Origin of the sequence: Marinactinospora thermotolerans DSM 45154 (genome assembly GCF_900167435.1) — a bacterium.
GTDB lineage: Bacteria > Actinomycetota > Actinomycetes > Streptosporangiales > Streptosporangiaceae > Marinactinospora > Marinactinospora thermotolerans.
The window spans coordinates 222,122-279,036 of record NZ_FUWS01000002.1 but is presented as its reverse complement, the minus strand read 5'-3'; the positions used below and the strand labels follow the sequence as shown (position 1 = coordinate 279,036).

The following is a 56,915-nucleotide window of genomic DNA, read 5'->3' as shown; positions in this document are numbered from 1 at the left end:
TGCAGACGGAAGTGGTTCAGCCCGCGCTCGGGGGCGAGGATGCCCCGCGCGTCCCGTTCCACCGGTTCGACCACACGCCCAGGCTAGCCAGCCGGTGTCGCGTTCGTTCAAGACGGTCCCCGGGCCGCTGCGGCACCCTCGGATGGTCCACGGAAGACCCACGGAAGCGAGGACGGTCATGAGCGAGATCTCGGCACGTTACGAACGGCTGGCAACGGAGTTCGCCGCGACGGTGGCGCGGGTGCCCGCCGAGCGGTGGGACGCCGCCTCCCCCTGCGCCGGCTGGACGGCGCTCGACGTGGTGCGACACGTCGTGGACACCCAGGGCGCGTTCCTCGGGCTGATCGGCCGGGAGGCCGCGCCGCTCCCCTCCGTCGAGGAGGATCCGCTCGCCGCCTGGAAGGGGGCCGCCCACGGCGTCCAGACCGTCCTGGACGACCCGCGCCAGGCCGCCACCACCTTCGAGGGGCATTTCGGGGTGACGGCGTTCGAGGAGGCCGTCGATCGCTTCATCGCCTTCGACCTGGTCGTCCACCGCTGGGACCTGGCCCGGGCCACCGGACTCGACGAGCGGATAGCCCCCGCCGACCTGCGCTGGATAGGCGAGGCCGCGGCCGGGTTCGCCACCGAACCGAGCGCGAAGGAGCACTTCGCCCCCGGGCTGACCCCGCCACCCGGCGCCGACGAACAGACGCGGGTACTGGCGCTCCTGGGACGCCGCGCCTGGTGACCCCCGCGGGACCGGTCACTCCGAGGGGGAGTCCACGGACCACCGGCCGAGCCGGCTGCCGTGGTAGGCGCGCTCGCGCAGCGCCGCGAACCCCCGTGGTGCCATCTCCACCTCCGCGGGCCGGTTGCGCATCGGGTCGAAGCAGGGACGCGGGTCCGGGCCCCGCGTCCGGGCCGTCAGGACCAGCCGGGCGACCGGACGCCAACCGTCCCACGCCGTTCCCTCGTGCAGGACCAGGAGCGGTGGCCGCTCCGCCACCCGCCGGCACAGCGTCTCCAAGGACGCTGGGGCGATCGGATCGTCCCCCGCGCAGACGGCGAGCAGCCACACCAGCCGTCCCCCGCTCCGGTAGGGGACGATGCTTCCGTAACGGGCCCGGCCCCATCCCCGGGCGGGCAGCGGCACCATCCTGGTCAGCCATCCGATGCCCGAGGCCGACAACGCGAGGTCCCAGGGACCGCCGCGGCCGTCCCCGGCCGGGACACGCACGGCCAGGCCGAGGACGTCGGCGCCCGCGCCGGGCACCCCCGCTCCCTTGGACATGCGCACCGTCACCGGCCGAGTCCCCTCGGGGAGCGGGAGCGCTCCGGGGGAGAGCGTGGTCAGTTCCCCGGCGAACCATCGGCCGCGGGGGTGGAAGGCCCGCGCCCCACGGGCCCGTGCCAGCTCACGGAACAGGGTCGACACGCGGGTACCGTTCGTCGTCTCCACGTCGGTCGGCTGCCCCCGCTGGGAGCACGGAAACGGTCCGTTTCGGGCCACCCCGCGGGGGAGCTCAGCGAGGCGTTCGCTCGCGCAGGGCCGCGGTGATGTCGGCGACGAGCCCCGCCTCGCCCTCGACCAGGTAGAAGTGGCCTCCTGGCAGGACCCGTAAGTCGAACCCCGCCCCGGCGACCCGGCGCCAGGAACGCATGTCCGACTCGCTCACCTGCGGGTCGGAACCTCCCAGGTAGCCGATGATCGGCGTGTCGACAGGTCGGGGGTCGTGGGGCCGGTAGGCCCGCAACAGGTCGTGGTCGGCCCGCATCGAGGGGAGCACCAGCTCCAGGAGTTCCGGCGAGTGGGGCACGATCGGATCGAGGCTGCCGGCCTGCGCGGCCAGCGCCGTGTCGTCGAGCCTCGGCCGTTCCCCCGGCAGCCCGCACATGTGCGGGCCGGCGTGCGCGGAGACCATGAGCGCCAGCGGACGGATCCCGTACCGCTCGGCCAGACGGACCGTCACCTCGTAGGCGACCACGGCCCCCATGCTGTGGCCGAACAGGGCCAACGGCCGATCCGCGAACTCGGCCAGCACCGCGCACAGTCGGTCGGCGAGCGGCTCCATCCGGTCGATCGGGGGCTCCCCGAACCGATTCTGACGGCCCGGATAGCACACGGCCGCCACCTCGACGTCGGCCGGTAGCCGCGCCTGCCACCCCCGGTAGAACCCGGGGACGCCGCCGGCGTGCGGGAAGCACACCAGGCGCACCCGCGGCGGGGTCCCGGTAGGTCTACGGCGCAGCCAACGCCGGGTGTCCTCCACCACTGGACCGGTCACGTGTCCGCCCCCTGTTCGGCCGCGAGCAGTCGGGCCAGATCCGTGATCGTCGGCGCGGCGAACAGCGTCTCCACCGAGATCTGCGCCCCGAAACGGTTCCGGCACAATCGGACGATCTGGAGGGCGCTCAGGGAGTCGCCGCCCAAATCGAAGAAGTCCTCGTCGCGGTCGATCCGCGCGCCGGCCCCCAGAACCTCCCGCCAGATCTGGAGGAGCTCCCGCTCCAGCGGCGCCCACCCCGTGAGATCCTCCTCCCCAGGGTCCGGGTCGACGGCGGCCGGCGCCGGGAGCGGGGCGCGCGTGGCCCTCCGCGTCCCGACCTCCGGCAGGCGGGTGGCGGCGACGACCTGTCCCAGCGGAAGAGCCGCCAGACACCGTTCGAAAGCCGCGAGCGCCTGCCGGACGCTCATCCCCCCGTCCAGCCCCTCCCCGGCGATCTCCTGGTGCCGCCGCTCCATCGTGCGCGCCATACCGGTGCCGTTCCAGCGGTCCCAGTTGACCGACAGGACCGGCAGGCCCTCACGGCGCGCCCGCGCCGCATAGGTGTCCATGAAGGCGTTGGCCGCCGCGTAACAGGACAGGCCGGGCACCCCGGAGAAGGAGGCGAGCGAGGAGAAGAGCAGGACGAAGTCGGGGTGGGCCCCGACGTCGCGCAGCGCGGCGAGCAGGACGGAGGTCCCCTCGGTCTTCGCCTGGAGGGCGGCGTCGATCTCCTCCTCGGACAGCAGGGCCGCCATCCCCCCTCCCGGGTCGCCCGCGGTGTGCAGCACCCCGTGGATCGCGCCGAAGCGCACGTGCGCCTCGGTGAGAACCTCTTTGAGCCGGGCGTGGTCGGTGACGTCGGCGTCCCGGACCAGGATGTCGGCGGGGCGCCGGGCGAGCGCGTCCCTGACCTCCTCGTCCCGGCACTCCTCCAGGGCGCGGACCGCGCCGCGGCCGACGAGCAGCAGCCGCGCGGAGTGGACCGTGGCCAGGTGAGCGGTCAACCGCAGGCCGACACCGCCGGTGGCGCCGGTGATGACGTAGGTCCCGCCGGTCCGCAGCACCGGGGCCGCGGAGGGGGTCGGGGGGACCGGTTCGAAGCGGCGCAGCCACCGATGGTCCGCGCGGTAGGCCACCGGTTCCGCGCGGGGCGGGCGGGAGAACTCGGCGAGCAGGGCGCCGGCCCGCCGCCGCGGGTCCACGGCGTCGTCGGGCTCCAGGTCGACGACGCGGACCACCACGTCGGGCAGTTCACAGGCCAGTGGACCGGACGCTCCGAGCGTGAGGGCCGCTTCGGGGATCAGCCGTTCGGTCCCGGTGACCTCTAAGGCGCCACGGGTGACCAGGCAGACCTCGGTTCCCGGGGGGACGTCGCCGAGCGCCGCGGCCAACCCGCTGATCTCCCCCAGGGGGCGGTGGTACTCCGCCGGGATCGCGCCCGCCCACAGGCTGACCAGGCGTAACGGCGTGGTCCCGGTGACGGCAGCGTCCCGCAGCATCCGGTAGTGCTCGCGCCGGCGCGGATCCAGGGTCACGCGGCCCGAACCGTCGTGCGCGAAGTCCGTCCCCGGCACCGCCACGACGGGCTCCTCCCCGCGCGCGACCAGCTCCGCGACGAGCGCGTGGGCGAGCGGGGAGGAATCGGAGAGGACCACCCAGCGGTGCCCGCCGGGAGCAGAAGGCGGCGGAGGCGGCTCGACGGCGCGGACCCATGACACCCCGTACAGGTCCGCCTCCCGCGCGACGGTGGCCGGCGCGGTCCGGGCGGGACCGGGCGGGGGGTGCTCGGTCCCCGCGAAGGGATAGGGGACGGCGGGCGTGCGCAACCTCGGTCGAGGCCACAAGGTGGCCGGGTCCACCGCCACCCCGGCCCGCCACAGGCCGGCCAGGGCCTGGAGCAGGGCCTCGCGCTCGGTCCGCTCCTCCTTGCGGTGCCGGCCGGTGGACAGCAGCTCGACGTCGGCTCCGGCGCGGGTCCTGGCCAACGCGGTCAGCGTGGTTCCCGGTCCGACCTCGACCACGGCCCTCGGCTGCCGCGCCAGGACGTGGCACAGCGCGTCGTCGAAGCGCACCGTCGCCCTGAGGTGGGTGACCCAGTACTCGGGGTCGGCGACATCGGCGTCCTCGTCCCCGGTCACCATGGAGACGAGCCGGACCGTAGGTGGGCGCAGCTCGACGCCGCGCAGGAAATCCCGGAACTCGCCGAGCAGCGGGTCCACCAGGGAGGAGTGGGCCGCGGTCGCCAACGGCAGGGAACGGCAGGCCAGCCCGTCGCCCTCCAGCAGGGTCCGGACCTCGGCGATGCGTTCGGCCGGGCCGGCGAGCACGCAGGCGGCCCGGGCGTTGACCGCCGACAGGCAGACCTCGTCGTCCAGGTAGGCGGCCAGCTCGGCCTCCGTCGCGGTGACCGCCAGCATCGCCCCGCCGCGCAGGCCGGCCAGCAGCTCCCCGCGCTTGACCACCACGGAAAGGGCGTCGGCCAGGGACATGACGCCCGCGGCGCAGGCCGCGGCGTACTCGCCGAGGCTGTGACCGGCAAGGACGTCGGGGCGGACCCCGTGCGACGCGAGCAGCCGGGTGAACGCGATCTCGGTGATGAACACCGCGGGCAGCGCGAACCGGGGGTCCTCGTCGGCGTGGTCGGGAGCGGGTCCCGCCCAGGCGGCGCGCAACCGTTCGGCCATCTCCCCTTCGGGCAGCAACCGCAGGCACTCGTCCACGGCCGCGCGGAACACCGGTTCACTCCCGTAGAGCTCCCGCCCCATGCCGGGGTACTGGGACCCGCCGCCGGGGAACACGAACGCCAGCTCCCCTCGGGAGGCGCGCCGGATCGCCTCGCGCGCCCCGCTCCCGGCGTGCTCGCGGAGGACCCGCGCGGCGTGTCGGCGGTCCCGGAACACCCCGGCGTAGCGCACCGGGAACTCGCGCCGGCCGGTCGCCAGGGTCCAGGCCAGATCGGCGAAGGCCGAGTCGGGCGTCTCCTCCAGGGCCTCGGCGCACGCGCCGATCATCGCCGTCAGGGCGTTCTCGTCGCGGGCCGAGAGCAGCACCGGCTGCCATGGGGGTGCCGGCGCGGTGGGACGGGGCGGCGGAGGCTCCTCCACGATCGCGTGCGCGTTGGTGCCGCCGATCCCGAAGGAGCTGACGGCCACGCGGCGCGGCGCCCCCGACACCGGCCACTCCTCGCCCTCCCGAGCCGGGACGAAGGGGCTGGAGGCGAAGTCGATCCGGGGGTTGGGCGTCTCCAGGACCGGGCTGGGCGGGATGCGGCCGTGGTGGACCATGAGCGCGGCCTTGATGAAGCCGGCGACCCCGGCCGCGGCGTCGGTGTGACCGATGTTGGACTTCACCGACCCGATCCGGCAGTACCCCGTCCGCGAGGCACCGGCCATCCGGTAGGCCTGGGTGAGCGCCGCGACCTCGACCGCGTCGCCCAGCGCGGTGGCGGTCCCGTGCGCCTCCACGTAACCGATGGTGTCGGGGTGGACGTCGGCGACCGCGAGCGCCGCCGTGACCGCGGCGCGCTGGCCCGCGGCGCCCGGGGCGGTGTAGCTGGGCTTGTCGGAACCGTCGTTGTTGACCGCGCTGCCCTTGACGACCGCGTAGATGCGGTCGCCGTCGGCCAGCGCGTCGCCCAGGCGGCGCAACGCGACGATCCCCAGGCCGTCGGCGGGAACGAACCCCGAGGCGCGGTCGTCGAAGGCGCGGACGTGCCCGTCGGCCGACCACACCCCGCCCTCCTGGTAGAGGTAGCCCTGACGGCGCAGCGGCGTCCAGGAGACCCCTCCGGCCAGCGCCATGTCGCAGTCGAAGGTGATCAGCGCCCGGCAGGCCAGGTGGATCGCCACGAGCGCGGTCGAACAGGCCGCCTGGACGGCGACACTGGGGCCGGTCAGTCCCAGCTTGTAGGAGACCCGGGTGGGCAGGAAGTCCTTGTCGTCCGCCGCCGAGAGGAGGTCGCCCGAGGTGCCGAGGAAGGAGCCGAAGTCGCGTTCCCGGTGGGTGCCCAGGCTCTGCCCCGCATAGACCCCGATCGCGCCGTCGAAACGGCCGGGGTCGTGTCCCGCGTCCTCCAGCGCGTGCCAGGCCTCCTCCAGGAACATCCGCTGCTGCGGGTCCATGAGAGCGGCTTCGCGCCCCGAGTAGCCGAAGAAGGCGGAGTCGAACCGGTCGGCGTCGCGCAGGACGCCGGCGGCGCGTACCAGGGCCGGGTCGGCCAGCCGCTCCTCCCCTCCCCCCGCCCGCCGCACCTCGTCGGGGGTGAGCTCGCCGATCCCCAGGCGCCCCTCGGAGATGAGCTCCCAGTACTGTCGCGGGCCGTGGGCACCCGGGAAGCGGCAGGCGATGCCGACAACGGCGATGTCGGTCTCCGAGACCTCGCGCCCACGCGCGTCCGCTGTAGTGTCCACGTTCTCCACCTTCACCCCTGTCGTCCTTTCCGTAGGCGCTCCCGTAGCGTCCGGCTGCCGGCGAGCAGGTCGTCCGCGTGCGCGGGCGCCGGGCCGGCCTTGGGGAGCGGCCGGTCGTGATCGCCAGGAGCCGTGTCCAGCAGCTCCGCCAGCATCCGCACGGTGCGTGCGGCGACGAGCTCGGCGGCGGGGACCCTGATCCCCCACTGTTCCTGGACCCGCGCCTGGAGTTCGATGAGGTCGGCCGACGTCCCTCCCAGGGCGAAGAACTCGTCGTCGGCCCCGATGCCGTCGATGCCGAGGATCTGCTCCAGCAGCTCGGCCACCTCGCGTTCGCGTTCGCCCTCGGGAGGCGTGTAGTGGGTGCCGGTCTCGGGCCGTTCCCGGCCCGGATCCGGCAGGGCGGCCCGGTCGACCTTTCCGTGGGCGTTGAGCGGCAGCCGGTCCACGACGACGAACAGCGACGGGACCAGGTGGGCCGGTAACAGCGCCGAGAGGTGGCCGCGCACCCGGGCGACCGGCTCCCTGCGCCCTTCGGCGAACTGGAGATAGGCGGTCAGGCGCCGGGACTCGGGCCGCAGTCCGGTCACCGTCACCGCGGCACCGGTGACTCCCGGGTAGCGGAGCAGGGCCGCCTCGACCTCTCCCGGCTCGATCCGGTAGCCCCGCAGGTTGAGCTGGTCGTCGATACGGCCGGCGAATTCGATGTCGCCTTCGGGGAGGTACCGGGCGAGGTCACCGGTCCGGTAGAGGCGCGCTCCGGCGCGTCCGGAGAAGGGGTCGGGGACGAAACGCTCCCGGGTCAGATCGGGGCGGTTGAGGTAACCCCGCGCCACTCCGCGTCCCCCGATACACAGCTCCCCGGTCCGTCCCCGCTCCACGGGCCGTCCGGCCGCGTCGAGCAGGTGCACCTCGACACCGGTGAGCGGACGGCCGATGGAGGGCCTCGTCTGACCTCGGTGGCAGCGTCCCGCGGTGGCCGACACGGTGGCCTCGGTGGGGCCGTAGGCGTTGAACAGCCGTAACCGGGGGGCCCATCTCTCGACCAGGAAACCGGGCAGGGGCTCGCCCCCCGAGGTCAACGTGGTGAGCGGGAGGTCGGGCTCGATGGGCAGGGTCGCCAACAGCGACGGGGCCGCCGACAGATGGCTGACACGCAGTTCACGCAGGAAGCGGGCGAGTTCGAGGCCGTGGAGCTGCGCCCCTGCCGGGGGGATGCACAGGGTGCCGCCGTTGAGCAGGCTCATCGCCAGCTCCCAGACCCACACATCGAAGGTGAAGGGGGCGAACTGAAGGACCCGGGCCCCTTCGAGGTCACCGAACAGCTCCCGGAGTCCCTCGGCGAGGTTGACCACGCCGCCGTGCTCCACCATGACCCCTTTAGGGGTGCCGGTCGACCCGGAGGTGTAGAGCACATAGGCGAGGTCGCCCGCGCCCGTGGCCGGTGCCGGGCCGGCCGGGCCAGGCCCGTCGCAGACGTCGACGCCGTCGAATCTCAGCAGGGGCGGGGCCCCCTCTCCCAGCCCGCCCGCCGGGTCGCGGTCGGCGGCCACGACCCGTGGAGCCGTGTCGGCCAGCACCAACGCGGTGCGGGCGGTGGGCTGTGCCGGGGGGAGCGGAACGTAGGCCGCTCCCGCCTTCCACACGGCCAGGACGGTGGCGGGCAGCAGGAAGGACCGGTCCATGAAGATGCCGACCCGGTCACCTGGGACGACACCGGCCAGGACCAGCTCCCCGGCCAGGGCCGTGGACAGGGCGTCGAGTTCGGCGTAGGACATCCGTCCCCGGGAGTCCACCAGGGCGAGACGCTCGGGGACGGCGGCGGCCCACGCCCCGAAGAGCCTCTCCGCCGTGGCCACCTCTCCTTGACAAGCGAACACGTTCCCCCCTCAGCGGTCGTGGCCGGTCGCGTGTCGCTCGCCGGACCGCCCGGTGAGGACCGTGGCATGCTCGCGCCGGTGTCCGGCCCTCGCCTCCCGCTGAACGTGCCCCCGCGCCGTCGAGCGGCCGGTGCCGGCCCGGGCGGCGGCCTCGTCCAGGAGACCCAGGCCGCCAAGGTGCGTGGCCGGGGGGCCCTGATCGCGGGTGTGCCCGCCGCGCCCCTTCAGGCCCGGGCCCGCCTCCGCGCGGGCCGACCCGTTCCCGGGGCCGAGCGCGCCGATCCCGGGGACTGTCACATCGGCGTCGACGGTCACGTCAGCCCTCCGTTCGGGTGAAGACCATGACGACCGCGCCCACCTCGTCGGCCTCGGCCCACGCGCCGAATCCGTCCAGCAGGAGGCGGGCGTCGGAGGAGCCCCATTCGGTTTCGAGGCGCTCCCTGTTCTCCCGCAGACCGCGCACGAGCCGACGGAAGGAGTCTCGGGTGTTGGCGGTGATGTCGGTGACCTCCTCGACGGCCAGGCCCGCCTCCCCCGCGGCCGCGACATGCTCGTCGGGGGCGTCGAAGGCGACCGCCTTGAGCATGGTCAGATAGGGACCGATGCGGTCGCGCACCTCGTCGGTCAGCGGGACACGCGGGTAGGGCGTCTCGACGACGAGGCGTCCCCCCGGGCGGAGCATCCGGGCGGCCTCGCGGTAGAGGTCGCGGATGTGGAAGTGGGGGGTGGTCTCGAACAGCAGCACGGCGTCGAAGGAGGCCGGCGCGTAGGGCAGGTCGAGGGCGTCGGCCCATTCGAACCGGACCATGCCGGCGACGCCCTGTTCGCGGGCGTGATCGGTGCCGTTGCGCAGGGCCCGCCGGTCCACATCGACCGCCACGACCTCGGCGCCCAACGTCTTGGCGATGCGCACGGCCGGTCGGCCGTTGCCGCACCCCACGTCCAGGACCCGGGAGCCGTGCCGGATTCCCAGCCGGGAGGCGACGAGGTCGGTCATCCGTTCGGTGGCCTCCTCGATGGAGGCGCTGTCGTCGTCGCCTTCCCAGTACCCGTAGTGCCGGTCGGGTCCGGCGGTCTCTTCCACGAGTACCGAGAGATGGTCGTACGTCGATTCGATCTCCTGCCAGGAGAACGAATCGGTCCACGCGCTTTTCATGTCTCCCCAGAGCCGACTAGAGGATCGCGTTCGAAGGGCAGGCGGGGTGGAGGGGCTCCGCCCCCACCGAACCCCTATTGCAAAAAGACGCCTGCCGCGCTTTTCGGCCGGGCGTAACTCTAGCGCTGATCAGCCATGTGCACGATATTGAATTGAATTCACTTTTGTCGAACAAACCCCCGTCAGGCAGCCAAACGGACACACGGGAAATACATTCGCAAATCAAAAATCAAAGAACCGGATATGCGGGCAGATTGCGACAGAGCACTCGGACACGCGGACGACACATCGCCACAAAACAACATTCCAATTCCTCTGCTCGCCCCTCCCGAAAAAATCCCGGAAGGCCGACTCCCTCTGCCCCCATGACGACCGGTGAAACACGGACGCCGGAAAACGGGATTGGGACAGCACCCACACACCTGCCGCCTCCCCATCGCCGCCCCGGAATGCAGGCCCGGCCAAGGACACGTGGAGCGCCGCGGACGCCCCGACCCTCTTCCCCCGCGACACCCTCACACCGGCGGTCCGCCGGTACACGCCCCCGCCCCACGCCTCCCCACGACGCCGGGCCGGGGACGACGAGAACGGTGCGCCGCCCCTCGCGTCCCCTCACCCGCGACCGGGTGACAGCGCGAAGACCCCCTCAGGAAGGGCGAATGGACACAGCCGGCGGCACCTCCCGCCCGCCCAGGCGCATGACTCCCACCCCGTGGACCCGAGGCCGGCACGCCCGAGAGAGGACCCCCGACTCGGCGGAGAGCCGTCCGCGCCCGACATGTCGACCACACCTGACAAGAGATGTCAGGTATCGGTGACAGCATCACTCCGCCGGCACACCGAACGCCGGCCAACAACATCGACGGAAGAGACTTCATGGTGGCATTGGATGGAAAGGTCGCGCTGGTCGCGGGGGCCACGCGCGGGGCAGGCCGGGGCATCGCGGTCGAACTCGGCGCGGCGGGGGCGACCGTCTACGTGACCGGGCGCACCACGCGGGAACGGCGCTCCGAGTATGACCGGCCCGAGACCATCGAGGAGACCGCGGAACTGGTCACCGCGGCGGGCGGCCAAGGCATCGCGGTGCCCACCGACCACCTTGTCCCCGAGCAGGTCCGCGCCCTGGTGAAGCGCATCGACGCCGAACAGGGACGGCTGGACCTACTGGTCAACGACATCTGGGGCGGCGAACTCCTCACCGAGTGGGACGTCCCGGTCTGGGAACACGACCTCGACAAGGGGCTGCGGATACTCCGCCTGGGCGTGGACACCCACGCCATCACCTCCCACCACGCCCTGCCCCTCCTGCTACGCACCCCCGGCGGCCTGGTCGTGGAGGTCACCGACGGAACCGCCGACTACAACAGCGGCACCTACCGGCTCTCCTTCTTCTACGACCTCGTCAAGACGGCCGTGCTGCGCATGGCCTTCGCCCTCGGCCGCGAGCTGGGCCCCAGAGGCGCCACCGCGGTGGCGCTGACACCGGGATGGATGCGTTCGGAGCTGATGCTGGACACCTACGGAGTAACCGAGGAGAACTGGCGGGACGCGCTCGCCCGGGAGCCGCATTTCTGCATCTCCGAGACACCTCGCTTCACCGGGCGCGCGGTGGCGGCCCTGGCCGCCGACCCCGCGGTGGCGCGGTGGAACGGTACGTCGCTGTCCAGCGGCGAACTGGCCCGGGTCTACGGGTTCACCGACCTCGACGGCAGCCGTCCTGACGCCTGGCGCTACATCGTCGAGGTGCAGGACCCGGGCAGGCCCGCCGACCCCACCGGCTACCGGTGAGCCTGCCCACCGGCAGAATCCTCGCCGCCTCGGACGGTTCCGACGACGTGGCCGAGGCGGCCGCGTCCCGCCGTCGGGTTGACCTTGACGCGAGCGTCAAGGTTCTAGCGTGCCGGCATGACGACGGATGAGCGTGGTATGCGCCCCCGGGATTGGGGCTGGCTGGTGTGCCTGATGCTGGTGTCCTTCGCGATCGGCACCGACGACTTCGTGATCGCGGGGGTCCTACCCGCCATCTCGGCCGACCTGCGGGTCAACGAGGCGACCGCCGGCCAGCTGGTGACGGCGTTCTCGGTCACCTACGCGGTGGCGGCCCCACCGTTGGCGGTGGCCACGGCGACGGTACCGCGCAGGCTGCTGGTCATCGGTGGCATGTCGGTGTTCGCGCTGGTGAACCTGGTGAGCGCGCTGGCACCGAACTATCCGGTACTGATGGCCTTGCGGGTGCTGTCCGCGCTGGTCGCGGCGGCGATCACACCGGCGACGTTCGCCATGGCGGAGCGGCTGGCGTCTCCCGAACGCGCCGGCCGGGCCATAGGCGTGGTCGCCGCGGGGCTGACGGTGTCGCTGTTCCTGGGGGTTCCGATCGGCGCCTTCCTGGGATCGACCTTCGGGTGGCGTTCGACCTTCGTGGCCGTGGGCCTGTTCTCTCTGGCGGTGGCCGCGGCCGGCGCGCTGCTGCTGCCCGCTGTGGCGGGGAGTGTCACCAGTGGGGTGCGAGCGCAGCTGCGGACGCTGTCACGGCCCGCGGTACTGCTCTGCGTCGCGGGGACCACCGCGGGGGCCTGTGCAGGACTGATGACCTACACCTACATCGCGCCGATCACCCGTGACCTCACCGGTGGGGACGGACCGATCCTGGCGCTGCTGATCGCGGTGGTGGGGTTGTCGGGCGCCGCGGGCACGTTCCTGTGCGGACGTGCCACCGACCGCTGGGGAGCCGACCGGACGCTGCTGGCCACCTACGCGGGGCTGGTCGCGGCGACCGTGGCCCTGACGCTCATCGGCGTAGTGGGCCGGGGAACGGCACCGGTGTGGCTGCTGGCGGGGGCCCTGGCCGTATGGGGGTTCGCCGGCTGGGGGTTCAACCCGCCGATGAACATGCGGATGCTCCGGCTGGCCCCGGACGCCGGCACCGAAGCGGTGGCCCTGAACACCAGCGGACTGTACGTGGGGATCGCATTCGCCGGCGCGATCGGCGGGATGGTGCTGGCAGGAGGGGGAGGCGGCGTCGGGGTGACGGTCGCGGCGGCGGGGATCGGCGCGGCGACACTCGTGCTGATGGCGGTCTCGGTGCGCCGCTTCCCCTCCCCCACACCGCAGGGATCGTCCCGTCCCATTGAGGACACCTCCGCCCCGCCCCGGCCCGCGGGATGAGACCCTGGCCGGGTTGCTGGACTTCCAGAAGCGCGGGAGAGGACGGTCGGCATGCGTATCGGTGAGCTCGCCGCCAGGACGGGGGTGTCGACACGGGCCCTGCGCTACTACGAGCAGCAGGGACTGCTGCGCTCCCGACGCCGGGCCAACGGCTACCGGGAGTACGACTCCACGGCGGTGCTCCGGGTCGGCAACATCCGCTCCCTCCTGGCGTCGGGACTCACCTCGGAGGACATCCGCGAGCTCGCCGACTGCCTCGACCGCGATCTCGGCCACGAACCGGAGTGCGCCGAGGCGATCGCCCTGTTCGAACAGCGACTACGGCACGTGCGCGGCCGGCTCGACGAGCTGACGGACGTCCACGCCCGTCTGGAGGAGCACCTGGGCGACATGCGCGCCCGGATCCGGCACCAGGCCCCGTCTCCTCCCGCCTCCACGAGGACGCGGGAGGAGGAGACGACCGGCGAGGGGAGCCCCCTCCCCGCGCGTGCGCGCTCAGCCGGCGATACCGGCAGCCTCGGCGACGAGTTCGGCCGAGCGCAGGCGTGACTCGGTGTCGCCGCTCTGGAAGGCGATGATCAGCTCGTCGGCCCCGGCCTTCTCGGCGAAGCCGCGCAGGTAGTCGGTGACCTCCCGGGGGTCGCCGACCGCGGAGTAGGTCATCATCTGCTCGACGTGCCGGCCGGCCGGAGAGGCCAGGGCCGCGTCGGCCTCCTCGGCGGAGAGGGCGCGCCCGCGTCCCAGCAGCTGCGCCGCCATCCGACGGCGGGCCAGATGGGCCTGGCGCCGCGCCTCCTCGGCGGTGTCGGCCGCCGTGACGTTCACCCCCGCGATGACGTAGGGCTCGGAAAGCTGCTCGGAGGGGGAGAACTCACGCCGGTACAGCGCCACGGCCTCCTCCAGCGCGGCCGGCGCGAAGTGCGACGCGAAGGCGTAGGGGAGTCCCAGGGCCGCGGCGAGCCCTGCGCCGAACAGGGAGGAACCGAGGATGTACAGCGGGACGTTGGTGCCGTGGCCGGGCGTCGCCTGGACCCCGATGACCCGCGACCGGCCCGTCAGGTAGCCCTGGAGCTCCAACACGTCCTCGGGGAAGGCGTCCGCCGAGGTGTGGTCGCGGCGCAGCGCGCGCATGGTGTTCTGGTCGCTTCCAGGCGCGCGCCCCAACCCGAGGTCGATACGGCCGGGGTGGAGCGTCTCCAGGGTGCCGAACTGCTCGGCGATGGGCAGCGGGGCGTGGTTGGGCAGCATCACACCGCCCGCGCCCAGACGGATCCGCTCGGTGTGCGCGGCCATGTGGGCGATGATCACGCTCGGGGCCGACGAGGCGATGGTCGCCATGTTGTGGTGCTCCGCGTACCAGATGCGCTGGTAGCCGAGGCCGTCCGCGAGACGCGCCAGCGCGAGACTGGCGTCGAGGCTGTCGCGCGCGCTGCTCCCCTCGGGGATGTGCGCGAGGTCGAGGATGGAGAGCGGGACGGTGCCGGAGGCTGACGCGGACAAGGTCGACGGCCTTTCGTGACGGGTGCGTGGGCGCCGCGACGGAGCGCGGACGGGGCCGCCGAGACGGCCACTGTCCAGGCCAACCGCATGGCGCCGCCCGTTATTTCCGCCCTCCCCGCGGCCTTCGCCACGCCGGACCCTTCCCGGGGATCGGGCGCGGTCGCCGGTGGCGCGCTGTGGCCGCCCGCGCGGCCGGCGCGCGGAAGGGAGGCAGGGCGATCCGTCCCCGAGCCGTGGAAAGAAGGGCTCCTGGGGCCCGTCGCCGCGCGTCGTCGGGTCCGACGCCGCCCGTCCCGCCTCTCCCCTCCGCCTCTTGTCGCCCCGGGCCGCCGTGCCGTTGCCCCGTGTACCGAGGGCGGCCCCGCCGTCGGCGGCTCGCCGGCCGTTTCGGCCCCGCGTCCCACGGCCGTACCGGCTCACCCCCGGTAGCCGTCCGGGTTGGCGGACTGCCACCGCCACGCATCGGCACAGGCCTGCTCGACCGTCCGGGTGGCGGCCCAGCCCAGCTCGGCGTTGGCTGCGGAGGGGTCGGCGTAGCAGGACGCGATGTCACCGGGACGCCGGCCGACCACTCGGTGGGGGACCTTCCGCCCGGTCGCCCGTTCGAAGGCCGCGATCGCCTCGAACACCGACGTGCCCACCCCCGTGCCGAGGTTGTACACCGCCACGCCCGTCCCCTCGGCGACGCGCTCGACCGCGGCCAGATGCCCACGGGCCAGGTCCACCACGTGCAGGTAATCCCGCACGCCGGTGCCGTCAGGGGTGTCGTAGTCGTCGCCGTAGACGTCCAGCCGGGGCAGACGTCCGGCCGCGACCTGGGTGATGTAGGGGAACAGGTTGTTGGGGACCTCGGCCGGGTCCTCGCCGATCAGCCCGCTCTCGTGCGCGCCGATCGGATTGAAGTAGCGCAACACCAGCACGCGCCACTCCGGCGACGCCGCGACCAGATCGGTGAGGATCCGCTCCCCGAACAGCTTGGTCGCACCGTAGGGGTTGGTCACCGACAGCGGCGCGCCCTCGGGGATCGGCACAGCGGCCGGATCACCGTAGACGGTCGCCGAGGAGGAGAAGACCAGCCGGGTGACACCGTGCGCGTGGGCGGTCTCACACACGGTCAACAACACGTCCAGGTTGTTGCGGTAGTACCGCAACGGCTGGGCCACCGACTCCCCCACCGCCTTGAGCCCGGCGAGGTGCACCACCGCGTCGAAGGAGTGCTCCGCGAACACCTTGCCCATGAACCCCGGATCCGCGCAGTCCCCCACGTGCAACGGCACCCGCGTCCCGGTGATGCGCTCCACCCGGCGCACCGCCTCCACGTGGGAGTTCACCAGGTTGTCGGCCACGACCACCTCGTGCCCCGCCGCCACCAGCTCCACCGCGGTGTGCGAACCGATGTAGCCGGCACCACCGGTCAACAGAATTCTCATCGCGTGCCCCTCTGGGAGATCGAGGACGTCCCGCGCCACGGCCACCGCCCCCCGAGCCGGGGACGGTAACGGCGGTGGACGCCGGGCCCCACGGGGAGGGGCCGGTCCGCGGCGCGGACGGCGGCCTCGCCGCCATCGGCCGGGCGCCCGCGCGCCCGGGCCTCCACCGGGCGGCGTCCGGGGCCGGTGGTCACCGCGGCGCCGACGGCCCGGGACGACCACCGCGCCTCTGGCCGGACCGACACATCCTAGACCAGGCCCCGGCCCGGCCCGCGGGGACGCCCCGTCGTCCGCGTGCGGTTCCCCGCACCGGGCCGCTCCCCGGGGCGGGAGGTCTCCCGCGGGCCGCGCGCACGCGCGCGGCCCGCTCTCGCCCTCTCCCTACGTCCCCCGACGTGATCGCCCCTCCGCTGGGCGGGAAGACCACGGTGGTGGGGGGATCCCTGCCGAGGGCTCCCCTCAACTGCGCCGGGCGCTGGACGTGTGGTGGCCGGCCACACCGTTCGCCGACCGGCGACCGTTCCTCGCCGTCCCCTCGCCGGTGTGGTCCAGGAGCAGGACCGAGACGACCTCCTCCCGTCCCACCGCCTCGTAGCAGTGGGGGTGGGTGGCCGAGAAGCAGGCGTAGTCGCCCGGGTAGAGCTCGTAGGGGGCATCGGGCGGGCCCAGGCGCAGCACCCCCTGGGTGACGATGTGGTGCTCACGCCCGGAGTGACCGTGGGAGTACTGCCTCGTTCCCGGCCGGATGCGCTGGTCATAGACCTCGATGCTCCCCGTGGGCAGGACGATCCGGCGCAGGATCCGCAGGTCCACGCCGTCGTCGCCGACGGCCTCGGCGTCCGCGGAACGGACCAGGACGATCTCGGGATCCGCCCGGTCCGCGAGCAGCGAGGCGATCGGCACGTTCAACGCCTCGGACAGGCTGAACACCGTTTCGAGGGTGGGGTTGCCGGCCCCGGACTCCAACCGGGACAGCGTCGCCTTGGCCACCCCCGATCTGCGCGCGAGCTCCGACAGGGACAGCCCCGCCACCCCGCGAAGTATGCGGAGATTGGCCGCCAACCTCCGACCGTCTCGTTCACACCGCACGGCCCCTCCCTCTCCCCCACGCCTGCGCATCACCGACCGCCGTACCGGCGAAAGGTGTCACCGCCCCGTCGCACCGGATCGTCCGGCTGCGGCTCCCCTCGGGCGCGGGGAGCCGTGTCCTCACTTGATCGCGATCACGAGCCGGTCGGGACCGGCGAGCGACTGCGAGCGGAGGTCGCGGAACCCGGCCTCGGCCAGCCAGTCGAAGCACTCCCGGGCCGTGTAGGTGCCCCCGCCCGGATAGTCGATCAGCATGTGCAGCTTGAACAGCAGCCCCGCGAGGTCGGTGCGCTCCTCGTCGATCATCATGTCGTAGATGAGCACCGCCCCTCCGTCGGGCAGCGCCTCATAGGCCTTGGCCAGGAGCATGCGCCGCGTCTCGACGTCCCAGTCGAGCAGGACGTGCCCGAAGATGAGGGCGTCCACCCGGGGAAGCCCCCCGGTGCGGAAGTCACCCGCGGCGAAGCTCATGCGGTCCCCGAGCCCGTGCCGTTCGACGGTGCGCTGGAAGGCGGCCTCGACCGGGGGGAGGTCGAAGCCGACCCCGGTCAGGTGCGGATGGGTGCGCAGCAGACGCGCCAGCACCGGGCCGTCCGAACAGCCGATGTCGGCGACCGTCCGGTAGCGCTTCCACGGGAAGGCGTCGGGAAGCGCCATGACGGCGCGGACCGCGCCTCCGGCCATGGCCCGCCGAAACCGTTCGGCGAGGTCCGGGTCACCGTAGATGGCCTCGAAGGGGTCGGTGTCGCCGTAGGTGTGCGAGCGGCCACTGCGCAGGGTGTCGGTGAGCCTGCCCCACGACCAGTACCACTGGGTCGCCGTGTACTCCATCAGACCGCCGATGTAGGTGTCGGACTCGGGGTCGGCGAGAAGGGTCGAGGTGGCCACCGTGTTGGCGTAGCCGTCCTCGCCCCGTTCCAACAGGCCCAGCGCCACCAGGGCGTCGAAGAAGTCCCTGGCGCCACGCGGGTCCAGACCCAGCCGTTGCCGCAGCTCCTCACCCTGCACGGGACCGTTCGCGAGCGCGGTGAAGACGCCGAGCTCGACCGCGGAGTACAGCGTCCGGGACTTCATGTAGGCGATGCCGAGAGGCCAGACGTGGTCGCCCCGGTCACGGGCGAACAGCTCGCGGACGGGCGCGCTGTCGTGGACGTCGTCGACGCGGATGGCGCGGTCGCCGGCGAAGTGCCAGTAGTGCGCGGACGGCGCCTCGGCGCCGCCACCACGCGCCCCGCGCAGGCGGCGGACGCCGAGGACGACGATCCGGTCGTCGGAGCCGACGAACTCGCGCGGCTCGAACCTGTCCTCGCCGAACAGGGACCGGCCCCGCTCCAGGGCGGCCCTGACCTCGTCGTGCCCGGTCAGGATCGTGCCGGGTCCGTGGGCGTCCGGCCCCGCGGGGCGGCTCCACCGCACCCCGGGGTCGAGGACGGACAGCGCGGCGTCGATGTCGCCGCGTTCCAGCGCGGCGTAGTGGCCGCGGATGAGTGCTTCCCTGGTGACCAAGTGGTGCCCCCTCGTCGTGAAGGTGTCGCAGGCACGACAGTCGTCCCTTCCGCGCCCGCGAGGTCGGTGGTGGTCCGGCGTGCGGTGCTCAGGCGCCGCCCAGCGCCCGGTCGAGTTCGGCGCGCAGGATCTCCTGGAACGCCCCGACGTGGGCGGGGCTCATGAGCGTGTAGTGCTGTCCGGGCACGTCGATGTAGCGGTTCTCGCCACGGGTGAACTCGTCCCACCTGCGCAGCTCCTTGTCGAGCCACTCCTGCTTGGTGCCGCGCAGGGGGATCGCGTAGAACACGCTGACCGACGCGACGCTGCCGCTGGGCTCGTAGGAGCGGCCCACCCGCACCAGGGACTGGGCGAGGTCCACCCAGGAGGCGAACCCGTCACGGTCGATGCCGAGCTCGGCCAGGCGAAGCGGGGCGGCGGCCCGCATGATGTGGTCGACCTGCTCGCCCCGGGGGAGGTCGCGGATGCGTTCGATGAGGTCGTGCTCCTCCTCCTGCCGGATCAGGTCGAGGAAGAGCGCCAGGTGGACGGCACCCTCGGTGTAGTTGAGCTCGGCCATGCGCGAGGCGATGTAGGGCGGCAGGTTGAAGATCCCGACGAAGTCGACACGTTCCCCCAGGGCCTCCAACGCCTTGGCGACCTCAAAGGCCACCGCGCCCCCGTAGGAGTACCCGGCGACCGCGTAGGGCCCGTGCGGCTGCTTGCGGCGGATCGCCCGCACGTAGCAGTCGACCATCTCGGCGAAGTCGGTGAAGTAGGACTCGCCGGGCGCGAAGCCGCGCGCCCGCAGGGCGTGGAAGGGACGCTCACCGGTGAAGTAGGAGGCGAGGTTGATGAAGACCAGCACCTCGCCCACACCGGGGTGGACGCAGAACAACGGGGTGCGCTCGCCGCTGTGCTGGAGGGTCACCAAGGGGTCGTACTCCCCGCCGGTCTCGCCGTGCCCGTCGAGGACGCTGGCCAGCGCGTGGACGCTCGGAGCCGACAGCAGGGCGGCGACCGGCAGGTCGTCGATGCCGAAGGCCCGTTGCACCCGCTGTTTGAGCCGGAGGATGTCGATGGAGGTGCCGCCCAGGTCGAAGAAGCCCGCGGTGACGCTGACGCGGTCGGCGGGCAGGCCGAACAGCTCCGCGTAGATGCCGACCAGCATGCGTTCGGTCGTGCCGCGCGCGGGCTCGTAGCCGCCGAGCATGCGCTCGGTGAGCCGGGCGACCCGCTTCTCCTGGGCGGCGAACGCCCCGGACTCCAGCCGCTCGCGCAGGAGGGCGCGGGGGATCTTGCCGAGGCTGGTCTTGGGGATGTCGGCGGCGTCCAACGGGAGGATCAGCGAGGGGCGGAACCCCCACAGCAGCACCACCCCGGTCCGGATGGCGACCAGGGTGCGGTGCAGCGTCGCCTCGTCCTCCGGGGGGAAGGTCGGCGTGAACACGATGACGAGCTGTTCGGTGTCGCTGCCCGGCGGCCGGACGGGGAAGGCGGCGACGGAGCCGTCGGCGACCTCCGGCAGCTCCTCCAGCGCGGCCTCGACCTCGCGGCTGAAGTGGTTGACGCCGTTGACGATGATGCTGTCCTTGATGCGGCCGGCCAGCCGCAGGCCCTCGGCGGTGAGGCTGCCGCGGTCGCCGGTACGGAACCAGCCGTCGTCGGTGAACGCGGCGGCGGTGGAGCCGGGATCGTTGAGATAGCCGCGGGTCACCATCGGGCCGCGTAGTTGCAGCTCGCCCTCCTGGCCGTCGGGCACCGGCATCCCGCGCTCGTCGACGATGCGCATGCGCAGGCCGCGCACGCCCCGGCCGAGGGAGGCGAACTCCCGTCCGTCGTCGTCCCCGGGGAAACCGAGGGAGAACACGCTGCCCGCACAGGTCTCGGTCATCCCGAACGCCGGCACGATCGCGTTCCGGCGCAGCCCATGGCCGGCCAGCCGGTCCAGGAACTCCAGCGCGGTCGCCCGCACCACCGCCTCACCGCCGGAGATCAGATGACGCAGGCAGGACAGGTCGAGGTCGGACGCGGCGTCGGTGACCTTGTTGAGCTCGCCGAACAGGAAGTTGGGGGCGAAGGTCAGGGTGACGCGGTGGGTGTCGACGAGGCGCAGGAAGTTCGTCACGTCGCCGAGGACGGTCCGCGGGGAGACCTGGACCTGGGCGCCGCCGGTGGACAACGGCAGCAGGTGGCCCTCGACGGCGGCCACGTGATCGAAGGCGATCCAGTTCAGCATGGTGTCACCGGGGCCGCAGCCCAGCGCCTCGGCCTTGCCGGCGAGCGCGGCCAGCAGGTTGGCGTGGGTCAGCTCGACCGCCTTGCCGTTGCCCGAGGAGCCCGAGGTGAGCATCAGCAGCGCGAGGTCGTCGGGGGCCGCCGGATGGGGCGGGGCGGTGGCGTCCTCGCCGGCGGCGAGGTCGCGCGGGGTGGTGACGCGCAACCCGTCCTCCTCGGACAGTTCGCGCCGCACGTCGTCGGTGGTGACGATCAGCGGCCCCTCCAGCAGGGCGGCGGCGTGGCGGAGACGCCGCAGCCAGCGGTCGGCGTCGCCGCGCGAGGGGGCCATGGGGCAGGGGACGTAGCCGCCGAGCACGCACCCCCAGAAGGCCGGGAGGACGTCGCCGGGACGGTCGAGGATGAGGACGACCCGCGCGCCCGGGTCCAGCCCGTGTTCCTTCAGGCCGGCGCGGATCCGCCCGGCGTGGCGCAGGAGGGCGGGATAGGACTGGAAGGTATCGTCGTCGCCGTAGCGGATCCCCTTGTCCGGGTGTTCGGCGGCGGCGCGGGTGAGAAGCGCGGCCAGTCCGCCCGGTTCCGCCCGGGCTTCCCTGGGCGTCGTCCGGCCGGTGTCCAGGGTCGAGGTGTTGTCGGCTGCCGTACTCACGGATGTCTCCTTGTACGCGGTCGGGGGATGGACGCCGGGTCGCGGCGCCTACCGCGGCGGGTGCCACCGACGCCGACATCACGCACCGGCGCACTCTGGTGACCCACCGTCATCTTCCGCGCCCTAGCGTCTCCGTGTCCCCAGAACCGAAAACCTGTTTCCCCCGACCTGGTGACCAGGTAGTTCCAGGTCATTGGGCGCATCAGGAGACAGACGCACATGAGAGAAGAACCGGGCTACTTTCGGATTCGCCCGCCTTGAACCGGGAGCGTTCCCAGACGGGGATCGGGCTCTCCCCAAGCCCGCGGATCGGTCCGGCCGTTTCCACCGTCTGGCGGGGTCGCCCGCTCGCTTCCGGCCCCGCTTGGACGTCCGGCCGGGGCTCCCCGACGGGGTCCCCCAGGAGGCGCCCGCCGGCGGCGGGCGGCCGGGCCAGGACCATCCGGCCGGCCGTGCCGAGGAGGGACGGCCGCCCCGGCGGCGCGTGGGAACCGTCACCGGCGCGAGGACGCGCGGTCTCCGAGCGGGGAGCCCGGCGTGCTCCGCCGCGGCCGACCCGCGAGCTCCTGGGGAGCGGGCCGGACACCACGACGCCGCCGTCCCATGGAAGGCCGGCGGCGTATCGGGTTCGGGACAAGGGGTAGGCCGGGCGGGGCTCGAACCCGCGACCCAGGGATTATGAGTCCCCTGCTCTGACCAGCTGAGCTACCGGCCCTCCGGAACCCCTGCTGAGCAGGGGATACGAAATCCTGGTCGACTTTACCTTAGTCGCACGACGGTTGCACAGCAGAGGATTCGGCTCAAACCCACCTGCCGGGAGACCGCCGACAACGGCTCGACGACGCGCCCGCACCGCCGGTCCGCCCGCGGCCCGCGTCACCGGCGGGAAGAGGCGTCCCGGGCTCGCGGGACGGGACCGGTTCACGGGGCGCGGAGGGCCGCGGACTAGTGTTGTTGTCCGCGACGCCCTCCGGTCCTCTCCGCTCCGGACATCGGTGACGGCCGTGCGCGCCGCCCGGCCCGTCCGTGCCCGCCTTCGGTGTCCGACGCGGAGCGGGAACGGGTGTGCCCGGCGCCGCGGGTTCCGGGGCGGCGTCCCGGAACTGTTCGAAATCCGTCAGGAGAAGAAGGTCATGGCCCAAGTTCCCGTCAACGTCACCGTCACCGGCGCCGCCGGTCAGATCGGCTACGCGCTGCTGTTCCGTATCGCCTCGGGACAGCTCCTTGGCGCGGACACCCCGGTCAAGCTGCGCCTGCTGGAGATCCCGCAGGCCGTGAAGGCCGCCGAGGGGACCGCGATGGAGCTGGACGACTGCGCGTTCCCGCTGCTGAGCGGCATCGACATCTTCGACGACCCGCGCCAGGCGTTCGAGGGCGCGAACATCGCGCTGCTCGTGGGCGCCCGTCCGCGCACCAAGGGGATGGAGCGCGGTGACCTGCTGGAGGCCAACGGCGGCATCTTCAAGCCCCAGGGCCAGGCCATCAACGCCGGCGCCGCCGACGACATCCGCGTGCTGGTCGTGGGCAACCCGGCCAACACCAACGCGCTCATCGCGCAGGCGCACGCGCCGGACGTGCCGGCCGAGCGCTTCACCGCCATGACCCGCCTGGACCACAACCGGGCGCTCACCCAGCTCGCCAAGAAGCTCGGCGTCACGGTGAGCGACATCAAGAAGATGACGATCTGGGGCAACCACTCGGCGACCCAGTACCCCGACATCTTCCACGCCGAGGTCAACGGCACCACCGGGGCCAAGGCGGTGGACGACCAGACCTGGCTGACCGAGGAGTTCATCCCCACCGTCGCCAAGCGCGGCGCCGCGATCATCGAGGCGCGCGGCGCCTCCTCGGCCGCCTCCGCGGCGAACGCGGCGATCGACCACGTCCACGACTGGGTGCTGGGCACCCCTGAGGGCGACTGGACGTCGGCCGCGGTGGTCTCCGACGGCTCCTACGGCGTCCCGGAGGGTCTGATCTCCTCCTTCCCGGTGGTCTCGCGCGATGGCCGTTACGAGATCGTCCAGGGCCTGGAGATCGACGACTTCTCCCGCGAGCGCATCGACGCCTCCGTCAAGGAGCTCGTGGAGGAGCGCGACGCGGTCAAGCAGCTCGGCCTGATCTGACCCGTTCCCTCCGGCCGTGGGGCGCGTCCCGCGCGGGGCGCGCCCCACGGCGTCCACGGCCCCATCGGCGCCGGAGGGCGGGGCGCCGAGAACGGGGGATGGACGAGAAGGTCTCTGGGAGCGGGCAGTATGGGAAGTGTGAGTCTCATCGATCAGCTTCCCGACGGCGCAGAACCCGATTCCCTCTTCGAGGCATTCGCGACATGGGCCGCGGATCGAGGGCTCAGCCTCTACCCCCACCAGGAGGAGGCCCTCATCGAGGTGGTGTCGGGGTCCAACGTCATCCTGAGCACCCCCACGGGCTCGGGCAAGAGCCTGGTGGCCGCCGGCGCCCTGTTCGCCGCGCTGGCCAGGGACGAGTGCGCCTTCTACACCGCCCCGATCAAGGCCCTGGTGTCGGAGAAGTTCTTCGAGCTGTGCGAGGTGTTCGGCACCGACAACGTCGGCATGATGACCGGCGACGCCAGCGTGAACTCCGACGCCCCGATCGTGTGCTGCACCGCCGAGGTGCTGGCCAACATCGCGCTGCGCGACGGCGCCGACGCCGACATCGGCACCGTGGTCATGGACGAGTTCCACTTCTACGCCGAGCCCGACCGCGGCTGGGCCTGGCAGGTGCCGCTACTGGAGCTGCCGCAGGTGCAGTTCCTGCTGATGTCGGCGACGCTGGGCGACGTGTCGCGGTTCGAGGAGGACCTGACCCGGCGCACGGGGCGGGCGACGGCGGTGGTCAGCTCGGCCGAACGGCCGGTCCCCCTGTTCTACTCCTACCGGACCACCCCGCTGCACGAGACGCTGGAGGAGCTGCTCTCCACGCACGAGGCGCCGGTCTACATCGTCCACTTCACCCAGGCCCAGGCGGTGGAGCGGGCGCAGTCGCTGATGAGCATCAACATGTGCAGCCGCGCCGAGAAGGACGCGATCGCCAAGCTCATCGGCAACTTCCGGTTCACCACGAAGTTCGGCCGCAACCTGTCGCGGTACGTGCGCCACGGGATCGGCGTGCACCACGCGGGCATGCTGCCCAAATACCGTCGCCTGGTGGAGCGGCTGGCCCAGGCCGGGCTGTTGAAGGTCATCTGCGGCACCGACACACTGGGCGTGGGGGTGAACGTGCCGATCCGCACCGTGCTGTTCACCGCGTTGAGCAAGTACGACGGCAACCGGGTGCGCCGGCTCAGCGCCCGGGAGTTCCACCAGATCGCGGGACGGGCCGGACGGGCCGGGTTCGACACGGTCGGCAACGTCGTGGCCCAGGCCCCCGAACACGTCGTGGAGAACGAGAAGGCGCTGGCCAAGGCCGGCGACGACCCGAAGAAGCGGCGCAAGGTGGTGCGCAAGAAGGCGCCGGAGGGGTTCGTCGGCTGGGACGAGAGCACGTTCGAGAAGCTGATCGGCGCCGAGCCGGAGCCGTTGACCTCGCGGTTCCGGGTCAGCAACGCGATGCTGTTGAGCGTGATCGCCCGCCCCGGCGACTGCTTCGCCGGGATGCGGCACCTGCTCACCGACAACCACGAGGACCCGCGCAGCCGGCGCCGCCACATCCGCGAGGCCATCGCGATCTACCGGTCGCTGCTGGACGGCGGGATCGTCGAGCAGCTGCCCGAACCCGACGAGCAGGGGCGCACGGCGCGGCTCACCGTGGACCTGCAACCCGACTTCGCGCTGAACCAGCCGCTGTCGACGTTCGCGCTGGCGGCCTTCGACCTGCTGGACCGGTCCTCGCCGACGTACGCGCTGGACGTCTTGACGGTCGTGGAGTCCACCCTGGACGACCCGCGCCAGATCCTCGCCGCGCAGCTGAACAAGGCCCGGGGCGAGGCGGTCGCGCAGATGAAGGCCGACGGGATCGAGTACGAGGAGCGGATGGAGCGGTTGGAGGAGATCTCCTACCCCAAGCCGCTGGAGGAGCTGCTCGACCACGCCTACGACGTCTACCGGCGCGGTCACCCGTGGGTGGGCGACCACCCGTTGCAGCCCAAGTCGGTGGCGCGCGACCTGTTCGAGCGGGCGATGACGTTCACCGACTACGTCGGCTTCTACGAGCTCGCCCGGTCCGAGGGGCTGGTGCTGCGCTACCTCGCCGGCGCCTACAAGGCGCTCAGCCAGACGGTGCCCGAGGACGCCAAGACCGAGGAGCTGCGCGACCTGATCGAGTGGCTGGGCGAACTGGTGCGCCAGGTCGACTCCAGCCTGCTCGACGAGTGGGAACAGCTGGCCAACCCCACGGAGGAGGGCGCGCAGGCCGAGGTCGAGGAGCGCCCCAAGCCGGTCACCGCCAACACCCGGGCGTTTCGGGTGCTGGTCCGCAACGAGCTGTTCCGCCGCGTGGAGCTGGCCGCCCTGCGCCGCTACGACGAGCTGGGGGCGCTGGACGGCGAGGACGGCTGGGACGCCGAGGCCTGGGAGGACGCGCTCGCCGATTACTACGAGGAGCACGACGAGATCGGCACCGGCCCCGACGCGCGTGGCCCCCAGCTCCTGCTCATCGAGGAACGGCCGGGCCTTTGGGAGGTCCGCCAGATCTTCGACGACCCGGCCGGGGACCACGACTGGGGGATCACCGCCGAGGTCGACCTCGCCGCCTCCGACGAGGAGGGCCACGCGGTCGTGCACGTGACCGCGGTCGACCGCATGGGCTGAGCCGGACCGTCCGGCGCGTGCGGGCCGTCTTACCCCGGGGCGACATGCGCGCCATGCTGCTTCCCTGGCCGCCCCGGTTTGCCTACGCTCGCCAGTGACGCCCCGTCGGCCCCGCCCCACCAGAAGGCGAAGGACGCCCATGCGCAGACGAACGTTCCTGGCCGCGACCGCCGTCGGCGCCTCCCTCGCCCTGTCGGCGCGCCCCGCCGCGGCCCGGGCCTCCGCCGAGGCCGGCCGGACGGTGCGGCACGTGGTCCTCGTCGACTGGGACGGGGTCGACCCCTCCTACCTGGACCGGCACGCCGCCTCGCTGCCGAACCTGCACGCGCTCGCCGCCTCCGGCACGCGCACGGTGGCCGGGTGCACCTACAAGGCCGTGTCCAACCCCAACCGGGCGAGCCTGGCCACCGGCGCCCTGCCCGCGACGCACGGCAACACCGCCTACGTGCTGGATCCGGCCACCGGCCGGGCCCGGGGCCAGACCCGTGTGCTGGCGGTCGAGAACATGGTGCAGAGCCTGCGGCGCCAGGGCCGCACGGTCGTGTCCGCGGGGTGGTACATCGTCCAGGATCGGGGGGTGTCCTACGGGGACCCCGATGGGCTCTACACGCAGGGCTCGACGTGGGAGGAGAACGTGGACACCGCGGTGCGGGTGCTGCGCGGTGAGCCGGTGGACTCCGGTGGCGAGCCGGTGACGGTCGCGCGCGTCCCCGACCTCCTGGCGCTGTACTCGGCCGACATCGACTCGATCGGGCACGGGGAGGGGCCCGGCTCCGAGCGCATCCCGGCCCGGCTCGCCGAGATGGACACGGGGCTGGGACGGCTGGTCGAGACGCTACGCGAGACGGGGCTGTACGAGCGGACCGTGATGGTGTTCGTCTCCGACCACGGCATGACCGGCTACACCGAGTCGTTGGAGCCGCAGGTGCTCGGCGCGCTGCGCGACGCCGGGTTCGGGGCCGAGCGGTTGTACTCCGGCCGGGCGCCGGGCCCCGACACCGAGGTGGTGCTCACCGCGAGCCCGCGCACCGCCAACGTCTACCTGCGCGGTGCCGCGGCCGAGCCCGAGGGGCGGGCGCGGGTGGAGTCGCTGCTGCGCGGCCTGCCCGAGCTGGAGGCGGTCCGCGACCGGGGCGAGCTCGACGCGCTGGGCGCCTCCCCTGAGGAGGGCGACCTGACGATCGAGGCGCGACCGCCCTACGCCTTCGTCGATCCGGCGATCATCGACGGCCGGGAGCGTGGCGGGCATTCCAGCATGCGCGAGGCGCGCGCCCCGCTGATCCTGTCGGGGCCCGGGATCGCGGTGGGCGCCGTCCCCGCCGACGCGCGCGTCATCGACGTGGCCCCCACGATCAGCCGGCTGCTCGGCGCCGAACCGCCCGCGGGCGCGCAGGGGCGGGTGTTGGAGGAGGCGTTCACCGACGGCTGAGGGCGGTCGGCGGTGCTCACAGCAGGTGCCGGTTGACCTCGCGCACCAGGGGCGCCAGGTCGGGGACCTCGATGACGCTGCGGCCGGCCTCGCGGAGGAGCTCGGCGCCCTGGCAGTCGACGAAGATCGCCGGTTCCCGCCAGGCGAACACCACCCTGGGGATGGGGGTGGCCAGGATCAGCCGGGCGCACGGGCAGGGGCGTGAGGCGCGGGCGCTGCACGGTTCGAGGCTGCTGTACAGGGTGGCCTCGGCCAGGCGGGGGTCGGCGGCGGGCAGTCCGCGGAGCGCGACCTCCTCGGCGTGGTCGAGCGGGTCGTCGCGGCGCGAGTAGCCGTCGGCGAGGACCGCGCCGCGGGCGTCGGCGATGACCGCGCCCACGGAGAAGGCGGTGGGCGAGGGCGGGCAGCGGCGCGACAGTTCGACGGCGGCCTCCAGCAGGCGCCGGTCGGTGGCGGTGGGGGCGTCCGCGGTCACGTGGCCGCCCCCGGCAGGTAGCGCAGCACCGCCATGGTGCCGACCTGTTCGACGCCGGCCAGGCGCATCGGCCGGGCGGGACCGTTGGGGAAGTCCGCGGGGTGCACGAAGCGGGGGGCCTCCGGGTCGCCGATGAGGAAGGGCGCGACCGCGAGGTGGAGCTCGTCGGCCAGCCCCGCGGACAGGAAGGCGGTGTGCACGGCGCCCCCGCCCTCGACCATGAGGCGGCGCACGCCACGCCGGGCGAGGTCGGCGAGGGCGCGGGCCGGATCGGGCGGGTCCCCAACGGCCACCACGTCCACGTCGGGCAGGTCCGCCAGGCGTCGCGCGGTGGCCGCGTGGGCCGGGTCGGCGACGTAGACGACCGCGCCGGGAGCGCCGGTGGACAGGACGCGGGCGCGCGGGTCGATGTCGCCGCGGGCGCTCAAGACGACCTTGAGGAGCTGTTCGTCACGGCCCTCGGCGATCCGGCGGGCGCGGCGCTGCGGCGAGCGCACCAGCAGCCGCGGGTCGTCGGCGCGCACGGTGCCGGCGCCGATGAGGATCGCGTCGCAGCCGGCCCGGAGTTCGTCCACCCGGTCGAAGTCGGCCTCGTCGGACAGCCGCAGACGGTCGGCGGAGGTGTCGTCGATGTGGCCGTCGATGGACATCGCGCAGCTCAGGATGGTGTGGGGGCGTCCGTTCGGTGCCGGAGCGGTCATGCCTGCCAGGGTAGCGGCGCGCGGGGGCGCGTTCACCGGTCGCCGTGGGCGGTGTCGCGTGGCGGGGCGTGCTCGGCCAGGAAGCGGGTGGTGACGCCGTGGGCGATCTGGTCGGCCCACGACCCCTGGGCGACGTCGAAGCCGTGCTCGGCGAAGGGGAGCCGGACGAAGCGGGTCGGGACGCCCGCCGCGGCCAGTTGCCCGGCGAGACGCTCCGAGGGTTCCGGGGGGACGGTGTGGTCGCGTCCCCCGTGCAGGATCAGGGTGGGGGGCAGCCCGGGGCGAACGTAGTGGCCGGGGGAGCCCAGCTCGTAGGCGCTCGGGACCTCGGCGGGGGTGCCCCCGGTGTAGGCGCGCATGGCCGGGCGCGACCGTCCGGCGCCGCCGTACCCGAGGGTGTCGGTGCGCCACCAGGCGGCGATGTCGGCGACCGGGTACAGGGCGAGGACCGCGGCGACGGCGGTGTCCCCGTCCCCGCAGGTGGGCGGGATCGTGTCGTCGGCGTAGGCGGCCATGAGCGCGAGGTGGCCGCCGGCCGAGCTGCCGGACAGGACGACGCGGCCGGGGTCGGCCCCGTAGTCGGCGGCGTGCTCCGTGACCCAGTTCAGGGCACAGCGCACGTCACCGGGCGCGTCACGCCAGCGCTCGGGCGGGGCCAGCCGGTAGTCGACGGAGAAGACCGTGTAGCCCTGGTCGGCCAGGCGGCGCGGCCAGCCGGGGAACTCCGCCTTGTCCCCGCCGATCCACGCCCCGCCGTGGACGTGCACGATCGCGGGGGTCCGGCCGCCGCCCCGTGGCCGGTAGACGTCGAGCCGCAGTTCCCGCCCGTCGGCGTGCCCGTAGACGACGTCGGACTCGTCGGGCCCCCTCTCCGGATCGGGGGCGAGGTAGGCGGCCAGGGAGAGCGGGACGTCCTGCTCCTCGGCCGTCCGCCACGACGCCGCGACCGGGAGGAGCGCGACGACGGCGGTGGACGCGGCCACCGCCATGGTCAGCCCGCCGGTGCGCCGCGCCCCCGCCAGCACGGCGAGCGCCCCCACGCCGACGCCGGCCAGGGCGAACGGCACGACGTGCAGGTCGTGGCGGGTCAGCAGGGGGGACAGCGGGAGCAGGGCGGGCGGCAGCCACCGGGACAGGATCGTGAACGCCACCACCGCGAGGGCCGCCGCGCAGAGCGCGGCCACCGCCATCGCGAGTACGCGCCACCGGCGCCGGGCGGATCCGGTGGCGGGCCGTCGCTGGTGCCGTGGGCCTTGCCGCATGAATCCCCTTTCGGCCGGACCGCCGCGGGACGGAGGGGCCGTCCTTGGACGCGGGGCCGGGCCCGCGGCTCTGCTTCCCCCGATCTTCCCGGCTATGCGCCCGTCCGCCTCCGGCCGGACACGCCCCGGCGCGCGGGCCTACCCTTCGGCGCGGCCGTGGTCTACCTTCGCAGGAAAGGACGACGGAGCGTGATCCGGCCGCCACGGCAGCACGGGCGGCCGCCGGCCCGTCGGAGAGGAGGGGCGATGCGGATGGGGATCGGCTCGTCCGGACGGCGGCCGGGACCGTGGTGAACGGCCCGGGCGCGGGCGCCTCCGGCCGCGTGGACGGACCCGTGCTGGGCCGGCGCGGCACCGCGTGGAACCCCGAGACCCGTCTGTACGCCGACGGGGTCGTCACCGGCGCCGATGGGGCTCCGCTGGTCGTCCCGCCCCACGGCGCGCTGCGCCGGCTACCGGACACCCCGTTCCTGGATCCCGCCAGCGGGACGCTGCCCGGGGCCGCCCGGCCCGGGCCGGCCGAGGTGGCGCGCGCCGCCGCCGAGACGGCCGCGGCCACGCTGCCGGGAGCCGGCACCCGTTACGCGGCCATGGCCCGCACCGCGTTCGTCGACATCCGCGCGCTGCTGTATCCCAACGGGGCGCTGGTCGCCGCGGCCAGCCCCTACTGGCACTACGTCTGGCCGCGTGACGCCGGGTTCTGCGCGGTGGCGCTGTGCCTGGGCGGTCGCCACGGTGACGCGCTCCGGGCGCTCCGCTACGTCTGTGGCCTACAGGAGCCCGATGGCACGTGGCAGGCCCGCTACCTGCCCGACGGTTCGGGGCGGGTGCCGGACCGGCGCGGCACCCAGCTCGACGGCATCGGCTGGACCCTGTGGGCGCTGTGGGTGTGGGCGGCCACCGCGCCCGCGAGGACGGTGGCGGCGGAGCTGGCCGACATGCTGGCGACGGTCCGCGCCGCAGCCGACGCGATGTCCGCGGCCGTGGACCCGGGCACGGGACTGCCCCGGCCCTCCCAGGACTACTGGGAACGCGACGTCGACGAGGCGACCCTGGGCACGGCCGCGCCCTTGCTCCTCGGTGCCCGGGCCGCCGCCGACCTGCTCGGCCGGGCGGGCGACGGCGCCGCTGCGGCGCGGTGCGCACGCGTCCGGGACCTGCTTCGCGACGGGATCCGGCGTCATTTCGCCCCCCTCGACTTCCCCCGCCGCGTGGGGGGCGGCGGCCGGGACGCGTCGGTGGCGTTCCTGTTGCCGCCGTTCTCTCCCATGGAGCCGGGCCCACATGCCGCCTGGAGGCGCACTCTGGCGGCGTTGCGCCTGGCCAACGGCGGGGTGGGGGGGGGAGAGGAGTGGGCCGACACCCGCACCGCCTGGACCCCCCAGGTGTCATTGTTCGCGATGACGGCGGCGGCGACGGGCGAGCGTCACCTGGCCGAGGGGTTGTTGACCTGGCTGGAGGAGCGCCGGACCCGACTGGGGGCGCTGCCGGAGAAGGTCACCGAGGACGGCCGGCCGGCGGCCGTCGCCCCGCTCGCCCTGACCGGGGCGAGCGTCCTCATCGCGCTGGCCTCGCTGGAGGGCCGCCCGCCGCCGACACCGCCGGGATGACCCGGTCTCCTCCCGCCGACCGCTCAGGAGGTTGCATGTCCGTACCGAGGAGGCGGGCGCGCCCACCGCGCGCCCGCCGCGCGGCCCTCGCGCCGGCCGCCGTCGTCGCGCTGCTGCTGGCAACGGCCTGCGCGGGAGGCGGGGATGACGAGGACGGCGCGTTGACGTTTTGGACCTCCCACGTCACGCCCGACCGGATCGCCCAGCAGGAGGCGACGGCCCACAGGTTCACCCAGGAGACCGGGATCGCGGTGAACGTCGTGCCGATGGCCGCCGCCGACCAGAACCAGGCGCTGGTCACCGGGGCCGCCTCCGGCGACGTGCCCGATGTGGTGATGCTCGCCCCCGACCAGGCCGCGGCGTGGAGCCGGCAGGGCCTGTTGGACACCGAGGTCGCCACCGCCACCGTCGAACGGCTGGGACGCGCCACCTTCAACGAACGGGCGTTGGAGATGGTGACCGTGGACGGCACGATCGCCGCGGTCCCCAGCGACGGCTGGGGCCAGGTGCTGCTGTACCGTGAGGACCTGTTCGCGGCGGCGGGGCTGGAGCCCCCCGAGACCCTGCACGACGTCGCCGCGGCGGCCGAGGCGCTGGACACCGACGGGGTCGCCGGGATCGTGCTGGGCACCAAGCCCGGGGACCCCTTCACCACGCAGACCCTGGAGGCCCTGCTGCTGGCCAACGGGTGCCGGCTCACCGACGGCGCGGGCGAGATCTCACTGGGCTCTCCCGCCTGCGTCGAGGGACTGGAGCTGTACGCGCGGCTGGCCGCGGCGTCGGTCCCCGGCGACCAGGACGTGGAGTCCACGCGGGCCGCCTATCTCGCCGGGGAGAGCGCGATGCTGTTCTGGGGCACCCACATCTTCGACGAGTTGGCCGGGCTGGCCCCCGACTTCCCGCCGACCTGCGACGAGTGCGCGCGGGATCCACGCTTCCTCGCCGACAACTCCGGTGTGGCCCTCCTGGCGGACGGTGCGCGTGGGGGTGGCGGCCAGTACGGGGTCACGCTCAACCTGGGCGTCCCCCACGGCGCCGACACCGCGAAGGCACGGCGTTTCATCGAGTTCCTGCTGGGCGACGGCTACCTGGAGACGTTGGGGGTCTCCCCGGAGGGGCGGGTGCCGATGCGCTCGGGAACCCCCGAGGAGCCCTCCGCGTTCACCGACGCCTGGGCCGATCTGCCCACCGGTGAGTCCGAGGAGACCCGGACCCCACTGTCGCGCGTCTACGACGAGGCGACGATCTCGGCGATCCTCGACGGGGCCGGCTCCTTCCAACGCTGGGGGTACGGCGGCCCCGACGCGGTGCTCGCGGGATCGCTGGCCTCGCAGAACGCGCTGGTCCAGGAGCTGGGCACGCTCCTGTCCGGCGGCGACGCGCGGGAGTACGCCGAGGACATGACGCGCATCGCCGAGGAAGTGCGTACCGACATCGAGTGAGCGACGAGTGGCGGGCGCCGTGCGCCGCCCCGACAACGGTGAGGTGGGCGTGAGCGTGATGACATCGCCGGATCGGCGGGCCCGTGCCCGCCGGACCCGGCGCGCGCAGGAGGAGTTGCACGGGCGGCTGCTGGTCGCGCCGACCCTGCTGGTCGTCGGCCTGGTGGTGTTGGCCCCCTTCGTCGCCAGTTTCGTGCTGGCCTTCCAGGACCTGCGGCTGATCGAGATCCGCTCCCTGGGGCTGGGCGACCTCGGGGTGAGCCTGGACAACTTCGCGGACGTGCTGTCCAGCGCCGGATTCTGGAAGGCGGCGCGGACCACGCTGGTCTACGCCACGGCGAGCACGGTCGGCTCGGTCCTGGTGGGCCTGGTGCTGGCGTTGGCGCTGCGCCGTCCCTTCCGCGGGCGTGGTCTGGTGCGCGGGCTGCTGCTCATCCCCTACGTGCTGCCGGTGGTGGCGGCGACCACGATCTGGACGACGCTGCTCAACCCGCAGTACGGGGCCGTCAACGAGGTGGGGCGGCGGTTCCTCGGCTGGGAGGCGCCGATCAACTTCCTCAGCACCTACGACATCGACCTGTGGGGGCTGCCGGTTCCGGTGGCGCTGAGCGTGGTCATCGCCTTCGAGGTGTGGCGCTCCTTCCCCTTGGCGTTCCTGTTCATCACCGCGCGCCTCCAGGTGGTGCCGCGCGACGTGGAGGAGGCCGCCGTGGTCGACGGCGCCTCCCCGTTGCAGGGGTTCCGCCACGTCCTGCTGCCGCAGCTGACCGGGGTGATCGCGCTGCTGGCCCTGCTGCGCTTCATCTGGTCGTTCCAGAACTTCACCGACGTCTACCTGCTCACCGACGGCGCGGGCGGCACCCAGGTGGTGGCGGTGCGGGTCTATGAGGAGCTGGTGACCCGCGCCGACATCGGCGCGGCCTCCGCGCTGGGGGTGCTGATGACCCTGGCCCTGGCGGTGCCGCTCGCGCTGTATGTGTGGGCGTCGCGGAAGGAGCGTGCCTAGATGCCCCGGACCCGAAACCGTCCGCCGCTGGACCGGCACGCCGTGGAGCGGCGGGTGCTGGCGGTGCTGCGCGTGGTGGTGATCGTCGCGGCGGTGCTGGCCTCGGCCGGGCCGCTGCTGTACGGGATCGTCCTGTCGCTGCGTTCGCTGCCCGATGTGATCGCCGCCCCGTTGGCGCTTCCGGCACCCGGCGAACTGGACTTCGGCGCCTACTCCGAGGCGTTGCGCGACGAGTCCGCCGACGGCTACGGGCTGGCCAGGTTCATGCGCAACTCGCTGGTCGTGGCGGTGGGGACGACGGTGCTCGCGGTGGCGTGCAGCACCCTGGGCGCCTACGCCGCGGCGCGGCTGCGTTTCCTGGGCCGCGACGCGGTCAACGGGTTCTTCCTGGCGGTCTACCTGTTCCCCGGGATCGTGCTGGCGGTGCCGCTGTTCGTGCTGTTCAGCCGGATGGGGCTGACCCGGTCGCTGCTGGGGCTGGTGCTGATCTACCTGGCGCAGACGGTGCCGGTGTCGCTGTACATGCTGCGCAACTACTTCCGCGCGGTCCCGGCGAGCGTGGAGGAGGCGGCCGAGGTGGACGGGTGCAACCGGGTCCAGGTGATCACGCGGGTCGTGCTGCCCATGGCGCTGCCGGGCATCACCGCCACCGCGCTGTATGTGTTCATGATCGCCTGGAACGAGTTCCTGTTCGCGCTGCTGTTCCTGGTCGACGACCGTGAGCGGTGGACGGTGTCGCTGGGCATCGCCCAGCTCACCGACTTCACGGTGCCCGCGCCGGTGCTGATGGCCGGGTCGATCGCGATCACCGTGCCGGTGGTGGTGGGGTTCCTCGCGGCGCAGCGGCTGCTGATCTCGGGGCTGACCGCCGGCGCCGAGAAGGGCTGAACGGCGCCCGGTGGGGGAGGCCCCGCGGGCCTCCCCCACCGCGGACGCGATCAGAAGGGGTAACGCTCGATCTCGGCCTGCATCGTGACCCACTGGGTCTCGGTGAACGCCTCGATGTTGGCGGTGGTCCCCCCGAACCGCGAACCGGTGCCGGAGTCGCCGACCCCGCCGAAGGGCGCGACCGACTCGTCGTCGACGGTCTGGTCGTTGATGTGCACGATCCCCGAGGGGATGCGCTCGGCGAGCTCGTAGCCGCGCATCGGGTTGGCGGTGAGGATGCCCAGCGACAGCCCGTAGTCGCTGCTGCTCGCGATCTCGGCGGCCTCTTCCAGGGTGGAGAAGCGGATCACCGGGGCGACCGGCCCGAAGACCTCCTCGGCGAAGGCCGGGGTGTCGACGGTCACACCGTCCAGGACGGTCGGCCGGTAGAACAGGCCCTCGTAGGTGCCGCCGGCGGCCAGCCGGGCCCCGGCCTCGACGCTGCGGGTGACCAGGGAGTGGATCTTGTCGCGCTGCCCCGCGTCGATGATCGGTCCGAGCGCGACCTCGCCGCTCTCGGGGTCGCCGACCCGCAGCGCCTCGGCCTTGGCCGCCAGCGCCTCGACGTAGGCGTCGGCGATGGACTCGTGCACGAGGTGGCGTCCGGTCGTCATGCAGATCTGTCCCTGGTGCAGGAAGGACCCCCACGCCCCCACCGACGCGGCGCGCTGGACGTCGGCGTCGGCGAGCACGATCAAGGGCGAGTTCCCGCCCAGCTCCAGGTGGGCGCGCTTGAGGTGGCGTCCGGCGGCCTCGCCGACCTTGCGGCCGGCCGCGGTGGAGCCGGTGAAGGAGATGACGCGGACCTCGGGCGCCTCGACCAACGCCACCCCGGCCGCGGCGCCGCCCGGGAGCACGTGCAAGACGCCCTCGGGCAGTCCGGCGCGGCGGAGGACCTCGGCGATGACCGCTCCCCCGGACACGGCGGTGCGCGGGTCGGGCTTGAGCACGACCGCGTTGCCCAGGGCCAGCGCGGGCGCGACCGAGCGCATGGCGAGGATGAGCGGGAAGTTGAACGGGGCGATGACGCCGACCACCCCCACCGGGACCCGGCGGGCCAGGCTCAGCCGAGGCTTGGCCGAGCGCAGCACCTCGCCGGCGGGCTGGGAGGCCAGGGCGGCGCACTCGTAGGCCTCGGTGACGGCCAGGTGCGCCTCGAAGCCGGCCTTGCCGGGCGCCGACCCCGCTTCGCGGCCCAGCCAGCCGGCGACCTCGTCGCCGTACTCCTCGAACAGGGCTCCGGCCCGGCGCAGCACCGCCGCGCGCTCCGCGAAAGGCGCGGCGGCCCAGGCGCGCTGGGCCTTGGCCGCCACGGCGGCGGCCTCGGCCACGTCGGTGGCGTCGGCCGAGCCGATCCGGCCGATCTCGGCGCCGGTCGCCGGGGAGACGACCGGGGCGTCGCCGCCACGCGCGCTCGTCCAGGTTCCGGTGAACACCTTCGACGTCCACACGTCGCCGTCGAACAGACTCATGTCACTCCTTCTCACGTTCTCGACCACACGGTGCCCTCAGGGGGCGAACGTCGTCCCGACCGTCACCTCGACATCGAGCACGAGTGGTTCGGTCCGCTCCGTCAGGGTGGGGACGACCTCGTCCAAAACGGTGATGAGGTCGTCGTAGGAGGTGATCCTGCGGGCGGGACAGCCCAACCCGCGGGCCACCTCCGCGACCGACACCTCGTCGAACGCCGGCCACGGGGGCTTGCCCCCCTGCCCCTCGGCGAGGCGGTCCATGATCGCGTAGCGGCCGTTGGACAAGACGACGAACAGGACGCCCGCGCCGTAGCGGGCCGCGCTCCACAGCGCCTGTACCTGGTACATCGCCGATCCGTCGCCGACGACCGCGACGACCGGCCGTCGGGGGTCGGCCATGCGCGCCCCGGTGGCCGCGGGCAGGGCGAAGCCCAGGCCGCCCATCGCCGCGGACAGGAAGCCGAGGGGGCGCCGGGCCGGCAGCAGCGCGTGCATCTCGGGCCGGCTGGAGGGGGTCTCCTCCACGAAGATCGTGTCGGCGGCGGCGCGCTCGGCCAGCGCGGCGAAGACGTGGCCGGGCGCGAGGGGACGGCCGGGCTCGGGCGGGAGCGGGCGCGCCACCTCGCGTCGGGGCTCATCGGAGCCGGGGCGGCGCCGGACGCGCTCGGCCAGCGCCGCGACGAAGGGCGCCACGGGGGTGTGCACGGCGACGTCGGCGGGGCTGTGGCCGATCTCCCCCGCGTCGGCGGAGACGACGACGGTACGGGTCGCGGGCTCGACGAGCGGCCCGGGGTGGTACTGGTACTGGCGGAAGACCGGCGCGCCGACCGCGACCACGACGTCGTGGGGGGCCAGGAGGGCGCGCAGCCGCGGCCGGTCGGCGGGCAGGTGCCCGGCGAACAGCGCGTGGTCCTGCGGGAACCCGGCACGCGCCCCGAAGCTCTCCTGCCACACCGGGCAGCCGAGCCGCTCGGCGAGGGCGACCAGGGCCGCCCAGCCCTCCTCGTCGTCGTTGGCCGCCCCGGCGACCAACGCCGGGGATCGGGCGCCGTCGACCAGGGCGGCCACCTCCTCCAGGGCCGGGTCCAGGGCGGCCGGGGCCGGGGCGGGGCGCAGGACGCGCCGGGGCGCGGCGTGGACGGCGGGGTCGCCGGCGGGCTGGTGCCAGTCGTCCATGGGGACGATGACCAGCGCGGGACCGCCGTGCGTGCTCGCCTCGTGGTGGGCCCTGGCGATGGCGGCGGGCACGTCCTGGGCCCGCTCGGGCTGTTTGACCCAGACGGGGTAGTCGCCGGCCAGGCCCTCCAGCCGCCCCGCGAGGAAGGGCTCCTGGGCGAGGTGGCGGCGGTCCTGCTGGCCCACGAGCACCACCAGCGGGGCCCGGTTGACACGGGCGGTGGCCAGCGCCCCGACCGCGTTGCCCAGTCCCGCGGTGGTGTGCAGCTGGACGAGCGCGGGGCGCCTGCGGGCGATGGCCCAGCCGGTGGCCATGCCGACCACCGAGCCCTCGTGCAACGCCAGGACGAAGTCCAGATCCTCGGGCAGGTCGGTGAGGAAGCCGACCTCGGTGGATCCGGGGTTGGCGAAGATGGTGGTCAGGTCGAGCCCGCGCAGCATCTCCAAGGTGGCGTCGCGGACGGTCCGCGATCCTGTGGTCACGCTGTCCTCCTCGTCGATCTTCTATTCGCCGGCCGTGCCCGCGACCGCCGGGCCGCGCTTGGCGCTTTGGATCTCGGCGTAGACCCGGGTGCGCAGCTCGGCGAAGCGGGGCAGGGAGCGGGTCGTCAGCTGGTCGCGTTCGTCGGGCAGGTCCACGGTGATGTCGTCCTGCACGACGGTGGGCGAGGAGGACAGGACGAGGACGCGCTGTCCCAGGTAGACGGCCTCGTCGATGTCGTGGGTGACGAACAGGACGGTCATGCCGAAGCGCTTCCACAGCGATCGGATGAGGTCCTCCAGGTCGGCGCGGGTCTGGGCGTCGACGGCCGCGAACGGCTCGTCCATCAGCAGCACGCGCGGCTCGTAGGCGATGGCCCGGGCGATCGCGACGCGCTGCTGCATGCCGCCGGAGAGCTGCCAGGGGTGGGAGCCGGCGAAGTCGGCCAGGCCGACCGCTTCGAGGGCTCCGGTGACGAGCTCCGCGCGCCGCTCCTTGGGCAGCCCCTTCTCCTTGAGCGGCAGCTCGACGTTGGCGTGGACGGTGAGCCAGGGGAACAGGCTGCGCCCGTACTCCTGGAACACCACCGCCATGTCCGGGGGCGGGGAGGTGACCCCGCGCCCGGCCAGCCGCACGGTGCCGGAGGTGGGGCGCAACAGTCCGGCGATGCACTTGAGCAGCGTGGTCTTGCCACAGCCGGACGGGCCGACAAGGCAGGCCAGCTCGCCGTCGGCGAGGGCGAAGGTGAGGTCGCGCACGGCTTCGACGGCGCGCCCCTCCCCCTGGTAGACCTTGCGCAGCCCGGCCACGTCGAGCATGGGCGTGCCCGCCGCGCCGTGGACGGTGTCGGATGACGTCATGTCGGCTCATTCCCCCCGAGTCGCGGCGCGGACGCCGTTGTACCAGGCCAGCACGCGCTTCTCGACGAGCTGGAACAACACGGACAGCAGGAACCCGATGAGACCCAGCAGCACGATGCCGGTCCACATCTCCGGGATGGCGAAACTGCGCTGGAACTGCACGATGGTGAAGCCCAGGCCGCTGGAGCTGGCGAACATCTCGCTGATGACCATGAGGATGATCGCGATGGACAGCGCCTGGCGCAGGCCCGCCATGATCTGCGGGCTGGCCGAGCGCAGGATCAGGGTGGTCAGCCGGCGTCGCCTCCCGATGCCGTAGCAGCGGCAGGTGTCGGCCAGGACCGGGTCCACCGCGCGCACGCCCTCGATCGTGTTGAGCAGGATCGGCCAGATGCATCCGGAGACGATGACCAGGAGCTTCATCCCGGTGCTGACCCCGGCCAGCAGCATCAGCAGGGGGACCAGGACGGGCGGCGGGATGGCCCGCAGGAACTCCAGGACCGGCTCGGTGAGGGCGCGCAGCCGAGGCGACAGGCCCAGGCCGACGCCCAGGGCGACCCCCAGCACGGCGGCCAGCGCGAACCCGCCGAGCAGCCGGGCGACGCTGGGCAGGGCGTCGACGAGGAACCGCTCACCGAACCAGACCTCGGCGAAGGTGGCGGCGATGACATCGGGTGAGGACAGGTAGTACATGCCGCTGACGGCGCCGGCCCACCACCACAGCAGGATGAGCGCGGCGGGCAGCGCGAGCAGGTACCACAGGCGCAGGGCCGCCGCGGTGAGGAGGCGCAGGGCCGGGGCGCGCCGCGCGGATGTGACTTCGGGGGCGCTCATGCGACGTTCTCCCCTCGGACGGAGGTGTGCCAGTGGAGGAGACGCCGTTCCAGCGCGCGCACCCCGATGTTGACGATGACACCGAGCGCGCCGGTGAGGATGACCAGGGCGTAGACCGCGGCGACCGCGCCGCTGGACTGGGCGACGGCGATCTCCTTGCCCAGCCCCGGGCTGCCGATGATGAGCTGGGCGGTGATGGCGAGGATCAGCGCGACGGCGGCGCCCAGGCGGAACCCGGTGAGGACGTAGGGCAGCGCCGAGGGCCACACGACGTGGCGGATCCGGGCCAGCCGGCCCAGCCCGAAGGAGCGGGCGGTCTGTTCGGCGACCGGGTCGACGTCGGCGACGCCGTAGAGCACCTGGATGTAGATCTGCCAGAAGGCCGCGTAGACGACGAGCAGCAGGGTGGAGCGGATGTCGGTGGCGTAGAGCAGGACCGCCAGCGGGATGAGCGCGACCGAGGGGATCGGGCGCAGGAACTCCACGGTGGAGGCGGTGAGGCGGCGCAGCAGTGGCAGCGAGCCCACGGCGAAGCCGAGGACGACGGCGGCCACGGTGGCGATGAGCAGGCCCAGGCCCCAGCCGATCACGGTGTCGAGCAGGGCGACCCACAGCCGTGGCAGGGTGAGGCGCTCGGCGAGCGCGACGAGGACCTGGGAGGCCGGGGGCAGGTAGTCGGCCGAGACCAGTCCGATCCGGGGCACCACCTCCCACAGCAGGAGGAAACCGGCGATGCCGGTGAGGCCGAGGGCGGTGGTGCCGAGGCGGGAGGTCGCGCGCGCGGCCCTGGACGGACCGGCCTCGGCCGTCGGTCCGGCGGCCGGGGTGGCGGGGGCGTTGTCGGTCATAGCGGCCGTCATCGGTAGAGGGCGTCCAGGTCGGGGGCCTCGTCGAGGGTGCCGTGCTCGACCATCAGGTCGGCGACGGTCTGCACCGAGGCGCGGTCGACCTCGGCCGGGAAGCGCGGCAGCCGCAGTTCCTCGATGACCTCGGGGGCGATCTCGGTGTAGGTGGACAGGATGCGGCGCACCTCGTCGGGGTTGGCGTCGGCGTACTCCAGGGACTCGGTCATGGCCTCGGTGAACGCGTCGACCAGTTCGGGGTTCTCGGCGATCGTCTGTTCGGAGGTGAAGTAGGCCGCGACGGACAGGTCCGGTGAGGCGTCGACGAAGTTGGAGGCGATCTCGGTGGCGCCGTTGCGCAGCGCGGTGGTCAGGTGTGGTTCGACCACCCAGGCGGCGTCGACCTGGTTGTTGTCGAGCGCGGCCGGCATGTCGGGGAAGGCCAGTTCGACGAACTCGATGCCGCTTCCGTCGCCGCCGGCCAGCTCCACGGAGTTGCGCACGGTGGTGTCACCGATGTTCTTGAGGTTGTTCACCGCGACGGTGGCCCCCTCCAGCTGTTCGGGGGAGGTGATGTCGCTGCCCTCGGGCACGACGATGGCGCCGAAGTCGGCACCGTCCTGGCCGCTGCTGGTCACACCGTTGGTGACGATCTTGAGGGGCAGGTTCTCCTGGCGTCCGATGATCAGCGAGGTGACGTTGCCGAAGGCGAACTGGAAGTTGCCGCTGACGACACCGGGGACGGCGGCGGCGCCTCCGCTGGTGCTCTCGATGGTCAGTTCGATGCCGCGTTCCTCGAAGAATCCCTGTTCCTGGCCGAGGTAGATGGGGGCGACGTCGATGATGGGGATCGCACCCACGGTGACCTGGGTGAGTCCTCCTTCCTCGGTGGGCCCGCCGCCTCCGCAGGCGGTGGTGGCGGCCAGGAGCAGTGTGCCCGCCAGGGCGAGGGGCGTACGACGCATCGGGCTCTCCAAGTGGGGGAAGGGCGGGGATCCCGCGTGCCGGACCGCCTGTCCGGAGGGGGCGGTCGGGGCCGCGGGCCGGGGATGCGGTCGGATACCGCGGGGTCCGGGCAAAACCGGCACACACGTGTTTCGTTCGTTTTACGAACGCATGTTCTTTCCGCGAACATAAGTGATGGCGCTCACGCCGTCAAGGGAGACCGGTCACGTTCCACTTTTTTCGTCACCACGGCGCAGCGCAGACGAAATAGATCAGGTCATGGGACCTAACTGGCCGTTCCGTCGAAGAACCGGAACGTCACCATGTCCACCTGTGGTCACCGGCCGGGGAAAGTCCCCCGTCCACCTCTGTGCGGTATGGGAACATCACCCAGAATGACCGCACACGCGGACGGCCGGACGGATCCGGCCGCAGCCACCCGAGAGGGCGCCGCCCGGTCGGGCGGCGCCCCGCGACGCGGAAGGAACACCATGACGGCGACCCGCAACGACCCCGACGGCCACGTACGCGCCGAGCACTACGTCCAGTCCCTGGAGCGCGGGCTGGCGGTGATCCGCGCCTTCACCCCCGAGGCTCCGACGATGACGCTGAGCGACGTCGCCAGGGCGACCGGGCTCACCCGGGCCGCGGCCCGCCGCTTCCTGCTCACCCTCGCCGACCTGGGCTACGTGCGCACCGACGGCCGGTTGTTCTCGCTGACGCCGCGGGTGCTGGAGCTCGGCTACGCCTACCTCTCCTCGGCCGGCCTGCCCGAGGTGGTCCAGCCCCACCTGGAGCGCCTGGTCGCCGAGGTGCGGGAATCCTCCTCGGTCTCGGTCCTCGACGGCGACGACGTCGTGTACGTGGCGCGCGTGGCGACGTCGCGGATCATGGCGGTGTCGATCAACGTCGGCACCCGCTTCCCCGCCTACGCCACGTCGATGGGCCGGGTGCTGCTGGCCGGCCGCTCCCCCGAAGAACTGGGCGCCTACCTGGAACGGCTCCAGATGCGCCGCCTTACCGCGCACACCCTCTCCTCACCCGCCCGGCTGCGCGCCGAGCTGGACCGGGTGCGCGCGCAGGGCTGGGCGATCGTGGACCAGGAGCTGGAGGAGGGCCTGCGCTCGGTGGCGGCCCCGATCCGCGACCGGGAGGGACGGGTGGTCGCCGCGGCGAACGTCTCGACGCACGCCAGCCGCACGTCGATCGAGGACATCCGACGAGACCTGCTGCCCCCGTTGTTGGCGGCCACGGCGCGGATCGAGGCCGATCTGGAGATCGCCGCGCGCAGCCGGGGGACGGGCGGCTAGGTCCCCGCGGGGCAGCGCGGATCACCCTGCCGAGTAGGCGCCCTCACAGCGGCTCTTGACCCGGATCACAGGCGAGGGGTAGCTTCACCCCCAACGATGTTCGCTTTATGAACATTTATTCGCTATCCGAACAAAGGATGAGACGCTTATGATCGTGTCGTTGGACGAGGGGATCCGTGAGCTCGTCCGGGACGGGGACACGGTCGCGCTGGAGGGCTTCACCCACCTCATCCCCGTCTCCGCGGGGCACGAGATCATCCGGCAGGGCCGCCGCGACCTCACCCTGGTCCGCATGACCCCCGACGTGGTCTACGACCAGCTGATCGGTGCGGGATGCGCGCGCAAGCTGGTGTTCTCCTGGGGCGGCAACCCCGGCGTGGGCTCCCTGCACCGCTTCCGCGACGCCATCCAGAACGGGTGGCCGGTCCCGCTGGAGATCGAGGAGCACAGCCACGCCGGCATGGCCAACCGCTACGTCGCCGGCGCCTCGGGCCTGCCGTTCGCCGTCATGCGCGGCTACACCGGAACCGACCTCGTCTCCCACACCCCCAACATCGCGACGGTGGAGTGCCCCTTCACCGGCGAACGGCTCACCGCCGTGCCCGCCCTCAACCCCGATGTCACGATCATCCACGCGCAACGCGCCGACCGCCGCGGAAACGTCCAGATGTGGGGCATCACCGGCGTGCAGAAGGAGGCCGTGCTGGCGGCACGCCGCTCCCTGGTCACGGTCGAGGAGATCGTCGACGAGCTCGAACCGCTGCCCGGACAGGTCATCCTGCCCAGCAGGGTGGTGACCGCGGTCGCCGAGGTGCCCGGAGGGGCCCGCCCCTCCTACGCGCACGGCTACTACGAGCGCGACAACGGCGCCTACCAGGCTTGGGACCCGATCAGCCGGGACCGCGACTCGTTCGCGCGCTGGCTGGAGACCGACGTGTTCGGCGGCGCCGGCGCCGCCCGGGAAGGTGGACGATGAGCACCGTCACGGATTACACCTCTGACGAGATCATGACCGTGACGGCGGCCCACGCCCTCAGCGGCGCGATGGCCTGCTTCGTCGGCATCGGGCTGCCCAGCACCGCCGCCAACCTGGCCCGGCGCACGCACGCGCCGGACCTGTGGATGATCTACGAGTCGGGCACCCTGGGCGCCAAGCCCGGGACGCTGCCGCTGTCCATCGGCGACGGTGTCCTCGCCGAGACAGCCGACACCGTCATCCCGGTGCCCGAGGTCTTCAACTACTGGCTTCAGCCGGGCCGCATCGACGTGGGCTTCCTCGGCGCCGCGCAGATCGACCGGTACGCCAACATCAACACGACCGTGATCGGCGACTACGGCGACCCCAAGGTGCGCCTGCCCGGCGCCGGCGGCGCCCCCGAGATCGCCGCCTCCTGCCGCGAGGTCATCGTCATCGTCCGCCAGAGCCGGCGCACCTTCGTCGAGTCCGTGGACTTCGTGACCTCCGTCGGCCACGGCAAGGGCGGTACCGACCGGGCCGACCTGGGCCTGCGCGGCGCCGGCCCCTCCCGCGTCATCACCGACCTCGGCGTCTTGGAACCCGACCCCGTGACCCGCGAACTGACCCTGGTCCAGATCCACCCCGGTGTCTCGGTCGACGACGCCCGCGCGGCCACCGGCTGGGACCTGGCCGTCTCCCCCGATCTCGGCCGTACGCCCGAGCCGACCGCCGAGGAGCTGGCGGTGCTGCGGGCCCTGACCGGGAAGTGACCCGCCGCCGCCCGGCACGCCCCCAACGGATGGGAACCACCATGACCGACGTGTTCATCCTCGATGCGATCCGGACCCCCTTCGGCAAATACGGAGGGGCGCTCGCCGGTGTGCGGCCCGACGACCTCGCCGCGCACGTCGTCCGCTCCGTCGTGGACCGCTCCCCCGACCTGGACCCCGCCCTGATCGACGACGTCTACCTCGGTGACGCCAACGGCGCGGGCGAGGACAACCGCAACGTCGCCCGTATGGCCGCGCTCCTGGCCGGTCTGCCCACCTCGGTGCCCGGCGCGACGGTGAACCGGCTGTGCGGATCGGGCCTGGAGGCCGTGATCGCCGCCAACCGGGCCGTCGCGGTCGGCGACGCCTCGGTGGTGGTGGCCGGTGGCGTGGAGTCGATGAGCCGGGCGCCGTGGGTGCTGCCCAAGCCCGCCAAGGGCTACCCGGCCGGCCACGAGACGCTGCACTCCACCACGCTGGGCTGGCGCCTGGTCAACCCGAGGATGCCCGAACAGTGGACGATCTCGCTCGGCGAGAGCACCGAACGGGTCGCCGAGACGCACGGCATCGGCCGGGCCGAGCAGGACCGGTTCGCGCTGCGCAGCCACGAGCGGGCGGCGGCGGCCTGGGAGCGGGGCGTCTTCGACGACGAGGTCGTCGCGGTCCCGGGGGTGGAGCTGGAGCGGGACGAGAGCATCCGCGCGACCACCGCCGACAAGCTCGCCGCCCTCAAGCCCGCCTTCCGGCCCGAGGGGACCATCACCGCGGGCAACGCCTCACCGCTCAACGACGGTGCGGCCGCGCTGCTCATCGGGGACGAGGCCGCCGTGCGGGCGACCGGCCGCGAACCGTTGGCGCGCATCGTCAGCCGTGGCGTGGCCGGCGTGGACCCCGACACCTTCGGTATCGGCCCGGTGGAGGCCGCCAACACCGCGCTGCGCCGGGCCGGGATCGGCTGGGGCGACCTGTCCGTCGTCGAGCTCAACGAGGCGTTCGCCGCCCAGGCCCTGGCCTGCATGCGCAACTGGCCCGACCTGGACCCCGAGATCGTCAACCCCAACGGCGGGGCCATCGCGATCGGCCACCCGTTGGGGGCCTCCGGCGCGCGCATCCTGGGCACGCTCGCCCGGGAACTGCACCGCCGGGGCGGGGGCTGGGGACTGGCCGCGATCTGCATCGGCGTGGGGCAGGGTCTGGCCGTCGTGCTGCACGTCTGATGCAGCGGCACCGATTGTGGAGGAAACAATGACGACACCAGTGGAACCCGAGGAGACCGCGCGCGAACGCGGCCTGACCGTCCCCGGCTATCGGCGTGACCACGAGGTCCACCCGCCGCTGGACTTCTCCGGGTACAAGAGCACCGCGCTGCGCCATCCCAAGCGCGCCCTGACCCTGCTGCCGCACATGCTCACCGAGATCACCAGCCCCGTCCTGGGCGAGGACCGGATCGGCGAGCTCGACAACGACCTCACCCGCCAGCACGACGGGGAACCGCAGGGCCAGCGCATCATCGTGCACGGGCGGGTGCTCGACAGCGACGGCCGGCCGGTCCCCAACACGCTGGTGGAGATCTGGCAGGCCAACGCGGGCGGGAGGTACCGCCACGTCAACGACAACTGGCCCTGCCCGTTGGACCCCAACTTCACCGGGGTCGGGCGCACCATGACCGACGCAGAGGGGCGCTACCGCTTCACGACGATCCAGCCGGGCGCCTACCCGTGGAAGAACCACGACAACGCCTGGCGCCCCGCCCACATCCACTTCTCGCTGTTCGGCCGGGCCTTCACGCAGCGGCTGGTCACCCAGATGTACTTCCCCGGCGACCCGCTGTTCTTCCAGGACCCCATGTGGAACTCCATCCCCGACCCCGCGGCGCGGGAGCGGCTGGTGGCCAGGTTCGACTACGCCGCCACGGTCCCCGAATGGGCGCTGGCCTACGAGTGGGACATCGTGCTGCGGGGCCGCGAGGAGACCCCCTTCGAGACCGAGGTGGACGACGACTGATGCCCGACACCACTCCGTCCCAGACCGTCGGCCCCTACCTGCACATCGGCCTGCCCTGGCCCGACGGCCCCTTCGCCGTCGAGGAGGGGACGTCCGGGGGGATCTGGATCCGCGGGACCCTCTACGACGGGGCCGGCCAGCCGGTCACCGACGGCCTCATCGAGACCTGGCAGGCCGATCCGGACGGCCGGTTCGACCACCCCGACGATCCGCGCGGCGCGGTACGTCGCCCGGGGTTCCGCGGTTTCGGCCGCTGCCCCACCGACGCCCACGGCGCCTACGGGATCTTCACCCTCAAGCCCGGTCCGCTCCCCGGTCCGCGCGGGCCCCAGGCCCCGCACATCGACGTCTCGGTGTTCGCCCGCGGCATGCTGCACCGGGTGGTGACGCGGATCTACTTCCCCGAGGAGCAGACCGCCAACGCCGCCGACCCGGTGCTGTGCGCGGTGTCCGACCCCGCCGTGCGGGCGACGCTCATCGCCGATGCCACCGACGACGGCTACCGGTTCGACATCCGGCTCCAGGGGGAGAACGAGACCGCGTTCTTCGACATCTGAGGACCGGCGGTCCGGTTCCGGCCGCGCCGGAACCGGACCGCGAGACACCGCAAGCAACGGAAAGACCACCATGACCGCCATATCCGTCCCGACCGGCCTGTTCGGCGGGGTGTTCGAGCGGGGCGGCGCCGCAGAGCACACCGGTGACGCCGGCTGGCTGCGGGCCCTGCTCGACGCCGAGGCCGGCCTGGCCCGGGCCCAGGCCCGTGTCGGGCTGATCGAACCGGCCGCGGCCGAGGCCATCGCCGCCGCGTGCCTGCCGGAGCGCTTCGACGCCGACGCGCTCGGCCGGGCCGCCGCTGGAGGTGGAAACCCGGTGATCCCGCTGGTGCGGGAACTCACCCGGGCCGTGGAGGGGGAGGCCGCGCGCCACGTCCACAAGGGCGCGACCAGCCAGGACATCATGGACACCGCGGCGATGCTGGTGGCCCGGCGGGCCTGCGCGGCCATCGACGCCGACGCCGGAGCGCTGACCCGGGAACTGGCCCGCTCGGCCCGTCGCCACCGTGACACCCCCATGGCGGGGCGCACCCTCCTCCAGCAGGCGCTGCCCACCACGTTCGGCCTGGTCGCCGCGGGCTGGCTGGAGGCGATCTCGACGGCCGCGACGCGGCTGTCCGACGTGGCCGGCGACGGGCTCGCGGTCCAGCTCGGCGGCGCCGCCGGGACACTGGCCTCCCTGGGCGCCGCCGGACCCGACGTGGTGCGCGCCTACGCCGCCGAACTCGGCCTGGCGGAGCCGGCCCTGCCCTGGCACACCGACCGCGGCCGGATCGCCGAGCTGGCCGGTGCGTTGGGCCGGTTGTGCGGCGCGGTCGCGAAGGCCGCCCACGACATCGTCCTGCTCGCCCAGACCGAGGTCGGCGAGGTCGCCGAGGAGGGGGAGGCGGGAACGGGCGGTTCCTCCACCCTGCCCCACAAACGCAACCCGATCGCCGCGGTGTCCGCGCTGGCCTGCGCCCAACAGGCGCCGGCGCTGGTCGCGTCGCTGCTGGCGTCGATGGCGCAGGAACACCAGCGCGCCGCGGGGTCCTGGCACTCCGAATGGCAGCCGCTCTCGCGGCTGTTGTGCCTGACCGGCTCGGCGGTGGCCTGGTTGCGCGCCTCGGTGGAACGGCTGCGGGTGGACCCCGCGCGGATGCGCGCCAACCTGGACCTGACCGGTGGGCTGCTGCTCGCCGAGCGGGTCACCACGGCGTTGGCCGCCGACCTCGGCCGGATGGCCGCCCACGAACTCGTCCAGGACGCCTGCGCCGAGGCGGCCGACGGCCGGCGCGACCTCGCCGACGTGCTGGCCGGGCAGGCGGAGGTGCGGCGTTCGCGCGAGGAGATCGCCGCGCTGCTGGATCCGGCCGGCTACCTGGGAAGCGCCGGCGTGTTCGTCGACCGGGCACTACAGCGCTTCGGCGCGCGGCCCGCTGGAGTGGAAGGTGAGGAAGGATGACGGTCGACGTCCACCACGTCATCGACGGCCCCGAGGACGCGCCCGTCCTGATCCTGGGCGGTTCCCTGGGCAGCACCCTGGAAATGTGGGAGCCGCAGGTCGCCGACCTCGCGCGGGACCTGCGGGTGGTCCGTTACGACATGCGCGGTCACGGCCGCTCCCCCGTGCCCGGCGGCCCCTACACGATCGCCGACCTGGGCGCGGACGTGGTGCGCCTGCTCGACCGCCTGGGCGTGCGCCGGGCGCACTTCGCCGGGCTGTCCATCGGCGGGATGACCGGGATGTGGCTGGGCGCGCACGCCCCCGAACGGATCGACCGACTGGCGCTGCTGTGCACGTCGGCGCTGCTGGGACCGCCCGAGGGGTGGAGCCGGCGCGCCGCGACCGTGCGCGCCGAAGGCACCGGGGCGGTCGCCGCCGGAGTGGTGGAACGGTGGTTCACCCCCGGCTTCGCCCACGCCGAGCCCGCCGTGGTCGAACGGATGACGTCGATGGTCGCCGCGACCCCCGCCGAGGGGTACGCGGGATGCTGCGCGGCCATCGAACGCATGGACCTGCGCCCCGACCTGCCCGCGATCGCCGCCCCGACACTGGTCGTCGCCGGAGCCGACGACCCCGCCACCCCGCCCGCCCACGCCGAACTCATCGCCGACGCGGTGCCCGGCGCCCGCCTGGAGGTCGTCGGTCCCGGCGCCCACCTGGCCAGCTGGGAACGCGCCGACCAGGTCAATCCGCTGCTGCGCGCGCACTTCGTGCGCTGACGCGGCCCTCCGCGCGAAGGGAATTCCCATGGACACCGATGAGACACGGTCCGCGACCGACGAGGCCCGGCACGCCGAGGGCATGCGGGTGCGCCGGGCGGTCCTCGGCGACGCCCACGTCGACCGTGCCGTGGCCGGCACGACACCGTTCACCGAACCGTTCCAGGACCTCATCACCCGCTACGCCTGGGGCGAGATCTGGACCCGCCCGGGGCTGGACCGCAAGACCCGCAGCTGCATGGTGCTGACCGCCCTGGTCGCCAAGGGCCACTGGGAGGAGCTGGCCATGCACGTGCGCGCCGCCGTGCGCAACGGGCTGAGCGCCGAGGAGATCGCCGAGGTCTTCCTCCAGGCCGCGATCTACTGCGGCGTCCCCGCCGCGAACAAGGCGTTCTCCATCGCCCAGCGCGTCCTGGCCGAGATCGACGACACCTCCCCCCACTGATCCCCACCTCGCCCGGTCCACCCCACCGCGGCCTCTCCCCGCCGGACACGTCCCAGCTCCGGCCCGTTCCGACCCTCCGAGGAGTCCCCATGCGCACCCGCGTCGGCATCATCGGCGCCGGCCCCGCCGGCCTGCTGCTCTCCCACCTGCTGCACCTTCAGGGCATCGAGTCCGTCGTCTTGGAGGCCCGGTCCCGCGACTACGTCGAGCGGCGCCAGCGCGCGGGCGTCGTCGAGCACGCCGTCGCCGAGACCCTGCGCGGGGCCGGCGTCGGCGGGCGCATGGACCGCGAGGGACTGGTGCACCATGGCATCGAGCTGCGCTTCGACGGCCGCGCCCACCACCTGGACTTCCCCGACCTGTGCGGCCGCGAGGTCGTCATCTACGCCCAGACCGAGATCGTCAAGGACCTCATCGCCCGTCGTCTCGCCGACGGCGGGAAGATCCTGTTCGAGTCCCGGGCGACCGCGATCGAGGACATCGACACCGGCTCCCCCCGCGTCCGGTTCACCGACGGCGCCGCCGAACAGGTCCTGGAGTGCGACATCGTGGTGGCCTGCGACGGTTTCCACGGCATCGGCCGCGCCTCGCTGCCCGCCGCGGTGGTGCGCACCTTCGACAAGGTCTACCCGTTCAGCTGGCTGGGCATCCTCGCCGACGTCCCTCCCTCGTGCGACGAGCTGATCTACGCCCACAGCGACCGCGGGTTCGCGCTGCACAGCATGCGCTCGGAGCAGGTGAGCCGGCTCTACCTCCAGGTCCCCAACGGAACCGACACCGCCGAATGGTCCGACGAGCGGATCTGGGACGAGCTGACCGCCCGCTTCGCGCTCGCCGACGGTTCCTGGGAGCTCAAGCGCGGCCCGATCACCGACAAGTCGATCACCCCCATGCGCAGCTTCGTCACCGAGCCGATGCGCCACGGTTCCCTCTTCCTCGCCGGCGACGCGGCCCACATCGTGCCGCCCACCGGCGCGAAGGGCCTCAACCTGGCCATGCACGACGTCATGCTCCTGGCCGAGGCGCTCACCGCGTGGGACCGGGACGGTTCCACCACGCTGCTCGACTCCTACTCCGACGACGCGCTGCGCCGGGTCTGGCGGGCCGAGCACTTCTCCTACCGGATGACGACGATGCTGCACCCCGACCCGCAGGGGGGCGACTTCGAGCGCCGCCTACAGATCTCGGACCTGGACCGCATCGCCGCCTCGCGGGCCGCCGCCACCGAGATCGCCGAGAACTACACCGGGCTCCCGCAGGTCTGACCTCGGGAACCTCCCCCGCACCGCCCGCCCACCGGGGCCGCCGGTCTCCTCGGCGTGCCTCGATGCGGCCGGCCCCGCCCTCCCCCACCCGGCCTCCTCACGGGGGTACGGGTCCGGGTGCGCCGATCGGCCCCACCCCGTGCCGGCCGGCGCGCGGCGGGACACGCGCGGCGTGTCCCGCGTCCCTCCTCAGCACCGCCGGGCCCACAGCCCCGGCGACCACACTCTTCAGGAGCACGGGATGAACCAGTCCCCTGCGGGCGCGGTCCTCGCCCCCGCGGAGAAGCGCCGTGAGGCGCGCAAGGTCGCGGCCGCCAGTCTCATCGGCACCACGATCGAGTACTACGACTTCAGCATCTACGGCGCCGCGGCGGCGATCGTGCTGGCCCACCTGTTCTTCCCGGCCGGTGACCCCGCGGCGGGGACGCTCGCCGCGTTCGCGACGTTCGCCGCCGCCTTCCTGGCCCGCCCCATCGGCGTGATCGTCTTCGGCAACCTCGGCGACCGGCTGGGCCGCAAGCCCGCGCTGGTCATCTCGCTGCTGATGATGGGCGGCGCCACGATCGCCGTGGGTCTGCTGCCGACCTTCGGCACGGTCGGGCTGCTGGCGCCGATCCTGCTGGTGACCTGCCGGATCCTCCAGGGGATCGGTCTGGGCGGCGAGTGGGGCGGCGCGGTGCTGCTGGCCTCCGAGCACGCCCCGCCCAACCGGCGGGCGGTCTACGCCGCGGTCACCCAGGCCGGACCTCCGCTGGGCGTCCTCCTCGCCAACGGCGTCTTCGCCGCGGTCACCGCCTCGATGAGCGAGGAGGCGTTCATGGCGTGGGGGTGGCGCGTCCCGTTCCTGCTCAGTTTCGTGATGATCGCGATCGGCATGTGGATCCGTTCCCAGGTCAACGAGTCCCCCCTGTTCACCGAGGCCCAGGAGCGCGACGAGGGGCCGGAGCGCTTCCCGATGGGCGCGCTGCTGCGCGGGCACGCCAAGCGGCTGGTGATCGGCGTCGGCGCGGCCCTGGCCGGCTCGGCGCTGTGGTACCTGATGACGGTCTACAGCGTCTCCTACGGCGTGTCGGTGGGCGGCGTCGCGCAGTCGACGATGCTGCTGGTGGTCTCCGCCGCGGCGCTGGTGCACCTGGTGCTGATCGTCCCCATGGCGCACTGGGCCGAGCGGGTGGGCCGGCGGCTGCCGATGCTCATCGGCGCCGTCGCGCTGGCGGTGTGGGCCTTCCCCATGTTCCTGTTCATGGGCACCGGCGACCCCTGGCTGATGGTGCTCGGGTTCGGTGTGGGCGGTGTCGTGCACACGCTGCTGTACGCGCCGGTCTCCTCCTACCTGGCGGAGCTGTTCCCGACGCGGGTGCGCTACTCCGGTGCCGGTTCGGCGTTCGTGCTGGCCTCGATCCTCGGTGGCGGATTCGCGCCGATGATCGCCTCGGCGCTGATCGGCGGCGGCGAGTCGCCGGTGCGGCTGGCCCTCTACGCGCTGGTCCTGGCCCTGCTCACCTTCACCGCGCTGTGGTTCGGTCCGGAGACCAAGGACACCGACATGGCCGAGTAGGCCCGGCCGTCCGTCGTCGACGGGGTCCCCGCCGCCCGGCGGGGACCCCTCTCCGTCTCCGGCGGCGTCGCCCGGGGCGAGAAGCGAGGGGAAGACCCCTCTTTCTCATCCGCGCCCCCGGGGCGGCGGCGCGTGTCAGAGTCGTCACCGGATGCCCGGACGATCGGCACGGAAGGAGACCCGTGAACGACGTGCTCCCCGCTCCCGGCGGTGCCTGCGCCCCGCCCACCGACGACCCCATCAGGATCCTCGTCGTCGACGACCACGCGCTCTTCCGGCGCGGCCTGGTCTCGGTCCTGGCCGCCGAACCCGACATCGACGTGGTCGGCGAGGCCGGCGACGGCGCGGACGCGATGCGCCGGGCCGCCGACCTGCTGCCCGACGTGGTGCTGATGGACATCCGCATGCCGCACGGCGGTGGGATCACCGCCTGCGCCGGTATCAAGGACGTGGCCCCCACCAGCAGGATCGTCATGTTGACGAGCAGTGACGAGGAGGCCGACCTGTTCGGCGCGCTGCGCGCGGGAGCGGTCGGCTACCTGTTGAAGTCGGTCTCGGTGGCCGAGCTTCCCACGGCGGTGCGCGCGGTCCACAAGGGCCATTCCTTCCTCACCCCCGCGATGGCCGCGAAGCTCATCCGGGAGTTCACCGCGTCCTCGGGAAGGGAGCGGGGCGGACCGGTCCCGGTCCCCCCTCCCGCGCTCAGCACCCGCGAGACCCAGGTGCTGCGTCTCATCGCGCGCGGCCTGAGCAACCGCGACATCGCCGCCGAGCTGGTCATCTCCGACAACACGGTGAAGAACCACGTGCGCAACATCCTCGACAAGCTCCAGTTGCACTCGCGCGTGGAGGCCGCGGTCTACGCGGTCCGCGAGAACGTCCTGGGCGAGTGAGGGTGGCGACCTCCGCGTCCCGGGGACCGCCGGCCTCCCCGGGCGCGGGCCGTCACGGTCGGCCCGTGATCCCGGTGTTCCATCACCGACCGGTGTCGGGAGGCCTCTCGGAAGACCGCTCCCCCGCCGGCCATCGCCGGGGCTTTGTCACGCGAGGTCGATGAGCGTCTCCCGGCCGGCTTCACCCTTGAAACGTGTTCCCCGGGCGAGCGCGGCCCGCCCCGTCCGTTGCGGAGTCAGGGCGACGTTTCCCGGGCATCGAGCCACCGGCTTCGAACGGCGCCGTTTCCGGCGCGTGCGGTTCCACCGCGGAGGGGAACAGGACCACCGTCCACGGAAAAGACCCGGGAAAGCGAAAAGCCCCGCCGGTATCACCGGCGGGACTCTCCAAGGGGCTCCCGCGATTGGACTCGAACCAATAACCTGCCGGTTAACAGCCGGCTGCTCTGCCAATTGAGCTACGCGGGATCGTCTTCCCTGTCGGCCCTGGGGGCTTGCGCTCCCTGCCGACAGGAAAAGACTAGCGCACTCGCGAGGGTGCTCGTGACAGGTTTTCCCTTGCCGGTCACGGCGTCGCCGTCCCGGCCCGGCCGCGGCGGAATGACGAAGGCCGCGCGGGGTACCGTTCACCCCGTAACGACCATCGACGCCGAGAGGAACCCATGCGCCACCGGATCACCTTCATCGCCGGACTCGCCGTCGGTTACGTCCTCGGGGCGAAGGCGGGCAAGGAGCGTTACGAGCAGCTCGCTCGCGCCGCCCGCCGGATCGCCGACAACCCCACCGTCCAGGAGACCGCGGGACTCGTCGGCGCGCAGGTGAGCAACGCCGGCCGCACCGTCTACACCAAGGTGAGCGAGAAGCTGCCGGTCACCTCGCTGCGCGACTTCCTCGCCCGTCCCACCGAGGAGGAGGCCGCCGCCGTCGAGCGCACGCAGATCAACGGGGCTCCGCTGGGAGACGGCTCCCGGTGAGCCGCGTGCCGGCCCGCCGAACGGGCCGGCACGCTAGCGTGGGGCCATGCGATGGCCCCGCCGCTCGCGTCCCTCCGCCGAGGTGCGCGCCCGACTCCACCTGCAACGTGGTGAGCGCGTGCTCGCCCACGCCCCCGCCGAGCCGGGCACGCTCGTCGCCACCACGCGCGCGCTCCACCTGCCCGACGGGCGCGTGATCCCCTGGGAGCGCGTCGAACGCGCCCGCTGGAACGCCGAGGGACTGGAACTCGTCGAGGAGGGCGCGGACGAAACCGTCATCGCCCTGCCCTCCCCTGGCGCCCTCCCCGAGGTCGTCCAGGAACGGGTCGCCTCGTCCATCCTCGTCAACACCCACGTGGCCCTGCCCGGCAGCGGCGAGGACGAGCCCCGCGGCTACCGTCTGGTGGCCCGTCGGCCGCCCGGCGGTTCGGAGGTGCTGTGGCGGGTCCACTACGACGCCGGGGTCGACCCGCAGGAGCCGGGTGTGCGCGAGCACGCGGCCCGCGCCCTGGCCTCCCTGCGCGAACGGATGGGAATCTGACCGGGGAACCTGACAGGAGACGTCAGTCTCTGCCGGCACAGTGGCCCCATGACGACATGGAACGACTTCGCCCGGGAGGCCCCCGACCTCGCCGCGTTCGTCCGCGGCCGGTTCGAGGGGTTCCGCCACCACGTCCTGGCGACCCTGCGCCGGGACGGTTCTCCCCGGGTGAGCGGTACCGAGGTGCTGTTTCGCGACGGCCACCTGGTACTCGGCTCGATGCCCGGTTCACGCAAGGCGCTCGACCTGCGCCGCGACAACCGGTACGCGCTCCACGTCAATCCGGGTGAGCCCGCCGACGGGACGATGGAGGGCGACGCGAAGGTCTCCGGACACGCGGTGGAGGTGACCGACGACGCGGAACGGAGGAGGCTGCTCCCGGAGCAGCCCTCGGGCGGCTCTCACCTGTTCCGGCTGCTGGTCGAGGAGGTCGCGGTGACCACGGTGGAGGGCGACCGGCTGGTGATCCGACTATGGCGGCCCGGCGCCGGCGTGCGCAGGTTCGAGCGGACCTGAGCAGATGTCCGCGCCCGGCCCGGGTCCGCGGGACCGGCTCACCGGACCGTCCGTGGAAACGTGCCGGGCGCGGGGGTGGGCGCGTGCTCCACGGCGTGCCCGGCCCCGGCAGGACGCTCTCCTCGCCGGTGGCCCACGGCGGCGCCGGTTCGCCCGCTCCGGTCCCCCTTAGCACCGCCTGGGGGGAGGGAACCCCTGTGCCCCCGTTCCCGGTGGCGCTTCCGTCCTTTCGCCCCGCGCGGGAGTCCGGCCACAGCGAAGACGCCCGCCGGCGCCTGGCGTCGGCGGGCGGACGAGGGGTCACAGGGACGTCACCAGGAGGACGATCCCCACGATCACGCCGAGAAGCCCGAGGACCGCGAAGCCGAAGTCCACGGCGTAGGCGATCGCGCGGACGCGCTCCTCGCGCCGTTCCTCGCCCGCCAGGGCCCGCTCCCCCTCGGCCTCGACCCGCGCCAATTCGTCGTCGAGTTCCCTCAGCAGGGAGGGGGCGTCCTCCTCGCCGGCCTCGACGATGGCGGGCGCTCTGCGGTGGAGGATCGCGGCGGTCTCGATGCCCTGCCGTCTGCGGACCCTGTTGCGGGCCGCGCCGCGTCCGATGTCGGGGCCCGCGTTGTGGTGGTCCATGACCCCCTCCAGGGAGCGGACCAGTGTCCACGACGAGACGATGATGATCGCGAGCGGCAGGAACAACGTCATGGCCTCTCCTGTGGGCGCCGGTTTCTCTTCACGCCGACCCCTCAGCCACGCGGCCCGGTCGGGCCCCGGCCGTGCGGACGTTCCGTGGAGGCGGGTGCGGGGGCGTCGGGCCTGTGTGCCGTTCTCTCGCGCCTGCTGCGGGAGAGGTAGGAGTCGATCATCGTTTTGACGTCGGATACGGGGGCGTCGGGAGCGGTGCCGGGGCGCCGTCCCTCCGAAGCCGCCGTGGACGCCTGGGGGGTGAGCCCCTGTTTGAGCCGCGCGCTCTCCCGCGCCAACTGCTCGGTCTGGTCGGCGAACTCCCGTAGGAGGTCGTGTTCCGGCTGGCCGACGTTGCGCTGTACGTCCTTCCACTCGGCGATACCGCGCTCGACGTTGCCCCGGTAGGTATCGGGAAGCCCCGTGGTGTCCACGACCCGGTCGTCCTCGTCCAGGCGTCCCGCGATCCGGGCGAGCCTGAGCGTGTCGTCCATGGCGACGTTCGCGTTCTCGTGCGTGGAGGTCGCCGCCCGCGCCTCGGCGAGCGCGCGTCGGATGTCGGCGATCTCGGTCTCCGCCTTCATGAGATTGTGCGGGCGGGACTCGACGGCCTCCTCGATACCCGTGCGAAGCCCACGGTTGGCCTTCTCCAGCTCGGCTCTCTTCTGCTGGAGTTCGTTCTCCCGGATGGACATCCCGGTCTCGGGATCGCGTCCCTCGTACTCGTGGAGCTCTCGCGCCTTCTGCGCGGTCTCGATCCGGG

At 73.1% G+C, this 56,915-nt stretch carries 48 protein-coding genes and 2 tRNA genes (2 of these 50 running past the window's edge); 26 read left to right on the top strand and 24 right to left on the bottom strand.

What is annotated here, in order from left to right; all coding sequences use genetic code 11:
* Positions 1-74, bottom strand: the 5' portion of a protein-coding gene (locus B5D66_RS04215; protein ID WP_235000729.1) for a helix-turn-helix domain-containing protein. Its footprint begins 745 nt before the window's first position; 74 of the gene's 819 nt are visible here — the first part of the coding sequence; the start codon lies at positions 72-74; the stop codon falls past the left edge of the window.
* A 104-nt stretch (positions 75-178) separates the two neighbouring features.
* Here B5D66_RS04215 and B5D66_RS04210 point away from each other — a divergent pair, with 104 nt between their 5' ends.
* Entirely contained in the window at positions 179-730 is a 552-nt protein-coding gene (locus B5D66_RS04210; protein WP_078760265.1) for a TIGR03086 family metal-binding protein, read from the top strand.
* Positions 731-745: 15 nt separating this feature from the next.
* On the opposite strand, the gene B5D66_RS04205 is transcribed toward B5D66_RS04210, so the two are convergent.
* The 5 genes from B5D66_RS04205 to B5D66_RS04180 all read right to left on the bottom strand — a co-directional run bounded on the left by B5D66_RS04205 (position 746) and on the right by B5D66_RS04180 (position 9,694).
* Entirely contained in the window at positions 746-1,417 is a 672-nt protein-coding gene (locus B5D66_RS04205; RefSeq protein WP_078760264.1) for a catalase family protein, read from the bottom strand.
* Positions 1,418-1,505: 88 nt separating this feature from the next.
* A complete protein-coding gene (locus B5D66_RS04200; RefSeq protein WP_200813512.1) occupies positions 1,506-2,267 on the bottom strand; it encodes a thioesterase II family protein in 762 nt (253 codons plus the stop codon).
* Entirely contained in the window at positions 2,264-6,658 is a 4,395-nt protein-coding gene (locus B5D66_RS04195) for a type I polyketide synthase (protein ID WP_159457212.1), read from the bottom strand. Before B5D66_RS04195 ends, B5D66_RS04200 begins: the two co-directional genes overlap by 4 nt.
* An 11-nt stretch (positions 6,659-6,669) precedes the next feature.
* Positions 6,670-8,517 (bottom strand): non-ribosomal peptide synthetase, encoded by a 1,848-nt coding sequence (locus tag B5D66_RS04190; RefSeq protein WP_159457211.1) that lies wholly within the window; start codon positions 8,515-8,517, stop codon positions 6,670-6,672.
* A 337-nt stretch (positions 8,518-8,854) separates the two neighbouring features.
* Positions 8,855-9,694 carry an SAM-dependent methyltransferase gene (locus B5D66_RS04180; RefSeq protein WP_078760259.1) on the bottom strand — a complete coding sequence of 280 codons (840 nt, stop codon included), beginning with the start codon at positions 9,692-9,694 and terminating at the stop codon, positions 8,855-8,857.
* Positions 9,695-10,570: 876 nt separating this feature from the next.
* On the opposite strand from B5D66_RS04180, the gene B5D66_RS04170 reads away from it, so the two are divergent.
* From B5D66_RS04170 to B5D66_RS04160, 3 genes are all read left to right on the top strand, one after another.
* Positions 10,571-11,482, top strand: a complete 912-nt coding sequence (locus B5D66_RS04170) for an SDR family oxidoreductase (RefSeq protein ID WP_078760257.1) — start codon at positions 10,571-10,573, stop codon at positions 11,480-11,482.
* A gap of 117 nt (positions 11,483-11,599) precedes the next feature.
* Entirely contained in the window at positions 11,600-12,859 is a 1,260-nt protein-coding gene (locus tag B5D66_RS04165; RefSeq protein WP_078760256.1) for an MFS transporter, read from the top strand.
* A 51-nt stretch (positions 12,860-12,910) separates the two neighbouring features.
* Positions 12,911-13,408, top strand: coding sequence for a MerR family transcriptional regulator (locus tag B5D66_RS04160; RefSeq protein WP_078760255.1), 498 nt, complete (start codon positions 12,911-12,913; stop codon positions 13,406-13,408).
* Here B5D66_RS04160 and B5D66_RS04155 read toward each other — a convergent pair.
* From B5D66_RS04155 to B5D66_RS04125, 6 genes are all read right to left on the bottom strand, one after another.
* Complete coding sequence (locus tag B5D66_RS04155) at positions 13,355-14,359, bottom strand: LLM class flavin-dependent oxidoreductase (RefSeq protein WP_078760254.1); 1,005 nt, start codon at positions 14,357-14,359, stop codon at positions 13,355-13,357. The two genes, B5D66_RS04160 and B5D66_RS04155, sit on opposite strands and share 54 nt — an antisense overlap.
* 416 nt (positions 14,360-14,775) lie before the next feature.
* Entirely contained in the window at positions 14,776-15,789 is a 1,014-nt protein-coding gene (gene galE, locus B5D66_RS04150; RefSeq protein WP_078760253.1) for a UDP-glucose 4-epimerase GalE, read from the bottom strand.
* 459 nt (positions 15,790-16,248) lie between these two features.
* A complete protein-coding gene (locus B5D66_RS04145) occupies positions 16,249-16,908 on the bottom strand; it encodes a helix-turn-helix domain-containing protein (RefSeq protein WP_078760252.1) in 660 nt (219 codons plus the stop codon).
* 90 nt (positions 16,909-16,998) lie between these two features.
* A complete protein-coding gene (locus B5D66_RS04140; protein ID WP_078760251.1) occupies positions 16,999-18,384 on the bottom strand; it encodes a methyltransferase in 1,386 nt (461 codons plus the stop codon).
* Positions 18,385-18,472: 88 nt separating this feature from the next.
* Positions 18,473-21,250 (bottom strand): non-ribosomal peptide synthetase, encoded by a 2,778-nt coding sequence (locus B5D66_RS04135; protein WP_235000727.1) that lies wholly within the window; start codon positions 21,248-21,250, stop codon positions 18,473-18,475.
* Positions 21,251-21,891: 641 nt separating this feature from the next.
* Positions 21,892-21,965: transfer RNA gene (locus B5D66_RS04125), tRNA-Ile, on the bottom strand.
* Between the two features lie 418 nt (positions 21,966-22,383).
* Here B5D66_RS04125 and B5D66_RS04120 point away from each other — a divergent pair.
* The 3 genes from B5D66_RS04120 to B5D66_RS04110 all read left to right on the top strand — a co-directional run bounded on the left by B5D66_RS04120 (position 22,384) and on the right by B5D66_RS04110 (position 27,445).
* Positions 22,384-23,373 carry a malate dehydrogenase gene (locus B5D66_RS04120; RefSeq protein WP_078760249.1) on the top strand — a complete coding sequence of 330 codons (990 nt, stop codon included), beginning with the start codon at positions 22,384-22,386 and terminating at the stop codon, positions 23,371-23,373.
* A gap of 129 nt (positions 23,374-23,502) precedes the next feature.
* Positions 23,503-26,016, top strand: a complete 2,514-nt coding sequence (locus B5D66_RS04115; RefSeq protein WP_078760248.1) for a DEAD/DEAH box helicase — start codon at positions 23,503-23,505, stop codon at positions 26,014-26,016.
* Positions 26,017-26,155: 139 nt separating this feature from the next.
* Positions 26,156-27,445, top strand: coding sequence for an alkaline phosphatase family protein (locus tag B5D66_RS04110; protein WP_078760247.1), 1,290 nt, complete (start codon positions 26,156-26,158; stop codon positions 27,443-27,445).
* A gap of 16 nt (positions 27,446-27,461) precedes the next feature.
* Here the strand turns inward: B5D66_RS04110 and B5D66_RS04105 are convergent, their stop codons facing one another.
* From B5D66_RS04105 to B5D66_RS04095, 3 genes are read right to left on the bottom strand one after another with little or no spacing between them, the layout of a single operon-like run.
* The gene (locus B5D66_RS04105) at positions 27,462-27,920 is read right to left on the bottom strand and encodes a cytidine/deoxycytidylate deaminase family protein (protein WP_078760246.1); all 459 of its coding nucleotides are present in this window, start codon (positions 27,918-27,920) and stop codon (positions 27,462-27,464) included.
* Entirely contained in the window at positions 27,917-28,621 is a 705-nt protein-coding gene (locus B5D66_RS04100; protein ID WP_078760245.1) for a RibD family protein, read from the bottom strand. Before B5D66_RS04100 ends, B5D66_RS04105 begins: the two co-directional genes overlap by 4 nt.
* A 32-nt stretch (positions 28,622-28,653) precedes the next feature.
* On the bottom strand, positions 28,654-29,883 hold the full coding sequence (locus B5D66_RS04095; protein ID WP_078760244.1) for an alpha/beta hydrolase: 1,230 nt from the start codon (positions 29,881-29,883) through the stop codon (positions 28,654-28,656).
* Between the two features lie 323 nt (positions 29,884-30,206).
* Between B5D66_RS04095 and B5D66_RS04090 the strand changes: the two genes are divergently transcribed.
* Genes B5D66_RS04090 through B5D66_RS04075 form a run of 4 tightly spaced genes read left to right on the top strand, consistent with a single transcriptional unit; the run spans position 30,207 to position 34,829 of the window.
* Positions 30,207-31,493 carry a glycoside hydrolase family 15 protein gene (locus B5D66_RS04090; RefSeq protein WP_078760528.1) on the top strand — a complete coding sequence of 429 codons (1,287 nt, stop codon included), beginning with the start codon at positions 30,207-30,209 and terminating at the stop codon, positions 31,491-31,493.
* A gap of 35 nt (positions 31,494-31,528) precedes the next feature.
* Complete coding sequence (locus B5D66_RS04085; RefSeq protein ID WP_235000726.1) at positions 31,529-32,935, top strand: ABC transporter substrate-binding protein; 1,407 nt, start codon at positions 31,529-31,531, stop codon at positions 32,933-32,935.
* Positions 32,936-32,993: 58 nt separating this feature from the next.
* Positions 32,994-33,941 carry a carbohydrate ABC transporter permease gene (locus tag B5D66_RS04080; protein ID WP_078760527.1) on the top strand — a complete coding sequence of 316 codons (948 nt, stop codon included), beginning with the start codon at positions 32,994-32,996 and terminating at the stop codon, positions 33,939-33,941.
* Positions 33,942-34,829 carry a carbohydrate ABC transporter permease gene (locus B5D66_RS04075; protein ID WP_078760242.1) on the top strand — a complete coding sequence of 296 codons (888 nt, stop codon included), beginning with the start codon at positions 33,942-33,944 and terminating at the stop codon, positions 34,827-34,829.
* Between the two features lie 50 nt (positions 34,830-34,879).
* On the opposite strand, the gene B5D66_RS04070 is transcribed toward B5D66_RS04075, so the two are convergent.
* From B5D66_RS04070 to B5D66_RS04045, 6 genes are read right to left on the bottom strand one after another with little or no spacing between them, the layout of a single operon-like run.
* Positions 34,880-36,340 carry an aldehyde dehydrogenase family protein gene (locus tag B5D66_RS04070; protein WP_078760241.1) on the bottom strand — a complete coding sequence of 487 codons (1,461 nt, stop codon included), beginning with the start codon at positions 36,338-36,340 and terminating at the stop codon, positions 34,880-34,882.
* Positions 36,341-36,376: 36 nt separating this feature from the next.
* Positions 36,377-37,999: a thiamine pyrophosphate-dependent enzyme gene (locus B5D66_RS04065; RefSeq protein ID WP_078760240.1), complete on the bottom strand. Its 1,623-nt coding sequence runs from the start codon at positions 37,997-37,999 to the stop codon at positions 36,377-36,379.
* A 21-nt stretch (positions 38,000-38,020) separates the two neighbouring features.
* Positions 38,021-38,815: an ABC transporter ATP-binding protein gene (locus B5D66_RS04060; RefSeq protein WP_078760526.1), complete on the bottom strand. Its 795-nt coding sequence runs from the start codon at positions 38,813-38,815 to the stop codon at positions 38,021-38,023.
* Positions 38,816-38,863: 48 nt separating this feature from the next.
* The gene (locus B5D66_RS04055) at positions 38,864-39,691 is read right to left on the bottom strand and encodes an ABC transporter permease (RefSeq protein ID WP_078760239.1); all 828 of its coding nucleotides are present in this window, start codon (positions 39,689-39,691) and stop codon (positions 38,864-38,866) included.
* Positions 39,688-40,539, bottom strand: a complete 852-nt coding sequence (locus B5D66_RS04050) for an ABC transporter permease (RefSeq protein ID WP_144389958.1) — start codon at positions 40,537-40,539, stop codon at positions 39,688-39,690. Before B5D66_RS04050 ends, B5D66_RS04055 begins: the two co-directional genes overlap by 4 nt.
* Positions 40,540-40,547: 8 nt before the next feature.
* On the bottom strand, positions 40,548-41,498 hold the full coding sequence (locus B5D66_RS04045; protein ID WP_078760237.1) for an ABC transporter substrate-binding protein: 951 nt from the start codon (positions 41,496-41,498) through the stop codon (positions 40,548-40,550).
* Between the two features lie 471 nt (positions 41,499-41,969).
* On the opposite strand from B5D66_RS04045, the gene B5D66_RS04040 reads away from it, so the two are divergent.
* From B5D66_RS04040 to B5D66_RS03985, 12 genes are all read left to right on the top strand, one after another.
* Positions 41,970-42,788, top strand: coding sequence for an IclR family transcriptional regulator (locus B5D66_RS04040; RefSeq protein ID WP_078760236.1), 819 nt, complete (start codon positions 41,970-41,972; stop codon positions 42,786-42,788).
* Between the two features lie 148 nt (positions 42,789-42,936).
* Positions 42,937-43,764: a CoA transferase subunit A gene (locus B5D66_RS04035; protein WP_078760235.1), complete on the top strand. Its 828-nt coding sequence runs from the start codon at positions 42,937-42,939 to the stop codon at positions 43,762-43,764.
* Positions 43,761-44,516 (top strand): CoA-transferase subunit beta, encoded by a 756-nt coding sequence (locus B5D66_RS04030; RefSeq protein ID WP_078760234.1) that lies wholly within the window; start codon positions 43,761-43,763, stop codon positions 44,514-44,516. The genes B5D66_RS04035 and B5D66_RS04030 overlap by 4 nt, the downstream gene beginning before the upstream one ends.
* 41 nt (positions 44,517-44,557) lie before the next feature.
* Positions 44,558-45,733: a thiolase family protein gene (locus B5D66_RS04025; protein ID WP_078760525.1), complete on the top strand. Its 1,176-nt coding sequence runs from the start codon at positions 44,558-44,560 to the stop codon at positions 45,731-45,733.
* 28 nt (positions 45,734-45,761) lie between these two features.
* Positions 45,762-46,520: a protocatechuate 3,4-dioxygenase subunit beta gene (gene pcaH, locus B5D66_RS04020; protein WP_078760233.1), complete on the top strand. Its 759-nt coding sequence runs from the start codon at positions 45,762-45,764 to the stop codon at positions 46,518-46,520.
* Positions 46,520-47,077: a protocatechuate 3,4-dioxygenase subunit alpha gene (gene pcaG, locus B5D66_RS04015; RefSeq protein ID WP_078760232.1), complete on the top strand. Its 558-nt coding sequence runs from the start codon at positions 46,520-46,522 to the stop codon at positions 47,075-47,077. Before pcaH ends, pcaG begins: the two co-directional genes overlap by 1 nt.
* Before the next feature lie 70 nt (positions 47,078-47,147).
* On the top strand, positions 47,148-48,521 hold the full coding sequence (gene pcaB, locus B5D66_RS04010; protein WP_200813510.1) for a 3-carboxy-cis,cis-muconate cycloisomerase: 1,374 nt from the start codon (positions 47,148-47,150) through the stop codon (positions 48,519-48,521).
* Complete coding sequence (gene pcaD, locus B5D66_RS04005) at positions 48,518-49,282, top strand: 3-oxoadipate enol-lactonase (RefSeq protein ID WP_078760231.1); 765 nt, start codon at positions 48,518-48,520, stop codon at positions 49,280-49,282. Before pcaB ends, pcaD begins: the two co-directional genes overlap by 4 nt.
* A gap of 28 nt (positions 49,283-49,310) precedes the next feature.
* Positions 49,311-49,727, top strand: a complete 417-nt coding sequence (gene pcaC / locus B5D66_RS04000; RefSeq protein WP_078760230.1) for a 4-carboxymuconolactone decarboxylase — start codon at positions 49,311-49,313, stop codon at positions 49,725-49,727.
* 89 nt (positions 49,728-49,816) lie between these two features.
* Positions 49,817-50,992: a 4-hydroxybenzoate 3-monooxygenase gene (locus B5D66_RS03995; protein ID WP_078760229.1), complete on the top strand. Its 1,176-nt coding sequence runs from the start codon at positions 49,817-49,819 to the stop codon at positions 50,990-50,992.
* Between the two features lie 241 nt (positions 50,993-51,233).
* Complete coding sequence (locus tag B5D66_RS03990) at positions 51,234-52,550, top strand: MFS transporter (RefSeq protein ID WP_078760228.1); 1,317 nt, start codon at positions 51,234-51,236, stop codon at positions 52,548-52,550.
* Positions 52,551-52,732: 182 nt separating this feature from the next.
* On the top strand, positions 52,733-53,443 hold the full coding sequence (locus B5D66_RS03985) for a response regulator (RefSeq protein ID WP_078760227.1): 711 nt from the start codon (positions 52,733-52,735) through the stop codon (positions 53,441-53,443).
* Between the two features lie 395 nt (positions 53,444-53,838).
* Here B5D66_RS03985 and B5D66_RS03980 read toward each other — a convergent pair.
* Positions 53,839-53,911, bottom strand: a tRNA-Asn gene (locus tag B5D66_RS03980).
* Between the two features lie 194 nt (positions 53,912-54,105).
* Between B5D66_RS03980 and B5D66_RS03975 the strand changes: the two genes are divergently transcribed.
* The 3 genes from B5D66_RS03975 to B5D66_RS03965 are packed head-to-tail and all read left to right on the top strand — an operon-like array spanning position 54,106 to position 55,474.
* Entirely contained in the window at positions 54,106-54,417 is a 312-nt protein-coding gene (locus B5D66_RS03975) for a hypothetical protein (RefSeq protein ID WP_078760226.1), read from the top strand.
* A gap of 46 nt (positions 54,418-54,463) precedes the next feature.
* On the top strand, positions 54,464-54,958 hold the full coding sequence (locus B5D66_RS03970; RefSeq protein ID WP_078760225.1) for a hypothetical protein: 495 nt from the start codon (positions 54,464-54,466) through the stop codon (positions 54,956-54,958).
* A 48-nt stretch (positions 54,959-55,006) separates the two neighbouring features.
* Positions 55,007-55,474, top strand: coding sequence for a pyridoxamine 5'-phosphate oxidase family protein (locus tag B5D66_RS03965; RefSeq protein WP_078760224.1), 468 nt, complete (start codon positions 55,007-55,009; stop codon positions 55,472-55,474).
* Between the two features lie 300 nt (positions 55,475-55,774).
* Here the strand turns inward: B5D66_RS03965 and B5D66_RS03960 are convergent, their stop codons facing one another.
* Complete coding sequence (locus B5D66_RS03960) at positions 55,775-56,173, bottom strand: hypothetical protein (protein ID WP_078760223.1); 399 nt, start codon at positions 56,171-56,173, stop codon at positions 55,775-55,777.
* Between the two features lie 41 nt (positions 56,174-56,214).
* On the bottom strand, positions 56,215-56,915 hold the 3' portion of the coding sequence (locus tag B5D66_RS03955; RefSeq protein ID WP_078760222.1) for a hypothetical protein. It continues 151 nt past the right edge of the window; 701 of the gene's 852 nt are visible here — the last part of the coding sequence; the start codon falls outside the window, past its right edge; its stop codon occupies positions 56,215-56,217.

What these genes read in the sequence shown, in the direction of transcription:
- B5D66_RS04210 (WP_078760265.1), top strand. Translation starts at nt 179, where the DNA reads ATGAGCGAGATCTCGGCACGTTACGAACGGCTGGCAACGGAGTTCGCC.
- B5D66_RS04180 (WP_078760259.1), bottom strand. Translation starts at nt 9,694, where the DNA reads ATGAAAAGCGCGTGGACCGATTCGTTCTCCTGGCAGGAGATCGAATCG.
- B5D66_RS04170 (WP_078760257.1), top strand. Translation starts at nt 10,571, where the DNA reads ATGGTGGCATTGGATGGAAAGGTCGCGCTGGTCGCGGGGGCCACGCGC.
- B5D66_RS04165 (WP_078760256.1), top strand. Translation starts at nt 11,600, where the DNA reads ATGACGACGGATGAGCGTGGTATGCGCCCCCGGGATTGGGGCTGGCTG.
- B5D66_RS04160 (WP_078760255.1), top strand. Translation starts at nt 12,911, where the DNA reads ATGCGTATCGGTGAGCTCGCCGCCAGGACGGGGGTGTCGACACGGGCC.
- galE (WP_078760253.1), bottom strand. Translation starts at nt 15,789, where the DNA reads ATGAGAATTCTGTTGACCGGTGGTGCCGGCTACATCGGTTCGCACACC.
- B5D66_RS04145 (WP_078760252.1), bottom strand. Translation starts at nt 16,908, where the DNA reads ATGCGCAGGCGTGGGGGAGAGGGAGGGGCCGTGCGGTGTGAACGAGAC.
- B5D66_RS04120 (WP_078760249.1), top strand. Translation starts at nt 22,384, where the DNA reads ATGGCCCAAGTTCCCGTCAACGTCACCGTCACCGGCGCCGCCGGTCAG.
- B5D66_RS04115 (WP_078760248.1), top strand. Translation starts at nt 23,503, where the DNA reads ATGGGAAGTGTGAGTCTCATCGATCAGCTTCCCGACGGCGCAGAACCC.
- B5D66_RS04110 (WP_078760247.1), top strand. Translation starts at nt 26,156, where the DNA reads ATGCGCAGACGAACGTTCCTGGCCGCGACCGCCGTCGGCGCCTCCCTC.
- B5D66_RS04100 (WP_078760245.1), bottom strand. Translation starts at nt 28,621, where the DNA reads ATGACCGCTCCGGCACCGAACGGACGCCCCCACACCATCCTGAGCTGC.
- B5D66_RS04095 (WP_078760244.1), bottom strand. Translation starts at nt 29,883, where the DNA reads ATGCGGCAAGGCCCACGGCACCAGCGACGGCCCGCCACCGGATCCGCC.
- B5D66_RS04085 (WP_235000726.1), top strand. Translation starts at nt 31,529, where the DNA reads ATGTCCGTACCGAGGAGGCGGGCGCGCCCACCGCGCGCCCGCCGCGCG.
- B5D66_RS04080 (WP_078760527.1), top strand. Translation starts at nt 32,994, where the DNA reads ATGACATCGCCGGATCGGCGGGCCCGTGCCCGCCGGACCCGGCGCGCG.
- B5D66_RS04075 (WP_078760242.1), top strand. Translation starts at nt 33,942, where the DNA reads ATGCCCCGGACCCGAAACCGTCCGCCGCTGGACCGGCACGCCGTGGAG.
- B5D66_RS04070 (WP_078760241.1), bottom strand. Translation starts at nt 36,340, where the DNA reads ATGAGTCTGTTCGACGGCGACGTGTGGACGTCGAAGGTGTTCACCGGA.
- B5D66_RS04060 (WP_078760526.1), bottom strand. Translation starts at nt 38,815, where the DNA reads ATGCTCGACGTGGCCGGGCTGCGCAAGGTCTACCAGGGGGAGGGGCGC.
- B5D66_RS04055 (WP_078760239.1), bottom strand. Translation starts at nt 39,691, where the DNA reads ATGAGCGCCCCCGAAGTCACATCCGCGCGGCGCGCCCCGGCCCTGCGC.
- B5D66_RS04050 (WP_144389958.1), bottom strand. Translation starts at nt 40,539, where the DNA reads ATGACCGACAACGCCCCCGCCACCCCGGCCGCCGGACCGACGGCCGAG.
- B5D66_RS04045 (WP_078760237.1), bottom strand. Translation starts at nt 41,498, where the DNA reads ATGCGTCGTACGCCCCTCGCCCTGGCGGGCACACTGCTCCTGGCCGCC.
- B5D66_RS04040 (WP_078760236.1), top strand. Translation starts at nt 41,970, where the DNA reads ATGACGGCGACCCGCAACGACCCCGACGGCCACGTACGCGCCGAGCAC.
- B5D66_RS04035 (WP_078760235.1), top strand. Translation starts at nt 42,937, where the DNA reads ATGATCGTGTCGTTGGACGAGGGGATCCGTGAGCTCGTCCGGGACGGG.
- B5D66_RS04030 (WP_078760234.1), top strand. Translation starts at nt 43,761, where the DNA reads ATGAGCACCGTCACGGATTACACCTCTGACGAGATCATGACCGTGACG.
- B5D66_RS04025 (WP_078760525.1), top strand. Translation starts at nt 44,558, where the DNA reads ATGACCGACGTGTTCATCCTCGATGCGATCCGGACCCCCTTCGGCAAA.
- pcaH (WP_078760233.1), top strand. Translation starts at nt 45,762, where the DNA reads ATGACGACACCAGTGGAACCCGAGGAGACCGCGCGCGAACGCGGCCTG.
- pcaG (WP_078760232.1), top strand. Translation starts at nt 46,520, where the DNA reads ATGCCCGACACCACTCCGTCCCAGACCGTCGGCCCCTACCTGCACATC.
- pcaB (WP_200813510.1), top strand. Translation starts at nt 47,148, where the DNA reads ATGACCGCCATATCCGTCCCGACCGGCCTGTTCGGCGGGGTGTTCGAG.
- pcaD (WP_078760231.1), top strand. Translation starts at nt 48,518, where the DNA reads ATGACGGTCGACGTCCACCACGTCATCGACGGCCCCGAGGACGCGCCC.
- pcaC (WP_078760230.1), top strand. Translation starts at nt 49,311, where the DNA reads ATGGACACCGATGAGACACGGTCCGCGACCGACGAGGCCCGGCACGCC.
- B5D66_RS03995 (WP_078760229.1), top strand. Translation starts at nt 49,817, where the DNA reads ATGCGCACCCGCGTCGGCATCATCGGCGCCGGCCCCGCCGGCCTGCTG.
- B5D66_RS03990 (WP_078760228.1), top strand. Translation starts at nt 51,234, where the DNA reads ATGAACCAGTCCCCTGCGGGCGCGGTCCTCGCCCCCGCGGAGAAGCGC.
- B5D66_RS03975 (WP_078760226.1), top strand. Translation starts at nt 54,106, where the DNA reads ATGCGCCACCGGATCACCTTCATCGCCGGACTCGCCGTCGGTTACGTC.
- B5D66_RS03970 (WP_078760225.1), top strand. Translation starts at nt 54,464, where the DNA reads ATGCGATGGCCCCGCCGCTCGCGTCCCTCCGCCGAGGTGCGCGCCCGA.
- B5D66_RS03965 (WP_078760224.1), top strand. Translation starts at nt 55,007, where the DNA reads ATGACGACATGGAACGACTTCGCCCGGGAGGCCCCCGACCTCGCCGCG.
- B5D66_RS03960 (WP_078760223.1), bottom strand. Translation starts at nt 56,173, where the DNA reads ATGACGTTGTTCCTGCCGCTCGCGATCATCATCGTCTCGTCGTGGACA.